The sequence below is a fragment of the Gordonia sp. CPCC 205515 genome (assembly GCF_048537925.1).
Taxonomy (GTDB): domain Bacteria; phylum Actinomycetota; class Actinomycetes; order Mycobacteriales; family Mycobacteriaceae; genus Gordonia.
Genome location: NZ_JBCLVJ010000011.1, coordinates 171,574 through 228,019, shown reverse-complemented (window position 1 = coordinate 228,019; position 56,446 = coordinate 171,574). Strand labels below are relative to the sequence as shown.

At 67.0% G+C, this 56,446-nt stretch carries 54 protein-coding genes (2 of these 54 running past the window's edge); 28 read left to right on the top strand and 26 right to left on the bottom strand.

Annotated features, from left to right (window positions below; genetic code table 11):
* Positions 1–121, top strand: partial view of a MarR family winged helix-turn-helix transcriptional regulator gene (locus AAFP30_RS18580; RefSeq protein WP_419231617.1) — the end only. 329 nt of this gene lie to the left of the window's left edge; only the last 121 of its 450 coding nucleotides appear in the window; the start codon falls outside the window, past its left edge; its stop codon occupies positions 119–121.
* A 4-nt stretch (positions 122–125) separates the two neighbouring features.
* Here AAFP30_RS18580 and AAFP30_RS18575 read toward each other — a convergent pair whose 3' ends face one another.
* Positions 126–1,370 (bottom strand): GNAT family N-acetyltransferase, encoded by a 1,245-nt coding sequence (locus AAFP30_RS18575; protein WP_419231464.1) that lies wholly within the window; start codon positions 1,368–1,370, stop codon positions 126–128.
* A gap of 41 nt (positions 1,371–1,411) precedes the next feature.
* Between AAFP30_RS18575 and AAFP30_RS18570 the strand changes: the two genes are divergently transcribed.
* Together AAFP30_RS18570 and AAFP30_RS18565 are read left to right on the top strand one after the other, a co-directional pair.
* On the top strand, positions 1,412–2,266 hold the full coding sequence (locus AAFP30_RS18570) for a TrmH family RNA methyltransferase (RefSeq protein ID WP_419231463.1): 855 nt from the start codon (positions 1,412–1,414) through the stop codon (positions 2,264–2,266).
* A complete protein-coding gene (locus tag AAFP30_RS18565; RefSeq protein ID WP_419231462.1) occupies positions 2,263–2,586 on the top strand; it encodes a DUF2537 domain-containing protein in 324 nt (107 codons plus the stop codon). Before AAFP30_RS18570 ends, AAFP30_RS18565 begins: the two co-directional genes overlap by 4 nt.
* Positions 2,587–2,590: 4 nt before the next feature.
* On the opposite strand, the gene AAFP30_RS18560 is transcribed toward AAFP30_RS18565, so the two are convergent.
* The 4 genes from AAFP30_RS18560 to AAFP30_RS18545 all read right to left on the bottom strand — a co-directional run bounded on the left by AAFP30_RS18560 (position 2,591) and on the right by AAFP30_RS18545 (position 6,393).
* Positions 2,591–3,349, bottom strand: a complete 759-nt coding sequence (locus AAFP30_RS18560; protein WP_419231461.1) for a DUF6928 family protein — start codon at positions 3,347–3,349, stop codon at positions 2,591–2,593.
* Positions 3,350–3,351: 2 nt separating this feature from the next.
* A complete protein-coding gene (gene sepH / locus AAFP30_RS18555; RefSeq protein WP_419231460.1) occupies positions 3,352–4,443 on the bottom strand; it encodes a septation protein SepH in 1,092 nt (363 codons plus the stop codon).
* Positions 4,444–4,622: 179 nt separating this feature from the next.
* Positions 4,623–5,768 (bottom strand): phosphoserine transaminase, encoded by a 1,146-nt coding sequence (serC, locus tag AAFP30_RS18550; protein WP_419231459.1) that lies wholly within the window; start codon positions 5,766–5,768, stop codon positions 4,623–4,625.
* 10 nt (positions 5,769–5,778) lie between these two features.
* Positions 5,779–6,393 carry a hypothetical protein gene (locus AAFP30_RS18545; protein ID WP_419231458.1) on the bottom strand — a complete coding sequence of 205 codons (615 nt, stop codon included), beginning with the start codon at positions 6,391–6,393 and terminating at the stop codon, positions 5,779–5,781.
* A gap of 51 nt (positions 6,394–6,444) precedes the next feature.
* On the opposite strand from AAFP30_RS18545, the gene AAFP30_RS18540 reads away from it, so the two are divergent.
* The 3 genes from AAFP30_RS18540 to AAFP30_RS18530 are packed head-to-tail and all read left to right on the top strand — an operon-like array spanning position 6,445 to position 9,660.
* Entirely contained in the window at positions 6,445–7,107 is a 663-nt protein-coding gene (locus tag AAFP30_RS18540) for a TetR family transcriptional regulator (RefSeq protein WP_419231457.1), read from the top strand.
* On the top strand, positions 7,094–8,011 hold the full coding sequence (locus AAFP30_RS18535; protein WP_419231456.1) for an ATP-binding cassette domain-containing protein: 918 nt from the start codon (positions 7,094–7,096) through the stop codon (positions 8,009–8,011). The genes AAFP30_RS18540 and AAFP30_RS18535 overlap by 14 nt, the downstream gene beginning before the upstream one ends.
* A complete protein-coding gene (locus AAFP30_RS18530; protein ID WP_419231455.1) occupies positions 8,008–9,660 on the top strand; it encodes an ABC transporter permease in 1,653 nt (550 codons plus the stop codon). The genes AAFP30_RS18535 and AAFP30_RS18530 overlap by 4 nt, the downstream gene beginning before the upstream one ends.
* A 3-nt stretch (positions 9,661–9,663) precedes the next feature.
* On the opposite strand, the gene AAFP30_RS18525 is transcribed toward AAFP30_RS18530, so the two are convergent.
* Positions 9,664–10,794 (bottom strand): citrate synthase 2, encoded by a 1,131-nt coding sequence (locus AAFP30_RS18525; protein WP_419231454.1) that lies wholly within the window; start codon positions 10,792–10,794, stop codon positions 9,664–9,666.
* A gap of 167 nt (positions 10,795–10,961) precedes the next feature.
* Here AAFP30_RS18525 and pdxH point away from each other — a divergent pair, with 167 nt between their 5' ends.
* The gene (gene pdxH, locus AAFP30_RS18520; RefSeq protein WP_419231616.1) at positions 10,962–11,657 is read left to right on the top strand and encodes a pyridoxamine 5'-phosphate oxidase; all 696 of its coding nucleotides are present in this window, start codon (positions 10,962–10,964) and stop codon (positions 11,655–11,657) included.
* A 10-nt stretch (positions 11,658–11,667) separates the two neighbouring features.
* Here the strand turns inward: pdxH and AAFP30_RS18515 are convergent, their stop codons facing one another.
* Positions 11,668–12,339, bottom strand: coding sequence for an LppP/LprE family lipoprotein (locus AAFP30_RS18515; protein WP_419231453.1), 672 nt, complete (start codon positions 12,337–12,339; stop codon positions 11,668–11,670).
* Between the two features lie 324 nt (positions 12,340–12,663).
* On the opposite strand from AAFP30_RS18515, the gene AAFP30_RS18510 reads away from it, so the two are divergent.
* Complete coding sequence (locus tag AAFP30_RS18510) at positions 12,664–14,241, top strand: DUF222 domain-containing protein (protein WP_419231452.1); 1,578 nt, start codon at positions 12,664–12,666, stop codon at positions 14,239–14,241.
* A 33-nt stretch (positions 14,242–14,274) separates the two neighbouring features.
* On the opposite strand, the gene AAFP30_RS18505 is transcribed toward AAFP30_RS18510, so the two are convergent.
* Complete coding sequence (locus AAFP30_RS18505; RefSeq protein WP_419231451.1) at positions 14,275–15,066, bottom strand: hypothetical protein; 792 nt, start codon at positions 15,064–15,066, stop codon at positions 14,275–14,277.
* A 243-nt stretch (positions 15,067–15,309) separates the two neighbouring features.
* Here AAFP30_RS18505 and AAFP30_RS18500 point away from each other — a divergent pair, with 243 nt between their 5' ends.
* A complete protein-coding gene (locus AAFP30_RS18500; RefSeq protein ID WP_419231450.1) occupies positions 15,310–15,600 on the top strand; it encodes a hypothetical protein in 291 nt (96 codons plus the stop codon).
* Positions 15,601–15,776: 176 nt separating this feature from the next.
* On the opposite strand, the gene AAFP30_RS18495 is transcribed toward AAFP30_RS18500, so the two are convergent.
* The 5 genes from AAFP30_RS18495 to AAFP30_RS18475 all read right to left on the bottom strand — a co-directional run bounded on the left by AAFP30_RS18495 (position 15,777) and on the right by AAFP30_RS18475 (position 20,600).
* Complete coding sequence (locus AAFP30_RS18495; RefSeq protein WP_419231449.1) at positions 15,777–17,576, bottom strand: hypothetical protein; 1,800 nt, start codon at positions 17,574–17,576, stop codon at positions 15,777–15,779.
* A 194-nt stretch (positions 17,577–17,770) separates the two neighbouring features.
* Positions 17,771–18,595 (bottom strand): hypothetical protein, encoded by an 825-nt coding sequence (locus AAFP30_RS18490; protein WP_419231448.1) that lies wholly within the window; start codon positions 18,593–18,595, stop codon positions 17,771–17,773.
* A 2-nt stretch (positions 18,596–18,597) separates the two neighbouring features.
* Positions 18,598–19,803: a hypothetical protein gene (locus tag AAFP30_RS18485; protein WP_419231447.1), complete on the bottom strand. Its 1,206-nt coding sequence runs from the start codon at positions 19,801–19,803 to the stop codon at positions 18,598–18,600.
* 6 nt (positions 19,804–19,809) lie between these two features.
* On the bottom strand, positions 19,810–20,121 hold the full coding sequence (locus tag AAFP30_RS18480; RefSeq protein ID WP_419231446.1) for a WXG100 family type VII secretion target: 312 nt from the start codon (positions 20,119–20,121) through the stop codon (positions 19,810–19,812).
* Between the two features lie 29 nt (positions 20,122–20,150).
* Positions 20,151–20,600 (bottom strand): YbaB/EbfC family nucleoid-associated protein, encoded by a 450-nt coding sequence (locus tag AAFP30_RS18475; RefSeq protein ID WP_419231445.1) that lies wholly within the window; start codon positions 20,598–20,600, stop codon positions 20,151–20,153.
* A 133-nt stretch (positions 20,601–20,733) separates the two neighbouring features.
* Here AAFP30_RS18475 and AAFP30_RS18470 point away from each other — a divergent pair, with 133 nt between their 5' ends.
* Together AAFP30_RS18470 and AAFP30_RS18465 are read left to right on the top strand one after the other, a co-directional pair.
* On the top strand, positions 20,734–22,002 hold the full coding sequence (locus tag AAFP30_RS18470) for an MFS transporter (RefSeq protein WP_419231444.1): 1,269 nt from the start codon (positions 20,734–20,736) through the stop codon (positions 22,000–22,002).
* Between the two features lie 44 nt (positions 22,003–22,046).
* Positions 22,047–23,132: an isopenicillin N synthase family dioxygenase gene (locus tag AAFP30_RS18465; protein ID WP_419231443.1), complete on the top strand. Its 1,086-nt coding sequence runs from the start codon at positions 22,047–22,049 to the stop codon at positions 23,130–23,132.
* A 21-nt stretch (positions 23,133–23,153) separates the two neighbouring features.
* Here the strand turns inward: AAFP30_RS18465 and AAFP30_RS18460 are convergent, their stop codons facing one another.
* The 3 genes from AAFP30_RS18460 to AAFP30_RS18450 are packed head-to-tail and all read right to left on the bottom strand — an operon-like array spanning position 23,154 to position 25,783.
* The gene (locus tag AAFP30_RS18460; RefSeq protein ID WP_419231442.1) at positions 23,154–24,194 is read right to left on the bottom strand and encodes an oxygenase MpaB family protein; all 1,041 of its coding nucleotides are present in this window, start codon (positions 24,192–24,194) and stop codon (positions 23,154–23,156) included.
* Between the two features lie 57 nt (positions 24,195–24,251).
* A complete protein-coding gene (locus tag AAFP30_RS18455) occupies positions 24,252–25,124 on the bottom strand; it encodes a biotin-dependent carboxyltransferase family protein (protein ID WP_419231441.1) in 873 nt (290 codons plus the stop codon).
* Positions 25,121–25,783: a 5-oxoprolinase subunit B family protein gene (locus tag AAFP30_RS18450; RefSeq protein WP_419231440.1), complete on the bottom strand. Its 663-nt coding sequence runs from the start codon at positions 25,781–25,783 to the stop codon at positions 25,121–25,123. Before AAFP30_RS18450 ends, AAFP30_RS18455 begins: the two co-directional genes overlap by 4 nt.
* 52 nt (positions 25,784–25,835) lie before the next feature.
* Here AAFP30_RS18450 and AAFP30_RS18445 point away from each other — a divergent pair, with 52 nt between their 5' ends.
* From AAFP30_RS18445 to AAFP30_RS18430, 4 genes are all read left to right on the top strand, one after another.
* Complete coding sequence (locus tag AAFP30_RS18445) at positions 25,836–26,780, top strand: carbohydrate kinase family protein (RefSeq protein WP_419231439.1); 945 nt, start codon at positions 25,836–25,838, stop codon at positions 26,778–26,780.
* A 70-nt stretch (positions 26,781–26,850) separates the two neighbouring features.
* Entirely contained in the window at positions 26,851–28,173 is a 1,323-nt protein-coding gene (locus AAFP30_RS18440; protein WP_419231438.1) for a citrate synthase, read from the top strand.
* A 51-nt stretch (positions 28,174–28,224) separates the two neighbouring features.
* A complete protein-coding gene (locus AAFP30_RS18435; RefSeq protein WP_419231437.1) occupies positions 28,225–28,593 on the top strand; it encodes an FKBP-type peptidyl-prolyl cis-trans isomerase in 369 nt (122 codons plus the stop codon).
* Between the two features lie 36 nt (positions 28,594–28,629).
* Positions 28,630–29,892 carry a cryptochrome/photolyase family protein gene (locus AAFP30_RS18430; protein WP_419231615.1) on the top strand — a complete coding sequence of 421 codons (1,263 nt, stop codon included), beginning with the start codon at positions 28,630–28,632 and terminating at the stop codon, positions 29,890–29,892.
* A gap of 4 nt (positions 29,893–29,896) precedes the next feature.
* On the opposite strand, the gene AAFP30_RS18425 is transcribed toward AAFP30_RS18430, so the two are convergent.
* From AAFP30_RS18425 to AAFP30_RS18405, 5 genes are read right to left on the bottom strand one after another with little or no spacing between them, the layout of a single operon-like run.
* Positions 29,897–31,096: an ABC transporter permease gene (locus tag AAFP30_RS18425; protein ID WP_419231436.1), complete on the bottom strand. Its 1,200-nt coding sequence runs from the start codon at positions 31,094–31,096 to the stop codon at positions 29,897–29,899.
* Positions 31,093–31,998 (bottom strand): ABC transporter ATP-binding protein, encoded by a 906-nt coding sequence (locus AAFP30_RS18420; protein ID WP_419231435.1) that lies wholly within the window; start codon positions 31,996–31,998, stop codon positions 31,093–31,095. The genes AAFP30_RS18425 and AAFP30_RS18420 overlap by 4 nt, the downstream gene beginning before the upstream one ends.
* Complete coding sequence (locus AAFP30_RS18415) at positions 31,991–32,584, bottom strand: hypothetical protein (protein ID WP_419231434.1); 594 nt, start codon at positions 32,582–32,584, stop codon at positions 31,991–31,993. The genes AAFP30_RS18420 and AAFP30_RS18415 overlap by 8 nt, the downstream gene beginning before the upstream one ends.
* Positions 32,581–32,880, bottom strand: a complete 300-nt coding sequence (locus AAFP30_RS18410) for a helix-turn-helix transcriptional regulator (RefSeq protein ID WP_419231433.1) — start codon at positions 32,878–32,880, stop codon at positions 32,581–32,583. The genes AAFP30_RS18415 and AAFP30_RS18410 overlap by 4 nt, the downstream gene beginning before the upstream one ends.
* Positions 32,881–32,912: 32 nt before the next feature.
* Positions 32,913–34,052, bottom strand: coding sequence for an NAD(P)-binding domain-containing protein (locus AAFP30_RS18405; protein WP_419231432.1), 1,140 nt, complete (start codon positions 34,050–34,052; stop codon positions 32,913–32,915).
* 18 nt (positions 34,053–34,070) lie between these two features.
* On the opposite strand from AAFP30_RS18405, the gene AAFP30_RS18400 reads away from it, so the two are divergent.
* On the top strand, positions 34,071–34,802 hold the full coding sequence (locus AAFP30_RS18400) for an enoyl-CoA hydratase (protein ID WP_419231431.1): 732 nt from the start codon (positions 34,071–34,073) through the stop codon (positions 34,800–34,802).
* 182 nt (positions 34,803–34,984) lie between these two features.
* Entirely contained in the window at positions 34,985–36,706 is a 1,722-nt protein-coding gene (locus AAFP30_RS18395) for a purine-cytosine permease family protein (protein WP_419231430.1), read from the top strand.
* 92 nt (positions 36,707–36,798) lie between these two features.
* On the opposite strand, the gene AAFP30_RS18390 is transcribed toward AAFP30_RS18395, so the two are convergent.
* The gene (locus tag AAFP30_RS18390; protein WP_419231429.1) at positions 36,799–37,419 is read right to left on the bottom strand and encodes a TetR/AcrR family transcriptional regulator; all 621 of its coding nucleotides are present in this window, start codon (positions 37,417–37,419) and stop codon (positions 36,799–36,801) included.
* Positions 37,420–37,591: 172 nt separating this feature from the next.
* Between AAFP30_RS18390 and AAFP30_RS18385 the strand changes: the two genes are divergently transcribed.
* Genes AAFP30_RS18385 through AAFP30_RS18375 form a run of 3 tightly spaced genes read left to right on the top strand, consistent with a single transcriptional unit; the run spans position 37,592 to position 41,509 of the window.
* On the top strand, positions 37,592–38,773 hold the full coding sequence (locus AAFP30_RS18385) for an MBL fold metallo-hydrolase (RefSeq protein ID WP_419231428.1): 1,182 nt from the start codon (positions 37,592–37,594) through the stop codon (positions 38,771–38,773).
* Positions 38,770–41,247 (top strand): HAD-IC family P-type ATPase, encoded by a 2,478-nt coding sequence (locus tag AAFP30_RS18380; RefSeq protein ID WP_419231427.1) that lies wholly within the window; start codon positions 38,770–38,772, stop codon positions 41,245–41,247. Before AAFP30_RS18385 ends, AAFP30_RS18380 begins: the two co-directional genes overlap by 4 nt.
* A 10-nt stretch (positions 41,248–41,257) precedes the next feature.
* A complete protein-coding gene (locus AAFP30_RS18375) occupies positions 41,258–41,509 on the top strand; it encodes an antitoxin (RefSeq protein ID WP_419231426.1) in 252 nt (83 codons plus the stop codon).
* A gap of 15 nt (positions 41,510–41,524) precedes the next feature.
* On the opposite strand, the gene AAFP30_RS18370 is transcribed toward AAFP30_RS18375, so the two are convergent.
* Entirely contained in the window at positions 41,525–42,130 is a 606-nt protein-coding gene (locus AAFP30_RS18370; protein ID WP_419231425.1) for a DNA-3-methyladenine glycosylase, read from the bottom strand.
* Between AAFP30_RS18370 and AAFP30_RS18365 the strand changes: the two genes are divergently transcribed.
* From AAFP30_RS18365 to AAFP30_RS18350, 4 genes are all read left to right on the top strand, one after another.
* Positions 42,108–42,545 (top strand): SRPBCC family protein, encoded by a 438-nt coding sequence (locus AAFP30_RS18365; protein ID WP_419231424.1) that lies wholly within the window; start codon positions 42,108–42,110, stop codon positions 42,543–42,545. The genes AAFP30_RS18370 and AAFP30_RS18365 overlap by 23 nt on opposite strands.
* Positions 42,546–42,589: 44 nt before the next feature.
* Entirely contained in the window at positions 42,590–44,257 is a 1,668-nt protein-coding gene (locus AAFP30_RS18360; protein ID WP_419231423.1) for a substrate-binding domain-containing protein, read from the top strand.
* A 74-nt stretch (positions 44,258–44,331) separates the two neighbouring features.
* A complete protein-coding gene (locus AAFP30_RS18355; RefSeq protein WP_419231422.1) occupies positions 44,332–44,790 on the top strand; it encodes a calcium-binding protein in 459 nt (152 codons plus the stop codon).
* An 8-nt stretch (positions 44,791–44,798) separates the two neighbouring features.
* On the top strand, positions 44,799–46,433 hold the full coding sequence (locus tag AAFP30_RS18350) for an FAD-dependent oxidoreductase (protein WP_419231421.1): 1,635 nt from the start codon (positions 44,799–44,801) through the stop codon (positions 46,431–46,433).
* 16 nt (positions 46,434–46,449) lie between these two features.
* Here AAFP30_RS18350 and AAFP30_RS18345 read toward each other — a convergent pair whose 3' ends face one another.
* Complete coding sequence (locus tag AAFP30_RS18345; RefSeq protein ID WP_419231420.1) at positions 46,450–47,337, bottom strand: LysR substrate-binding domain-containing protein; 888 nt, start codon at positions 47,335–47,337, stop codon at positions 46,450–46,452.
* Between the two features lie 77 nt (positions 47,338–47,414).
* On the opposite strand from AAFP30_RS18345, the gene AAFP30_RS18340 reads away from it, so the two are divergent.
* From AAFP30_RS18340 to AAFP30_RS18325, 4 genes are read left to right on the top strand one after another with little or no spacing between them, the layout of a single operon-like run.
* Complete coding sequence (locus AAFP30_RS18340) at positions 47,415–48,638, top strand: acetyl-CoA C-acetyltransferase (protein ID WP_419231419.1); 1,224 nt, start codon at positions 47,415–47,417, stop codon at positions 48,636–48,638.
* A complete protein-coding gene (pcaD, locus tag AAFP30_RS18335) occupies positions 48,635–49,405 on the top strand; it encodes a 3-oxoadipate enol-lactonase (RefSeq protein WP_419231418.1) in 771 nt (256 codons plus the stop codon). Before AAFP30_RS18340 ends, pcaD begins: the two co-directional genes overlap by 4 nt.
* Positions 49,402–50,199 carry a CoA transferase subunit A gene (locus tag AAFP30_RS18330; protein WP_419231417.1) on the top strand — a complete coding sequence of 266 codons (798 nt, stop codon included), beginning with the start codon at positions 49,402–49,404 and terminating at the stop codon, positions 50,197–50,199. Before pcaD ends, AAFP30_RS18330 begins: the two co-directional genes overlap by 4 nt.
* A 28-nt stretch (positions 50,200–50,227) precedes the next feature.
* The gene (locus AAFP30_RS18325; protein WP_419231416.1) at positions 50,228–50,878 is read left to right on the top strand and encodes a 3-oxoacid CoA-transferase subunit B; all 651 of its coding nucleotides are present in this window, start codon (positions 50,228–50,230) and stop codon (positions 50,876–50,878) included.
* 150 nt (positions 50,879–51,028) lie between these two features.
* On the opposite strand, the gene AAFP30_RS18320 is transcribed toward AAFP30_RS18325, so the two are convergent.
* On the bottom strand, positions 51,029–53,668 hold the full coding sequence (locus tag AAFP30_RS18320) for a LuxR C-terminal-related transcriptional regulator (RefSeq protein ID WP_419231415.1): 2,640 nt from the start codon (positions 53,666–53,668) through the stop codon (positions 51,029–51,031).
* A gap of 110 nt (positions 53,669–53,778) precedes the next feature.
* Positions 53,779–56,446: the 3' portion of a benzoate 1,2-dioxygenase electron transfer component BenC gene (gene benC, locus AAFP30_RS18315; protein WP_419231414.1), read on the bottom strand. It continues 122 nt past the right edge of the window; the window shows 2,668 of its 2,790 coding nt (coding positions 123–2,790); its start codon lies beyond the right edge, outside the window; it ends in the stop codon at positions 53,779–53,781.

Sequence of the window (56,446 nt, the reverse complement as noted above, 5' to 3'; positions counted from 1 at the left end):
CGCCCGCGAGGAGTGGCTGTCGGCCCGACTCGCCGAGCTCAGCCCCCAGGAGCGCGAGACGCTCGCTGCCGCGTTGCCGATCATGCAGAAGATCACCAACGGGGCGAACGACATCCACTGACGTTCTAGAAGAACGTCCCCGCGAACGGTGCCGCCTCGGTGGTGAACGCCGCGTCGAGGGCGGTGAGGGTCTCGGGTGTGTCGGTCCAGAGCCGCTGTGCAGCGGCGAAGGTGCGGGCGGGCACACCACCCAGGTAGATCGAACCGAGCACGGAAATGTCCATACGCACCGTCGGTGCGGCGGTGCTCGGTGCCACGATCGCGCCACCGTTGCGGATCGATACGTCGAAGACGCCTCCGCGGCCCCGGAAATCGTCGGTCACTTCGATGACGGCGTCGAGGTCGGACGCGTAGTGCCGGGCGCCGAGCGCGCGCGGAACGTCGAGGATGCGCAGCCACATCTTGTCGCTGATGCCGGTCACCGACACGGCGCGGTGGTCGGTCAGCTTGTAGCGCAGCGGATCGTCGAATGGGATGGCCGCGGTCACCGTCGGCAGCAGATCCAATCCGACGAGCACTCGCCACAGGTCGGTGTGCGCCTCGTTGGTGACGGCGAAGACCTCCTCGACCATGGCGCGGGCGGGGCTGACGGACTGATCGATCCGGTAGGCCGCATAGCCATCGGGGTGAATCAGATAGTGCCGGCCGCTCTGGTGTGCCGGGCGCTGTGTGGCGCGGTCGGCCAGAATCGGTTCCCACCAGGTCGCCGACCGACTGAGCGCGCCCGGCCGCGTCGCCACCCAGCGGGCATGCAGGTCTGGTATCCGCTGCGCGACGTCGTCGGCGGTGGCGTAGTTGACCGGTGAGGTGTCACGGTCGGCGCGGGCCCGCATCTTGGCGGCGGCGAGATCGATCGAGATGTCGCGGGCGAAGCACGCCGGTCCGAAGCCGAAACGCTCATAGATGGTCGCCTCGCTCGCGGTGAGAATGGCGAATAGTTGCCCCTCGTTTTCCCAACGGTCGAAGATCTCGGTGATCATCGTCCGGAGGATGCCGCGTCGACGATGCGTCGCCGCCACCGACACCCACGACAGTCCCGCCGCGTCGTGCGCGGTGCCGCCGGGGACGGTCATCTGCATCCGGTAGAACATCGAGACCCCGACCAACGGCCGCGGCACCAGACCCGCCTCGTCGCGTACGAGCACGACGTCGGCGTTGGCGACCTTGTTGCGCATGTCGACGCGTTCGGCCTCCGACAAGGGGTCGGTGAAGAGGAAGGCGCGGGCGTCGGTCGTGAAGATGTCGTCCCAGTCGGCGTCGGTGGCGGCGGCCACGGCCAGCGCCGATGGCGTGGTCTGCGGGGTACTCACCCGTCAACCGTTGCATAGTCGGTGGTTGGCAGACTGTTCGGGTGGCCAACCTGCGTGTCGAGGTCATCGACATCGACGATCCCGACGACCCCCGGGTCGACGACTTCCGTGACCTCAGCTCGGTCGACCGGCGGCCCGACCTCCGGACGTTGCCGGGTGGGCTGGTCGGCAAGAGTCTGGTGATTGCCGAGGGAGTGTTCGTCGTGCAGCGGATGATCGCCTCGCGGTTCGCCCCACGCGGGTTCCTCGGCGTCGACAAGCGACTCACCGAACTGTCCGATGATCTCACCGATCCCGGTCTTGACGGGGTGCCGTTCTACCGCACCACGGCCGACGTGATGGCGCGGGTGGTCGGCTTTCACCTCAACCGTGGGGTGCTCGGCGCTGCCGGTCGTCCGCCCGTCCTGGACGTCGCCGACATCGCTGCCACGGCACGAACGGTGGTCGTCCTCGAAGGCGTCAACGACCACGAGAACATCGGCAGCATCTTCCGCAATGCCGCGGGGCTGGGCGTCGACGCCGTGCTCTTCGGTGCCGGATGCGCCGACCCGCTGTACCGGCGGTGCGTGCGGGTGTCCATGGGGCACGCACTGCTGGTGCCGTTCGCCGGCGTCGACGACTGGCCGGGTGGTCTCGGTGTGCTGCGCGACAACGGGTTCCGACTGGTGGCTCTCACACCAGGACCGGGATCGGTGCCGCTGGCCCACGCGGTCGACACCGACAAGGTGGCGTTTCTCGTGGGCGCAGAGGGACCGGGTCTGAGCGAGACCGTGATGGCGGCGAGCGATGTGCGGGCACGGATTCCGATGAGCCGCGGCACCGATTCGCTCAACGTCGCGACGGCGGCGGCGATCGCCTTCTACGAACGCGCCCGATCGGGCACGATAGGGGAGTGACCCCCGCCGATCGCGTCGAAACGCGATTGCTGCTGCCCGACGACGCCACCCGGGAGCCCACCCCGTGGGTGCTCGGCCTGTTCGTCACCGCCGTATGCGCGCTGTTCTGGACCTTTGTGCTGGTCGGTGTGTATCAGCTGATCGGCGCGGCGATCAGCTGGCTTGGAGTGCTGGCCGTCGCCGTGGTCTGCGTCGGGCTCGGCTGGACGCTGTGGGATCTGCGGGACCGGCCGGTATGGCGGTGGATCGTATGGGGGTCGGTGATCGGCCTGCTCGCCGGGCTCGGATCGGCGATTGCCCTGTGCGCGTTGGGGCGGTAGCTTCTCAGAACCCGAAATACCGGGCGACCGGGTTGCGTCGCTTGCTCGGCGCCACATCCGGTGTCGGGGCGTCGGTTTCGCTCGTGCCTTCCTGATATCGGGCCCAATCCTCGTCGCCGGCAACATAATCGGCGGGGCGGATGGCGAACGCGGTGACCGGGAGCTGCGCCGGATCGCGGTCGGTGTCGGCCAGCGGATGGGTGAACCGGAAGCCGAGCCACTCGCGGTTGGCCTGCTCGGCGATGTGCTGCGGATGGAACGGCAGCGCCATCGGGTCGGGCGGGACCCCGGGCGCGTACCGCAGCGGATGCTCACCAGCCCAGAAGGGACGCTCGAACGGGTAGGGCAGTCCCTCGTCCTCGACGATGTGGACCGGATCGGCCGCGAATGACCGTTTCAGGACGCCGTTCTCCCACCGCGCGAATGCACCGACCGAGTCGTCGGGGTCGGTGAAAAGCAGTGTGGCCGCCGCAGTCTCGCGGAGGCTGCGGATGGTGCGGGTCAGCGTCGACGGCGTGGTGGTGGCGAAGAGAGAGCACGACACGACGGCCATCGCGCCGTAGGCGCCCACGTAGACGTGCGGGTCCTGCGCCGCGGCGGCGGTCGCGAGATCGGTGTCGCGGATGGGGACGAGGGTGCGGTCGCCGTAGATGGTGTTCGCCATCTGCTGGGCCGTGGTGACATCGGTGGTCAGGTCGGACCGGAGGAAGCCGATCGGGTCGTCGGTGTCGATGAACCACACCGTGACTGCACGCGCCGACACCGTCAGCTGTGCCCGTTGCTGCGGACGCCCAGCAGGACGTCCTCCCACGCCGGCAGCGCCGGCTTGCCCTTGCGGCGACGCGGCTTGGTCGGCTCGTCGTCGTGATCATCGTCATCGACATGCTCGGCCGTCGATGTGGGGCTCTCGACCGGCTCGACCGCGCTGGGGAGTTCGGTGACCGTGCCGCTCGTCGGCTCCGGTTCGGTGATCTCTGGTTCGACGATGTCCGGTTCGGGCCCGGCGGCCGGTTCCGGTGCGACGACGGGACGTTGCTCATCGGGTACCGGTTCGGGTGCGGCCCACGATGATTCGTCGGTACCGAAATCGAGGGCGACCGTGCCGTACTCGTCGTGTGTCGGCGGCGTGTCAGCGGTGCGGGTGCGCTGGGCGTCGATCAGCCGGTTGGCGTCGATGGTCACCTCGTCGTGCGCTTCGTGCCCGCCCACCGGTGCAGCCTCCGGCGGGGCGGCGAGGTCGGGTGTGGCGACCGGCGTGAGGCGCCGTCGCGGGGTGATGGTCTCGGGATGGGTCAGTTCGTCGGCGAGATCGTCGAGCGGATCGGCGGTACCGCCGTGCGAACCCGGCATGTAGCGCCAATGCGCATGGTTGTCGGTGCGGCCCACATGCCAGCTGACCTGCACCACCCAGTGCCCGTCATCACCCTTCCAGGCATCCCACTCGATCTCGTTCTGCGCCTGCCCGAGGGCGACCATCGCGTCGGCGACGACCTCACCGAGCGTGGCGACCGCCGGGCCGTCCTCGCGGATCGGGTGCGACATGCCGGCGAGTTCGGCGGCCCGAGAGCGTTCGAGCAGGACGGGGTGCGCGAACCGCTCGATCTTGTCGTGCGTGACGCCGGCTTCGGCGGCGACCTCCGCGATGGTGGCACCCGCACGGATGCGGGCCTGGATTTCCCGTGGTCGGAGTGAGCTTTCCATCTCGATCTCGATCTGCCCCAATCGTGAGATGTCACCGCGGGCCGCAGCGCGCAGGCGCTCGTCGGCAGCGATCCGGTACTTCTCACCCGACTCGGGATCTCGGCAGACGACATGGCTGCCATCGGCCTCGACGCCGACGACGCGTAGTTCACGCATCTGCTCCTCCTCCAGTGACCACGAGTGCGGGCATTGGGGTCAGGCTAGACCACGGGTACGACGACACCCCGCGAGACACGCGGACAAAACCGCAGATCAGCACGGGTGTGGCGGACGTGGCCGCCGGGTCACCTGTGGTCTGAGTGACTCCTGTGTATCCAGGGTACGCGGGTGACCGGTCAGAGCTGACCGACGACGTGGTCGATGCACTGGGTCAGCTTGGTGATGTCGTCGGGCTCGATCGCCGGGAACATGCCGATCCGCAGCTGGTTGCGACCCAGCTTGCGGTACGGCTCGGTGTCCACGACGCCGTTGGCGCGCAGGGTCTTGGCGACGGCTGCGGCGTCGACGTCGTCGTTGAAGTCGATGGTGCCGACGACCTGGCTGCGCAGGGCGGGATCGGTGACGAACGGCGTAGCGAACTCGCTGGCCTCGGCCCACTGGTAGAGCCGTGAGCTGGAGTCCGCGGTCCGGGAGACGCACCAGTCCAGGCCGCCGTTGCCGAGCATCCACTGGATCTGATTGTCGAGCAGCAGGAGCGAGGCCACCGCGGGGGTGTTGTAGGTCTGGTCCTTGCTGCTGTTGTCGACGGCGGTCGGCAGCGACAGGAACTCGGGGCACCAACGATCGGTCTCGTCGATCTGCTTGATGCGCTCGAGGGCCTTCGGGCTCATCAGTGCGATCCAGATGCCGCCGTCGGAAGCGAAGCACTTCTGCGGCGCGAAGTAGTAGACGTCCGCGTCGGCGACGTTGACCGACAGGCCGCCCGCGCCGGAGGTGGCGTCGATGGCGACGAGCGCGTCGTCGGAGCCTGCCGGGCGGGTCACCGGCACGGCGACGCCGGTGGAGGTCTCGTTGTGGGCCCAGCCGATGAGGTCGATGCCGCCGAAGTCGTCGGCGGTCAGGGCGGCAGGGTCCGGGGCGGTGCCGGGATCGGTGGAGATCACCGCGGGCGAATCCAGGAACGGTGCCTTCTTGGCGACGGTGGCGAACTTGGAGCTGAACTCGCCGTAGGTCAGGTGCAGCGAGCGCTGCTTGATCAGGCCGAACGCGGCGGCGTCCCAGAAGGCGGTGGTGCCGCCGTTGGAGAGGACGACCTCGTAACCGTCGGGCAGGGCGAAGAGGTCGGCGAGACCGGCGCGGATCGAGCCGACGACGTTCTTGACCGGCTTCTGCCGATGACTGGTGCCGAAGACCGAGGCTCCGGTGTCGACGAGGGACTGCAGTTGCTCGGGGCGCACCTTGGACGGTCCGCAGCCGAAGCGGCCGTCGGACGGCAGGAGGTCGGCGGGGATGGTGATCGGTGCGGTGGCGGTGTCACTCATGTCGGCAATTCTAGGGTTGTGGTGCCCGCCACCCTGGTTGCGGTCCCTCGTCGGGGCTGGTGGCCGCCCATGATCCGGCCGTCCAACCGGGTGCGCGGCAGCCGTCGGGCGGGGCGATGAGCGTGGTGTCGTGTCCGCTGCGGGTCAGCAGCCACGCAATCACCGAGTTGGAGTTCCACATGTCATGGGCACCGATTTCGTCGCGGCCCCAGGTGTGCGCGGGTACCGACCGGGTGAGGTCGAGGAGCCTGCGGATGCGGTCGGGATCGCTCGGGATCGGGCTGCTGACCAGCGCGAAGTCCAGATCGGGGATCGTGCCGCCGGGCCAGCAACGGATCTCATACCGGAAGTAACGGCATCGACCCAGCCACGCTGCGCCAACCGGGCCGGTGACGGTCACGCCGCGCTCGGGGGCACGCGTATCCCACGCGGGTGCCTGCTCGACGACGTACCGGCGATCACCGTCGTCGATCGACAGGGCTGCATGGACAAGGCGCTGGGACGGCCGGTGCTCGCGACGAGCCCGGACTGCCTCGTAGAACCGACCGCAGCGGGGGACCACCGCGCCGCCGGCCCCGAGCGGAATCCAGTGCAGGGTCACCGTCGCCGGTCGGTGGGAGGTCATTGACGAGTTGTACCCTTGCCCTCTACTGAATGCGTGTTTAACCTATTAAACATGCGTTTAGCCGATGCGGATGATCGGACGACGCGCGCCCGACTGCGGGACGCAGCGATCGACGTCTTCGCGCGCGACGGATTCGACGCGCCGGTACGGACGATCGCCGACGCCGCCGGGGTGAGCCCCGGATTGGTGATCCATCACTTCGGATCCAAGGCCAATCTGCGGGCCGAATGCGACGCCCACGTCCTGCGCGTGACGCGGGAGACCAACGAGCGGGCGCTCGAGAATGGTTACGGCGCAGGCACCTTCGGGGGATTCGCGGCTCTGCTCGACACTGTAGGGGCCAACGGCCCACGCGTCGTCTACCTCATTCGCAGCCTCCAGTCCGGCGGTGAGATGGTGCGAGAGTTGTTCGAGCACCTCGCCGTTGACGGCGAGGCCACCCTGCGGGCCGGTGTCGCGGCCGGCAGCATCCGACCGTCGATCGACGAAACCGCCCGCGCCCGACACCTTCTCGCCCAATCGGTGGGTGCCTTGCTGGTCGACGTCGTCCTGCATCCGCCCGACGACTGGTCCGATGCCGCGGCGATCGTCCAGGGTTACGTCGATCGGGCCCTGCTGCCGGGCGCCGAACTCGCGGTACACGGCGTGATGGCCGACGACTCGTTACTGCAGATCGTGCTCGACTATCGGAAGGATCATCATGACGACTGCTGACGCACCGGTGATCGACGTCGCCGGACTGCACAAGCGCTTCGGATCGTTCCGGGCGCTCGACGGGCTGAATCTGGCGGTGCGGCAAGGGGAAGTGGCCGGATTCCTCGGACCCAACGGCGCCGGAAAGTCCACGACCATCCGAATCCTCCTGGGCCTCTATCGGTTCGACGCCGGATCGGTCCGTGTCTTCGGTCTTGATCCACTGCCCGACGCGGTGGCCATCCACCGTCGGCTGGCCTACGTACCGGGCGATGTGACGCTGTGGCCGACGCTCACCGGCGGCGAATGCATCGACCTGCTGCTGTCGCTGCGCGGGGTACGCACCGAATCCGCCGCGCGCAAAGCCGAATTGATCGAACGATTCGAACTCGATCCGACCAAGAAGGCGTCCACTTACTCCAAGGGCAACCGGCAGAAAGTGGCGCTCGTCGCCGCCTTGAGCGCCGACACCGAACTACTCATCCTCGACGAACCCACCTCCGGGCTGGATCCGCTGATGACCCACGAGTTCGTCAGCTGTGTGCGCGAGCGCGCCGCGGCCGGCTCCGCGGTGCTGATGTCGAGTCATCTGCTCGCCGAGGTCGAGGAACTGTGCGAGACGATCACCATCATCCGCGCCGGAAAGACTGTGCTCTCAGGGACATTGGCCGAGCTACGTCACCTGCGGCGGTCGCGGGTCACCGCGACACTCGAGTCGGGAGCGGCGGATCTGGGCGGGGTCGACGGGGTGCACGACTTCTCCGTGGAGGGTGATACGGCGACGTTCACCGTCGACGACACCGGCCTCGCCGACGTCACCCGGGCGCTGGCCCACCACGGGGTCCGAACCCTCGCGGTCGAACCGCCGAGCCTCGAGGAACTGTTCCTGCATGCCTACGACGACGCGGGGGAGGTGTCGGCATGAGTACGGCGGTCCCCACGATCCGACCGCTCGATGCCGCCGGTCGCCCCGGAGCCATCGAGCGATCGGTCGCCGGGTTTCCGGTATTGCTGCGGTTGGCGTTTCGGCGGGAGCGGGTGATCGCCCCGGTCACCGTGGTGCTGTTCGTGCTCACCGATCTGGCCACTGCCGCGTCGGTGTCGTCGATGTACGGGGATGCGGCCGCACGGACCGGATTGCAGGCCGGTGTCGGGGCCAACGCGGCCTTCAATTTCCTGCTCGGCGAACTCGTCCACACCGAGCCGCTGGCCGCGGTGGTTGCCTGGCGCGCAGGGCTGTTCATGATCGCGGCACTTGGTGTGTGCGCGGCGATCATGACGGTCCGCCAGACCCGCAAGGAGGAGGAACTGGGCCGCACCGAACTCATGCGGGCCGGTGCGGTGGGACCGTTGGCGCCGCTGGTCGCCGGGGCGATCGTCGCGGTGGTGTTCACGATCGTTGTCGCACTGGGGATGTCGCTGATCTTGCTGCCGTACGGCGCCGCGGCCGGGGACGTGGCGGCGGTGTTCGCGCAGTATGCCGCGACGGGTGTGGCGGGTGTTGGGATCGCGTTGGTGGCCGCGCAGATCGCCACGACCTCGCACATCGCCAATCTGGCTGCGACGTCGGTGATGCTGGTCGGCTACCTGCTGCGCGGCGCGGCTGACGCGATCGGCGGATGGGGTTGGTTGCGCTGGTGCAGTCCGGTCGGCTGGGCCGAGCTGATCGATCCCTTCGGCGCGAACAACGGGTGGCCCGCGATGCTGTCGCCGGCAGTGTTCGTCGTCGGTGCGGTGGCCGCCGGATGGGTTGCGGTGCATCGGGATTACGGGGCCGGACTGATCGCGCCCCGGCAGGGTCCACCCGCGTCGGCCCGGCTGGGCGGCATCGAGGCACTCGCTGCGCGGTTGCTGAGTCCGGTGCTGCGGTCGTGGGTGGGTGGATTGTTCTTCTATGCGGCGGTTGTCGGGTTCATGCGGCCGTCGGTCGGCGACCTCGCCGAGGGCAACGCTATGTTCGCCCAGGTCGTGCGTGGCACACTCGGCGGCGCCACCCTCAGCACCCTGTTCTCGATGACCATGATCTCTTTCCTCGCCGTGGCGTGCAGCGGATTTGCGGTGAACGTGAGCGAACGCCTGCGCGCCGAAGAAGAGGCGGCGCGCGCCGAAACCTTGCTGGCGACACCGACATCCCGCAGCCGTTACTTCGGTGCGTACCTGACAATTGCGGTGCTGGGCACGGTGATCGCGCTGCTGGGAGTCGGGATCGGCATGGTGCTGGGCTGCGGTGTGGCCGGCGGTGGATGGGCCACACCGGCGGGTGAAACGGCGAAATCGGTTGCGGTGCAGGTACCGGCGACTCTGGTCATGGTCACGCTGGCGGTGGCCCTCTACGCGGTGCGTCCCGTGCTGGTCCACATGGGGTGGATCGCTGTCGTTCTGGCCTTCTTCCTGGGCCCGTTGTCCGGGTTGTTCAATTTGCCGCAGTGGGTGGAGGACCTGTCGCCGTTCACCCACACGCCGATGGTCCCGGTGGAGCCGATGCGCTGGCTCACCGTCGTTGTGATGCTATGTGTGGCAGCAGTATTCGCGATCGTCGGGTGGTGGGCTTTCCGTCGTCGCGACGTCGGGTGACGATCAGACGCCGGGCGCGAACTTGACCTCGTCCCAGCCCTCGACGTCCTCGGGGCGGCGCGGGCTCGGGCCGGTGTAGAGAGCCGCCGGGCGCACCAGTTTCCCGAGCCGCTTCTGCTCCAGGATGTGGGCGCACCAGCCGGCGCTGCGGCCGCAGGTGAACATGGCCGGCATCATGTGCGTCGGCACCTCGGCGTAGTCGAGGATCACCGCCGCCCAGAACTCGACGTTGGTTTCGATGGCGCGGTCGGGTCGGCGTTCGCGGAGTTCGGTGAGCGCGGCCTGCTCGAGGGCGGCAGCCACCTCGAAGCGGGGAATCCCCAGATCCTGGGCGGTGCGGCGCAGCACCCGGGCGCGGGGGTCCTCGGCACGGTAGACGCGGTGCCCGAAGCCCATCAGCTTCTCCTTGCGGTCGAGGATGCCGCGTACCAGACCGCGGGCGTCGCCGGTGTTCTCGACCTCCTCGATCATCGGCAGCACCCGCGCCGGTGCGCCGCCGTGCAGCGGCCCGGACATCGCGCCGATCGCCCCGGACAGTGCTGCGGCGACGTCGGCGCCGGTCGACGCGATGACCCGGGCGGTGAAAGTGGACGCGTTCAGGCCGTGCTCGGCGGCGCTGACCCAGTAGGCGTCGATCGCCTCGATGTGTTTGGGGTCGGGATCGCCCTTCCAGCGGGTCATGAAGCGGGCGGTTACGGTCTCGCAGCGGTCGATGACGTCCTGCGGGACTGCGGGCTGGTGGATGCCGCGGGCCGACTGCGCGACGTACGAGAGTGCCATCACCGAGGCGCGGGCGAGGTTGGCGCGGGCGGTGGCGTCGTCGATGTCGAGGAGCGGCTGATATCCCCAGATTGGGGCCAGCATGGCGAGGCCGGCCTGCACGTCCACCCGCACGTCGCCGGTGTGGATCGGCAGCGGGAAGGGTTCGGCGGGTGGGAGTCCGTCGCCGAAGCGCCCGTCGACGAGCAGTGCCCATACGTCGGAGAAGGTGACCTTGTTCTCGACGAGGTCCTCGATGTCGACGCCGCGATAGCGCAGGTTGCCGCCATCCTTGTCGGGCTCGGCGATGTCGGTGGTAAAGGCGACGACACCTTCCAGACCGGGGACGAAATCGTCGGGAACCTTGTTCGCCATCGTGACCACCTATCTCGACACCGCACCGTGGAGTGCCGGGCTGGACACTCTCTTGGACTGTAGGACAGTGCCCGCGCCACGGCATACCGGGGAGTAACAACCTGTTTGGAGAGGCAGGTCAGGGTAGCCTCTCGATCGTGTCCGAAGAACCGATTGACCTGCCCAACATGCGTGTCGGCTACGGCGGTGGCATCCCGCCGAACGTCGGGGAGGGCGATCGCGCCGCCGGCGCCGACGGGGTGCGGGAGAATTTGGACCCGAGTTGGTTGCGTGGCGATCCGGCGTGGCTCGACCTGTTCACCGTGTGGCTGCGGGAGGCCATCGCGGCGCGGATTCCGGAGCCCAACGCGATGGTGCTCGGCACCGTCGACGCCGACGGACATGCCGCCACGCGCACGGTCCTGTGTAAGGGAGCCGATGCGTCGGGCATCGTCTTCTACACCGGCTACGACTCCGCCAAGGGACACGATCTGGCCGCCAATCCCTATGCGTCGGTAACCTTTCCGTGGATCGCACTCGAGCGTCAGGTGCATTTCCGGGGTCCGGTGGAGCACGTGACGATGGAGGAGACGCAGGAGTACTGGAACATGCGGCCGCGCGGGTCGCAGCTCTCGGCGTTGGCGTCGGCGCAGTCGCAGCCGATCGGGAGTCGCATCGACCTGGAGACCAAGGCCGCCGAGGTCGCCGAGTCGCTCGGCGGGTTCGACGACGGCGACGAGGTGCCGGTGCCGTCGTCGTGGGGTGGTTACCGACTCGTGCCCGAGAGCGTCGAGTTCTGGCAGGGGCGGGCCAACCGGCTGCACAACCGGGTGCGGCTGACGTTTGTCGATGACGTGTGGCAGGCGGAGCGGTTGCAGCCGTAGTCCGGTTCGGTCAGCACTGGCCCCGGGTCATGGCTGCGGGCAGGGACCCGTTCATCACGACCTTCGACCCGTCCCAGACGAAGGCGACGTCGACATTGCCGGTCGGGCGTGCGCTGATGTCGCCCTCGTTGAGGTAGTGGTAATTGACGTCGACGGAGGTCGGCGACGCGCCGGTGACCGTCTGATAGCCGGCATTGCACTTGATGCCGGTACCGACGAACTTGCCGTGATGAAACAGCAGCAGTTGCATCGGCGACGAGGCGGTGGCCCCGTCGGTGTCGAGTGCGGCGTAGCTGAGTTCGTTGCAGGTGTTGTAGTTGGTGCTGCCGCCGTACACCCAATGGGACTCGGTCGTCGACGCCGGCAGCGGGGGTGCGATCTGTTGTGCTGCGGCCGTAATGGCTGCGGTACCGTCGGTGGAGCAGCTCGACGTGCCGCTGTCTGAATTGTCAGCGTTCGAATTGTCGCCGGCCGCAACGCCTCCGGCGGCCGATCCGTCATTGGGTTCTCCGGTGGTTGTTGGGTCGTTTTCGGCGGTCGCTGTGGCGGAGGAGTTTGCCGGCGCGGTGACGGTCTTGGTCACGGGTTGCGGTTTCTCGGGTGTCGAGGACGAGCACGCCGCCAGGGAGACCGCGGTCCCAGCTGCGATGGTGCAGGCCAGGATTCGAGTGAAAGTGCGCATCGTGGGCTCCTCGTGTCGGGACGGTGTCATAAGTGTGTTCCGCGTAGCAGGCGGATTCGTTAGCAATGTTTCGGACAGTCCGTTGTTTGATCGACGCTGAGCGCCCCTTCCCGTTGGTTGAGTAAGCCCGGCGACGGAGGAGCCGAGCGCATCGAAACCCTCGTGAGCCGAACTTGTCGGTGGCGTGCTCTAGGGTGGTGTCACCGGATCGAACAAGAGTGAACGACGCGAGCTGAGGCCTTGTGGGCCTTGGTCTTTCAGACAACATGATGTGGGCAGATCGATCCTCCCTGTCCTGTTCGTGTGTTTGGAAGGTCGTTGGTCGTGGATCCGTTGTCGGCGTGGTGGAGGGTGGCTTCGCCGTGGCCGGACCTGCCCGGCTTCTACACCGGAGGCGTACGCGCCGATCGTGTCGGTGATCCCGCCGACGCCGGGATCAATGATTTGGTCGGTGGCCTCATCTCCAGCGTGCGTGGCCAGTCGTATCTGGCGTGGCATGACTATCAGATCGCCGCGGAACTGCATGCGCGTTTGGTCGGCGACTCTGAGCGCCCCGATGATCTGCTGTTGAAGGACGGGTTCGCTGATTGCGCCGCCCGGGTTTCGTTGTCGTTGTGCGTGGGTCAGGGTGAGGCCGAGAAACTGCTGCACCGGGCCCTGGCGTTGCGCGACCGCCTCCCGCAGGTGGCTGAGCGGTTGAAGATCGGGCGGATCACCGACGAGGCGGTGCGGAAGATCGTCGCGCGTACCGATCTGGTCGATGGCCAGCCGTGTGCCGCCGATGTCGATCGCGACATTGTGGCTGAGTTGGATCTGCATGATGGGGCGTGGTCGATGCACCGCCTGCAGGCGATGTGCGATCGCATCGTGTTCCGGCACGACCCGGACGCGGTGCGTGAGGCCCGGCGTCGGGCGAAGGATGCCCGCCGGTTCTGGACGCGACCCACCGCCGACGGGATGGCCCAAGTATCGGCGACGATGACCGCCGAGAACGCGCTCATCGCCAAAGCCGCCGTGAAGGCACTCGCCACCGCGACGTGTGAGCAGGATCCGCGGACCCTGGATCAACGCCGCTCGGATGCCACCTTCACCCTGTTGACCGGCAACGTCTTCGAGTGCCTGTGCGGGCGGGAGGACTGCGACGCCATCATCCCCGAACCGGGTACCGCCCCGGCCAGCACGGTGGTCATTCATGTGGTGGCCGATGAAGGCACCGTCACTGGGGCGAAGCAGAATGCGGGGTTCATCGCCGGGCAAGGCGTGATCTCCGACGAGCAAGTGCGGGATCTGGTGGCCCGGCCGGATGCGGTGATCCGCCCGATCGTTCCGAAAGGGACGCCGATGAACCCCGACGGCACCTACACGCTGCCCGCAACCCAACCGGCCAACCCCTACCGCCCGTCGACCGCCCTGGACACCTTCGTCCGAGTCCGCGACGGATATTCGGTGATTCCCGGTGACCCCACCTCGGCGTTCGACGCCGACCTCGACCATGTCGAAGAGTTCGACCACGAGCATCCGGGCGCGGGTGGGCAGACCACCGACCTGAACCTGAATGCGAAAGGCCGCTTCGGGCACCTGCTCAAGACGTTCGGTGACTGGGTGGATGAGCAGTTCCGCGACCCGATGACGGGGCGGCTCCGGCAGGAGTTCATCACCCCGGAAGGCCTGATCATCCCGGGCGATCCGGAGAACCTGGAGCAGTTGCTGCCCGGGCTACGGCGGATTCGGTTCAAGGTGCCCGGGGCCCTTCGAGACGCTCGCTCGGCTGGCGCCTCGCGGGCTCCTCAGGGATCGGAGACACCACCGACTCGTTCGCAGAGTCGGGTGGCGGCCAAACACGCCCGCAGACAACAAGAGCGGGAACGCAATCGACGCAGAAGGGAAGAGGAGGGAGAGTAGGTAGGCGTGCGGCGCATGAAAATAACGTTGCCGTCAACCACCGCCTGCGCGGAAACCGTTGAGGAAGCCGGTCACTGCTGAGGACGGTACGTTGTAGAGGTTCTCGGATCGAGTGCCAACGGCTGCCGCGAGAGCGAGTCCGAGTGCAAACTCGTCCGGGGTCGGAGTGCGCTCGGTTCCCCACTTCTTGGGCGTCAGTACGTCGATGCGGCCGTCGTCGTGCCGATGAAACGACAACTGCAGGGGGCGGCGGCGGGTGCTGCGATAGAAGGTCATCCGCCGGGTTCGTGTCCGGGTGTAGTCGTCGGCGACCAGGCGCAGCACATCGCCGAAACCGTCGGTGAGCACGAGCTGGTGCGGGATTCGGGATACCCTGTCGCGCACGACGAATGCGAGGTCCAGCGCCGTGTCGCCGACGGTCGTCTGGCCTGCAGAAGTGCCCGCGTCGACAGTGCCGTAGTAGGTGACGTCGACGGGGTCGGTCGGCAGGATGAAAAGCGGTTGCAGAGGCGGGGCGAACCCGAGTGCAGCGGCGATATCGGGTCGGTACTTCCACATGCACCGGCCGAGGTCGCTGTACCGACCGGTGTCGACGACCGTCGTCGGATCGATGAATACCGTTGTCTGGCAGCTGGGGTCGCGTGACGGGCGCCCGATCCGCCGTAACGGAAATGGCTGGTGGTGCAGCCACGAGTATCCGTCGCCGACGATGTGCCGGCTGTCGACAGGCGGGATACCGAGGAGTCGGGCCTGCGTCGGGTCCAGCGGTTCCAGGTAGACGCCATCCATCGCATCCCACGAGAGAAAGTCGGAACGGTCTGCCATCGTCACCCGCAGACCACCCGGGGTGGCGACCAAATGAGAACCAACCCAACGGATTCGGTTGACCGGAAGCCCAATGAGCTTGAGTGCGAAGCGAAAAATCGGGCTCGCGATCACCAAGACGACAGCGACGACGGTCAGCGTCGTGGCGGCTCGCGCTGGCGTCGAATCTTCCGCGACCAACAGCACATAGATGACGAATCCGCAGAGCAGAAGGAGCCATGCGGTAAGTCGAGTCACCTGCCGATGGGTGTCGAATCGGCTGCGGATCACCGCTTCTGCCAGCCACTCGTCGTCCGAGGGGGCGTCGTCGTCCCTCTGGTGGTGCGGGGCATCGGCTGCCGTATCCAGAGCGAGGTGCTGTCCGTAACGCCGGAGCGCCGTCAGGAGGTCCACGTACTGGAATGCTTCGACAAACCACGCCACGTCGATGCGAACATCGGCGGTGGTGGCGTGTTGGCCGTGGGACCAGGCGCCGACGGCCCGCCAGAGGAGTCGTTTCGGGATCGTGAGTCCGTGGCCGGCGATTTCGGTTGATGCTGAGCCTGATTCGTCGCTGTCCGCGCGGAGATCAGGTGGAAAGATACGGGCGCCTGGGGCGCAGGTAGGCGACAGCAGTCCACTCGCTCGCGAGCCGGGAGTATGCGCCCTCGGCTCGAGTGTTGGTGGAGACCGACACCGGGTCGCGGAGTGAGGTCATCGCTGGGTGATGGTCACAAATGCCTGCTCCAACGGTTGTACCGATAGAACATGGTGCGCACGGAGTTTCGGGCCTGGTAACTCTTGGTGCCCAGGGCGGCTGCTATAGCGACCGCCAACGCCACCTCGGCTGGTGTCGGAGCATTCGTGGCTGCCGTCGTCGTCCGGACGTCAACCCTTCCGTCGTTGTGCCGGCGCACCATCAGCGGCAGCGGATTCTCGCCGACACCCCGATAGGCTTGCATCACGGAGACCCGAGCGACGAAGTATTGCGCCTTGATCCGGAGAAGATTCCCGTACCCGTCGGTGATCGAGATCTGGTGATCGTCGCCGGACAGTGGGCTTCGATTGATCTCCTCGACCCGGACTGGCGTCCCGTTGCACCACGCGTGCAGTCCGCGAGGGTCGGCGGTGCCGATCGGTGTTCGCGCTGGCGGTGCTGCCGGATCGCGATCGATGAGAACGGTGGGGATTCCGCTGCCGTGCACGACAATCCGGCCCGCGGCAAACGTGTGATCCACGAGAATCCGACCGTAAGAGCCTACTTCCACGGCGACGGTTCGGCCATTGTCGTTCTCACCGAGGATCGAACCGCGTTCGCTCTCCTGTGTCCATCGTTTGCCGGCGTGCGATTGGGTCAGCGAGAGGGGCGCCGGAAGTCCCAACGCCGCAGCGACATCCGGGCGGTAGCGCCAGACGCTGCGAGAGATCTCGCTGTGCTGTTCGAGGTCGACAAACGCTCCGAGATCTACCCCTACCGGCACCTGTGCGCCGACCACACCCGGCGTCCGTCCCACCATGCCGACCGATAGAGCGACGTGCCGCACTCGAGATGTGCCGGTGCCCACGATCGTTGGTCGCGCGATCGGCGGAACCCGCAGCAGCCGCGCTTGATACGAGTCCATCTGAACCAGCTGGACGCCCTGCATACCCGTCCACGGCAGGAACTCCGTGCGGCCCGCGCGCGTGACGATGAGACCCTCGGTGGTGACCGCGAGGTGACAGCCGAGCCATCGAAGGGAGCGGGTGGGCAACCCGATCCACTCGAACAGGGACGGCAGCCACCCGACGAGCACCAGCACAGCGGCAATGATCGTCACCGTCACCGCCGCGCGCTCCGGTGGTTCGGTGCCGATGCTGCCCACTGCCCAGAACCCGCCGACGACCGCGAGCACGGCGATCATCCACGCGCGAAGCCAGCGCCCGGTGCGGCCGAGTTGGGCCTCGGCCAGCCAGTCGTCGTTGGCGGTGACCTCCGTCTCTGGGGAGCCAATCGGGTGAGCGGCCGTCGTCGTCTCCGGCATCCCCACGCAGTAACGGCGCAGTGTGCGGACCAGCCACCGGTACTGCGGCGCTTCCAGGAAAGCTGCGACATCGACCGCGATCGGTACCGGTGTCGCGTCTGCGGGGTCCGACCACGCTCCAACCGTGCGATAGGGGAGTCGGCGGGTGGTTCGGTATCCGTTGCCGACGATCAGTGTCTCGGCTGCACGGGGGTCACCCGGAGAGAGATCTGGATGAAGGATCGACGGCGGCACACCGCGAATACCGTTCCACGGCAGAAACTCTGTACTACGCGGCAGGTCCAGGACGATGCCGTCGGGTGTCACGGCGATATGACGTCCCAACAAGCGAAGCCGGTCGAGCGGAAGTCCAGTGGCGCGAGTGAGTAAACGTGCGACTTCGTGTCCGGCATTCCGCCAGACGAGGAAGAGAAGCCAGAAGCCGCCGACCGGCGCGAGAGCAGCGGCCGTCACCTTGCCGTTCATGACACCCAGCAGGATCGTCAGAATGGAGACGATGCCCACCGCCATGACGAGAATTGTCATCGGACGCCGTCTCTTGGCTGTGAGAAACGACGCTGCCAGCCAGTCCCGTGTGAGCACGCTGAGACCGGCCCTGGTGTGCGCCGCGGTCTGCGGCCCGAGTTGGACCGACTGGAGATCGTGCAGCGCCGAGCGGCGGCCTGCGGACTTTTCTCCGTGTGCTTGGGCGTGGGGAGGCGTGGTCACAGCGAGAGCGTCGTCGGGTAACCGGCGTTGTCGTTGTCGATGCCGGGTGAGGCCGCTGAGCGCTCCGGTGCGGAGGTCGATGCGTCTCGAGGAGCGTCGATCGGCTGCAGGAGTCCGAACAGTGCGCCGAGCGGGTCACGCAACAGGATCGACCGGCCGAGGGGGAGATCGGTGATGTCCGATTCGCGGCGACCGCCCAGTGATTCCGCCTGTAGCACAGCCGATTCCAGGTCGTCGGCACGGAAATAGACCCGCCAGTACGGGTCGACGTCGGCGGCGACGGCGCCGGCGAACGGTCCGGCGTCGGGTCGGGTGAAGACCCGGTAAGGGCTCTCCTCCGTGCCCAAACCGCTTGGAATGCAGTCGAAGAGTTCGCAGTAGAACGCCGCGACTGCCGCTGTATGTGGTGTCACCAATTCGAACCAGATAGGTGTGTTGTCGCCGCCGGCGGCGAAGCCGGGGAGCGTCCCTGGCTCCCACAGGCTGAACGATGCCCCGGACGGATCGCGAATGGAGACGACTTGTGCCAGGCCGTCACCGTATTCGCCTGGTCCCCAAACTACTTCGCCATCACTGGGTGGATGTAGTGCCAGGTCGGCCAAGCTGTCGATGGCAAAGTACGGATGCCAGAACGAAGGGAAACCGACCAGATCACTGTCGATTTCGGCGATACCGCACACCGGTAGCCCGCCGGCCAACGCGATCGAATCGTCGTCGGCGGTGAACGTCCATCCGAACAGCGCGCCGTAGAACGCGCGTGCCCGAGTTCCGGACAGCGATGTGTGGTCAACCCAGCGGGGATACCCGCGTGTTGTGCTCATGCTCACGTGCTCCGTGTCGTGACGGAGTCGTTCTTAGCCGCAGCCGAAGCAGCATCCGCGTAGTCGGCGACTGGGGCGGCGACGCCGGGGTCGGCGGTGGTCGACGATGTCGATGCCGGAAACAGGTTGGGCTGCGGTGGGCTCCACGGATCGGTACTGATGTGCGGGCCGTCGGGCGGTGAGGTGTAGGGCCCCGTGTCGATATCGGGCTTGCCACCCGGATAGGGGTCGGATTGGACATCGGGCCCGGGTATCTGCGGGACAGGGTCGGAGCGATAGGTGCTGTCCCAGTCGTCCCAGCGTGCGACACCGTCATCGACGCCGGTGCTTTCGGGTACCGCAGTGCCATCGACAGTGCGTGTCAATGCATTTCCCACACCCGCACCGACCTCCGATGCGGGATTCCACGTCACGATCCGAGACACCCCGTCGCCGCCGAAACCGCCGCCGAATCCCTTGGTGAGGGGGGCGCCGACCGGCGAGAGGATGAGACTGGCGACCCCGCTGGTGACTCCGGCCGCGATGATGTCGTCGACATCGAAGTCCTCGCCGGTGATCCGATTGCGAATCAGCTGATCTTGGAACTCCCGACCCACACCAATGGCGGTATCGACACCGACCGTCAGCCCGATACCACGTGCGTTGCGAGCCGCGGTTTTTCCAGCCTGCTTGGCGGCACTCTTCAGGAGTTCTTTGATCGCGCGTTTGCGGACGGCATTGATAATGGCGCGTTTGGCCGCCTGCAACGCAATTCGCATCGCGACACGAGCGATGGCGACGCGTGCGGCGATCGCCGCGGGTCCCGCGGCATTGCCGAAAAACATTGAGAACGCGACTGCCGCGACGTAGATGGTCACTTCGATCAGCTCGGCGATGTAGATGATCTTCAGCGCGAGTACCTCGTTGGAGGTGCTCGATGCGGCTTCGGCGAGTGACTCGGCGTCTTTGACCAGTTCTTCGAGTGACTTGTCACCCTCGAAGAAGCTGCTCAAGTGGTCATGGAAGGCGTCGCGGGTCTGCCCCGATTCGAGGGAACCCAGCAACCCCTGTGTGACGGTCTGAAGTTCGTTGCCGATCGAGACGACGGCAGTCCCGAAGGTCTGCCAATCGTCGGAGACCCGGTCGAGTGCCGTTTCGTCGCCCTCGGGCCAGTTCATGCCAACCCAGGACAGTGCCTCGGTCAGTCCGCCCGGAAGCTCGATGCCCACCGCCGATCACCGCCCGCCGAAGATATTTGTGGTGGTGGTCTCGGTCGTCGCGAAACCGTCCGCCGTCGACTCCACGAGATCACCGCTGGTAGTGAGTCGATCAGCGTGCACATCGGCGTTGGCCAACGCGGTCGCGGCGTTCGGGCCGTAGCCTTCTTCGAATCCCTGCCCTGTGTCGTCGGTTCCCCAGCATTTCCCCTCGGACTCGAGGCTGCTCGTCAGTGTGGTCGTGGCCTGCTCCAGGCGTCCGGCAAGGTTGTAGAACTTCTTCGCGTAGCCCCGAAACGTCTCGAGGTCAACCTTCAACTCGTTCGACACAGCTCAATCCCCCGTAGATGGTCGTTTGGTCACCAGGCTCGGTCCTGAAATGACGACCTTTGCGCTGCGGGCTCCTCGACGTTCTCGAAGTACTCGTCACCCGTGGTCGTCGGCGACGGTGAGGAATTCGGCGGCTGCGCCATGGACGCCAGGATGTCATCCACCTTGGGTAAACCCTCGAACAAATCCGACGCCAGGGGCATCTTCTCCCGACCCTCGTTGATCGGTTGCCACACCGCGGCCATCCGACGGTCGACGTCGGCGGCCGCCTCCCGCGCGGTCGCGGCGATCGCCGAGCCGAGGTCTCGACCGGTCACCTGGGTGAGCGCATCCTCGTCGATGAGAACGTCGGTGACGATGCCCCGCGCGTTCACCGAGACGGTGATCCGGCCATCGAGCCCGGTCGCGGTTGCGGTCAGCGTCGCGGCCAGCTGCTGCGCGTCGGAAATCTGGCCGACCAGCGCGTTCAGATCCCCCATCAATGCATCGACATCGTCTGAATTACGCGGAAACTCCACCCCGACCCCCTCGGCGTCTGATTTGTCCGGAATAGGCTACCAGTGGATTACCCGCGATCAGTGTCCGACTCCTTACCTCCACTAAACTCTTCTGGTGCCTCGCCTCCTCGCCGATACCGCGCCGCTGCGGAACGCTCACTTCCGGCGGCTGTGGATCGCGAACATCGTCACCGTCATCGGCGCGCAGCTCACCGTCGTCGCGGTGCCGGCACAGATCTACGAGATCACCGGCAGCTCGGCCTACGTCGGCCTCACCGGCATCTTCGGGCTGGTACCGCTGATCGTGTTCGGTCTGTGGGGTGGCGCACTGGCCGACGTGCTCGACCGTCGAATCCTGTTGATCATCACCACCGTCGGGATGATCGTGTGCAGCGGCCTGTTCTGGGCGCAATCCGCCTACGGAGTCCAGAATGTCTGGATTATCCTGGTGCTCTTCGCGATTCAGCAGGCGTTCTTCGCGGTCAACCAACCGACCCGCAGCGCGATCCTGCCGCGATTACTGCCCGACCGCGAACTGCCTGCAGCACTCTCGTTGAGCTACACCGTGATGCAGGCCGGCGCCATCGCCGGACCGCTCGTCGGCGGCGCCCTGATCCCGGTGCTCGGCTACTCGCTGCTCTACTTCGTCGACACCATCTTCCTGTTCCCGACGCTGTTCGCCGTGGTGCTGCTGCCGGCGCTCAAGCCGGAGGGCGAGGATGCACCGACGACGGCGGGCCTGCGATCGGTGATCGATGGCCTGAAGTATCTGTCCAAACACAAGATCCTGCTGGCGTCGTTCCTCGTCGACCTGATCGCGATGATCTTCGGTATGCCGCGCGCGCTGTTCCCGCAGATGGCACACGAGAACTTCGGCGGACCCTCGTCCGGCGGCATCGCGTTCGCCCTGTTGTTCGTCGCGTTGTCGGCCGGCGCGGTGGTCGGCGGTGTCTTCTCCGGATGGGTCAGTCACGTTCAGCGCCAAGGCCTCGCGGTGATCGTCTGCGTCCTCATCTGGGGAGTTGCCATCGCCGGCATGGGCATCGCGGTCGGCCTCGCCGGCGGCACGACATTCCCGATGCTGCCGGTGGCGTTGGCTCTGCTGATGATCGCCGGAGCCGCCGACATGGCGTCGGCGTCGTTCCGACAGTCGATTCTGTTGGCCGCTTCCACCGACGACGTGCGGGGCCGGTTGCAGGGCGTGTTCACCGTGGTGGTCGCCGGCGGTCCGCGCATTGCCGACGTGGTTCACGGTGCGGCGGCCGCGTCGATCGGCGTCGCCGTGACGACCACGGCCGGAGGAGTGCTCTCGGTCATCTTCACCATCGTTGCGGCCCTGGCCATTCCGTCGTTCGTCGCCTATCGGGTGGGGCAGAAGGCCTGATACGCGTATCGCCTGATCAGCGAGTACGCCGTTTCGGTGCGACCATGGGTCGCATGACCGCCACAGTCGACAACCAGGCGGGCACCTTCGCCGTGCCCATCATCGACATCACGCCCTACACCGCGCACGGTGATCCGGCGGATCGGGCAGTGGTGGCCACCGCGATCGACGACGCGGCCAGCACGGTCGGCTTCATGCAGATCGTCGGCCATGAGATCCCGCCCGCGGTCATCGACGAGTTCACCGCAGTGATGGACGATTTCTTCGCCCTGCCACTCGAGGCGAAGAAGGCATATCGGACACCGCCGGAGATCAATCGGGGTTATGCGCCACCGAAATCCGAGTCGCTCTCGCTGAGTCTCGGGGTGGAATCGGCGAATCGGATGAACGACTTCTTCGAGGCGTTCAACGTCGGCGTGGAATCGACCGCTCATCCTGAACTCGAGCTGCCCGCAGACCAATACGCCGCCAACACCTGGCCGAGCGTGGATCACTTCCAGGCGGCCGTGTCCGCCTACTTCGCCGAGGCCTCCCGTGTCGCGCACACCCTGACGCGGATCTTCGCCGACGCCCTCGACCTGCCGGCGGACTTCTTCGACGGCTACACCGACCATTCGCTCGATGTGCTGCGGATGAACAACTATGCGCTGCCGCCCGGCGAGATCGAGATCGACGGCGAACTGACCGGCATGGGTGAACACACCGACTACGGCATCGTCACCGTCCTGTGGGCCGACCAGGTCAATGGCCTGCAGGTGCTCGACCACCACGGCGTCTGGCACGACGTCGCACCCGCCGACGGTGCGCTGCTGATCAACCTCGGTGACCTGATGGCGCGGTGGACCAACGAACGCTGGATGTCCACGCTGCATCGGGTGAAGCCGCCCATCGTCGACGGCACGATCGAACGACGACGCTCGGCCGCGTTCTTCCACGACGGCAACATTGACGCGACGATCACCACCTTGCCGTCGTGTGTCGGTGCCGGCAGTCGCTATTCCCCGATCACCGTCGGTGAACACATCGGCGCCAAGCTGGCGGGTTCGCGTGCGGGACAGATCAATCCGTATGCGCGGCGGGAGGCGCAACGTGTGCGGCAGGCGATGGTGCGGGGGTTCGGGCAGCAGTAGGGAGGGTCAGCGGGGATCCCCTCAGTCCCCGCTGACCCGACCCGGATAGGTGGCGCGTCGTGCGGCGTGCACCGGGCAGTAATGCATGGGGTTGTCGCGCTCGGACTGCGGCGGGAGGTTCCGCGCCGGCGTCTCGACGAACGGCGCGTCGACCGGTACCCGACCGGCCACCCGATCCCACGCATCCCGCGGACGAGGATGACGCAGAAAACGCTTGGGCAGCAAGCGATGCATCACCAGGTTCACCCCGCGGCCCAACAGGCGGAAGCGGCGCTCATCCTGCTCGCTCCACGGCAGGCCGAGGATCTCGCGGACCGGTTCGTCGTAGAAACCGGTGGTGAGCCACAGGAAGAACCGCTCGTTCGGCTTGGCCATGTACCGGAACCAGAACTTCTCCGGAATGAACGACAGGAACGGCGGCGGTGGCAGTTTGCCGATGTCGAGCACCGCGCGCACCGCGGGATGATCACGAAGGACATTGCGGCACATGTGGTCCCAATACTCGAGGAAATCCTCGTAGGTGTCGGGCACCGGGCGCATCGAGACGCCGTAGGAGGCATACCAGGCCTTGGACTCCTCGAAGAGCTGACGCTTCTGGTCCTCGGTCAGCCACGGTCCGAACCGCTCGCAGAGCCGCACGTTGCCGTACCAGAAGGTGGCGTGCGCCCAGTAGAAGACATCCGGGTCCAACGCGTGGTAGCGGGAGCCGTCGTCCATGCGGCCCTTGATGTCGCGGTGATAATCGCGCACCTCGTGGCCGGTGGCGGTGCCGGTGGAGATGGTGTCGAAGACGACGCCGCTGATCGGGTATAGCGAACGCATCAACCGCTGCCAGCGCTCGCCGAAGAAGTCGGAGTGTTCCCACACCGCCGCGCCGAGCTTGGGATGCATGTTCTGCATCGACCCGGCCCACAGGCCCTGGAACATGCCGGTCCAGGTGCCCCAGATCTGCCAGGTGAGCGAGTCCGGACCAAGCGGTGCGTAGTCCTCTGGACGGGCGGTCGGGGTGGGGTCGGCAATCTCAGAGTCCGTGGCCGGGGAGTCGCTCAGCACCTCAGTCATGAGACGGAAGTTTAGTTTCGTCTCAACCGAGTGTCAAAGCGTCGCGCGTCGAAGCCGTCAGCGCGGACGCAGACGCACCCGGGACCCCGCCACGAGCTGTCCGGCGCGATCCAACGACTCCGGCGTCAGGACCGCCACCACCGGATATCCGCCGGTCACCGGATGATCGGCGAGGAACAGCACCGGTCGGCCGCTGGGCGGGATCTGGATGGCCCCGTGCGGCATGCCCTCCGACGCGAGCTCGTCGACGTCGTCGCGATGCACCACCAGCGCCTCCGATGCGTCGTCGGGCCGGTCCAGGCGGACACCGACCCGGTTGCTGTCCGGGCTGACCTCCCACAGTCCGCGCAGCAGGTCGTCGGCGTCGAGTACGTGTGCCCGCCGCGGACCCTCGGTCACCTCGAGGACGACGACGGATTCGGGCGTCGAGTTGATCGGCGCCGAGGTGGCCGCGGGCCAACGGCCGGACTCGCGGCCGATCGGGAGCTCGCGACCGGCGTCCAGGGGCGCCGGTCCGACCCCGGACAGCGTGTCGGTGGATCGGGAACCCAGGATCGGGTCGACGTCGATCCCGCCGCGCACCGCGACATAGTTGCGGAGTCCCCACGTCGGCACGTCCACAGTGAGTTCGGCGTCGTCGGGTAGGCGCACCACCGCGCTCAGTCCGACGGCCGCACCGTTGATGCGGACCGTGGCGTGTGCCCCGGTCACTGCGATCAGGAGTTCGCCGCGGGCTCGAATCTTCAAGCGACCCAGAGTTGCTTCGATGACCGCGGCCGACTCCGGGTTGCCGACGAGGCGGTTGGCGAGGGTCAGAGACCCGCGGTCGGCGCCGCCGGAACGAGGGACGCCGAGGTGGGCGTAGCCCGGCCGGCCGAGATCCTGCAGCGTCGCCAGCGGGCCGGTCTCCACCACCACGAGCGACTTCATCGGTTCGCCTCGTCGACGAACCGGACGAATCGTCCGGGCGCCAGAAGTGCTGGGGGAGTGGACTGTTCATCCCACAGTGGAACGTCGGTGTGCCCGATGAGATGCCATCCGCCGGGGCTCTCCCGTGGGTACACCGCGCTGTAGCCTGCGGCGATGGCGACCGCGCCCGGCGGCACCCGGGTGCGGGATTCCTCCCGCCGGCCGATGTCGGCGAAGGGGTGCTTCGAATCATCTTCGGGCACAAGGTAACCGAATCCCGGCGCGAACCCCATGAACTGCACCCGCCAGCGCGTGGTGCGGTGGATTTCGGCGACCTCGGCGGGATCGATGTCGAGCAGCGCGCCTACGGTCTCCAGGTCGGGGCCGTCGTAGACCACCGCGATGGTGATCTCCTCGGGGTCGGCGGGCTCGGAGTCGGCGGCGGTCGACCGGGCGGTCCGCAGCGCCCGGTGGACGCCGAGGACGTCGATGCCGCGGCCACGTTCGGACTGGACCAGCACGGTGCGTTCGCTGGGGATGATGTCGGTGACATCGTCGAGGGAGCCTGCGTCCATCGCCCGACGAATTGCCGTCGCCGCCGCAAGCGCCGCGGCGGCAGGATGCTCGTCGTCGGCGAAGTCGAGCAGCACCGCGTCGGGTCCGGCGGGCAACTCTCTCATGTGCCCAAACTACCGGTTCGGACCTGGCAGGATGGGCGCGAACGGAGGTGCGATGCGCGAGATCGTGGTGTGTGGTGAGGCTCTGGTCGACGTGGTGTCCGCCACGCCGATCCCGCCCCGGGCCGGGCCGTTGCCTGCGCTGCAGCCGGCGCTGGGCGGTGGGCCGTTCAACGTGGCGATCACGCTGGGTCGTCTGGGCAGCGCCGTCTCGTTCTGCTCGGCGGTGTCGACCGACACCTACGGCGAGGCCATCATGACGGCTCTGCACGCGAGCGGGGTGCGGACATCGCTCGTGCAACGCCGGGCCGAACCCACGTCTCTCGCGTTGGCCACCCTCGGGACCGACGGCGCAGCCCACTACTCCTTCTATGTCGAGGGCACCGCCGATCGCACCGTCACCGACCCCGGTCCGCTCCCATCGACGGTGGGTGCGGCGTGCTTCGGCACGCTGTCGCTCGCGTTGGAACCCGGTGCAGCAGTGTATGAATCGCTGATGCGGCGATGCCGCGACGAAGGTCGGCTGGTGGTTCTCGACCCCAATATCCGGGCCGCCGTCATCGACGATCACGACGCGTATCGCCGTCGTTTCGCGTCCTGGCTCGACGTTGTGGATGTGATCAAACTCTCCGACGAGGACGCCACTTGGCTGGCATCCGGGCCGGCCGGGACGAGTGCCGACGACTGGCTCGCCGCGGGTGTCGTCGCGGTGGTCATCACGGCCGGATCCGAGGGAATAACCGTGCGTTCACCTGCAGGAACGGTCACCTCGCCCGCCCCGCCGACCACCGTCGCCGACACCATCGGCGCGGGGGACAGCGTGCTGGGTGGGTTGATGCGGCAACTCGACCGGCTGGGTGCGCTGTCGCGTCCGGCGGTGGCCGCGTTGACCATCGAGCAATGGCAGTCGATCGCTGATTTCGCAGGTCAGGTGGCTGCGATCACCGTCTCGCGACCCGGCGCGGACCCTCCGTGGGCGAGTGAGGTCGCAAGCGACTAGGTTGTTACCCAGACACAATCCGGATCCGGATCGTGTGCAAGACAACTCTCACCTGAGTAAAGGGGTTCGTGTGTCCGCTGAAACAGTCCCAGCTGACCAGACATCCGATACTGCGTCCGCGACGTTCACCTACCCCGGTGGCCAGCTGGAGCTCCCGATCCTGAAGGCGACCGAGGGCACCGATTCGGTAGCACTGGGGAAATTCCTCGCCGAGACCGATCTGACGACGTTCGACGGCGGCTTCGTCAACACGGCGTCGTGCAAGTCGTCCATCACCTACATCGACGGTGATGCCGGCATCCTGCGCTACCGCGGTATCCCGATCGACCAGCTGGCGGAGAAGTCGACGTTCATCGAGGTCAGCTATCTGCTGATCTACGGCGAACTGCCGACCCCGTCCGAGCTCGAGGTGTTCACCGACAAGATCCGTCGGCACACGCTGCTCCACGAGGACCTCAAGCGGTTCTTCGACGGCTTCCCGCGCAACGCGCACCCCATGCCGGTGCTCTCCAGCGCGGTGAACGCACTCTCGGCGTACTACCAGGACTCGCTCGATCCCAAGGATCCCGAGCAGGTGGAACTCGCGACCATCCGCTTGCTGGCCAAGCTGCCGACGATCGCGGCCTACGCCTTCAAGAAGTCGGCGGGTCAGCCGTTCCTCTATCCGGACAACTCGCTGAGCCTGGTGGAGAACTTCCTGCGGATGACCTTCGGCTTCCCCGCGGAGCCCTACGAGGTCAACCCCGAGGTCGCCAAGGCCCTCGACATGCTGTTCATCCTGCACGCCGACCACGAGCAGAACTGCTCGACGTCGACGGTGCGCCTGGTCGGTTCGTCGCAGGCCAACCTGTTCACCTCGATCTCCGGCGGCATCAACGCGCTCTGGGGTCCGCTGCACGGCGGCGCCAACCAGGCTGTCCTCGAGATGCTCGAGGAGATCAAGCAGTCCGGTGGCGACACCAAGACCTTCATGAACAAGGTCAAGAACAAGGAAGACGGCGTGAAGCTCATGGGCTTCGGGCACCGCGTCTACAAGAACTACGATCCGCGGGCTGCGATCGTCAAGAAGACCGCCGACACGATCCTGGAATCGCTTGGCGTGCAGGATGATCTGCTCGACATCGCGAAGGGACTCGAGGAAGTCGCGCTGCACGACGACTACTTCGTCGAGCGCAAGCTCTACCCGAACGTCGACTTCTACACCGGCGTCATCTACCGCGCTATGGGCTTCCCGACCCGCATGTTCACCGTGCTGTTCGCGCTCGGCCGGCTGCCCGGCTGGATCGCGCACTGGCGGGAAATGCACGAGGACCCGGCGACCAAGATCGGCCGTCCGCGTCAGCTCTACACCGGCTATACCGAACGTGACTACGTTTCTCTCGGAGAGCGCTGACCGAGACACACCGCTTCGTTTCCCACCCGACGACTCAAAGGAGAGTCCGCAATGGCCAACGCTGACAAGCCCGAAGTCGAATTCCAGGACGGGCCGGCACCGACCGAGCTGCAGGTCACGGACCTCGTCGTCGGAGAGGGCGCCGAAGCGCAACGCGGCGGCGTCGTCGACGTGCACTACGTGGGCGTCGAGTACGACACCGGCGAAGAGTTCGACTCGTCGTGGGACCGCGGGCAGTCGGCGAACTTCCCGCTCGACCGGCTGATCCCGGGCTGGCAGGAAGGTATCCCCGGCATGAAGGTCGGCGGACGTCGTCAGCTCACCGTGCCGCCGGAGCTCGCCTACGGACCTGCCGGCGCCGGCCATCGTCTGTCCGGCAAGACGCTGGTGTTCGTCATCGACCTGCTGGGCGTGGGGTAAACGTCCGAGGCAGCTGTTCTCTGGCTCAGGCGCGATCTGCGCCTGAGTGATCTCCCGCCGCTCGTCGAAGCCTCCGCGGCCGGCGACGTGCTGGTGTGTTTCGTCGTCGACCCGCGGCTGGAAAAGTCCTCGGGCGAACGACGATTGAGCTTCCTGTTCGACTCGCTGCGCGAACTCGACGACAAACTGTCGGGTCGGCTGCTGGTCGTACGCGGCCGCCCGGAGACCGAGATCCCGCGGCTCGCCGACGCCGTCGACGCGAGCTCGGTCCATGTGAGCGAAGACTTTTCACCGTTCGGACGACGCCGCGACGCCGCCGTCGCCGAGGCACTCGGCGACGTACCACTGGAGGCGGTCGGCTCCCCGTACCTGGTGTCGCCAGGGCGGGTGACGAAGTCCGACGGCGATCCGTACAAGGTCTTCACCCCGTTCTTCCGGCAGTGGGGTGACCATGGTTGGCGTAAGCCCGCGGCGTCGTCGATCGACAAGCGGAAACTGGTCGACCCCAGCGGTGTCCGCAAGTCCGGGCGTATCCGGGTGCCTGCCGCGCCGACCGGGTTGGCGTTTCCGGCGGGCGAGGACGCGGCGCTCGCACGATGGGCGGAGTTCGTCGACGACGGACTCGCGCGCTATGAGACCGACCGAGACCGACCGGATCGTGACGGGACGTCGATGATGTCGGCGTACCTGAAGTACGGCAACATCCACCCGCGGACACTGGCCGCCGACCTGGGGCGGTCGAAGGGCGCGCAAGCCTACCTGCGGGAGTTGGCCTTTCGCGACTTCTACGCCGATGTGCTGTACAACTGGCCGAAGAGCTTGTGGCACAACTGGAATACCCAGTTCGACGACATCTCCCTGGACACCGGCAAACGCGCCGACGAGCGGTTCGAGGCGTGGAAGGAAGGCCGTACCGGGTTCCCCATCGTCGATGCCGGCATGCGGCAACTGGCCGAGACCGGTTACATGCACAACCGGGTGCGGATGGTGGTGGCGTCGTTCCTGGTGAAGGATCTGCACCTGCCGTGGTGGTGGGGTGCGCAGTGGTTCCTCGACCAACTCGTCGACGGTGACATGGCGTCCAACCAACACGGCTGGCAATGGGCGGCAGGCACGGGAACCGATGCGGCACCATACTTTCGGGTCTTCAATCCGGAATCCCAGGCCAAGAAGTTCGACCCGGACGGCGCCTACGTCGCGCGCTGGATCCCCGAGATCGACTCCGACGACTATCCCGACCCCATCGTCGACCACAAGGCGGAACGGGAAGAGGCGCTGCGGCGGTTTGGCGAGATCTGACGTCTCACCGCGACATCGACAGTGCCTCCGACCATTTCACCCGCGCCCCGGTCCGCAGGATCGAGCGCTGATAGATGCGGGCGGCCATCCACGTGGCGATCGCGCACGCCGCGATCATCAGCGCGAACGTCACGATCACCTGCAGGATGCTGGTGTCGCCGGTCGCGATGCGAATCGGCATGAGCGCGGCGCTGAACGGCGGAATCCAGCTGAGCACACTGATCAGGGTCGAGTCGAGCGCCTGGATGCCGAAGATGCCGCTGTACATCACGGCCATCGCCAGGATGGTCAGCGGCGCCGAACTCGCGTTGAGCTCCTCCTGTCGTGACACCAAAGCGCCGGTGGCGGCGTACAGCGTGGCGAAGAACAGGAAGCCCAGGATGAACCAGGCGAGTACCGCTGCGAACATGCCGATCGCGGCTCCGGGCAGCGTGAGCAACCCGGTGACCTGCCCCGCGATGAATGCAGTTGCGCCCAACAGCAGAACCTGAGCGAGCGCGATGGCACCGATACCGATGATCTTGCCCCACAACAGATGCAGCGGTTTGATGGTTGCGAGCAGCAGCTCCACCACGCGGGACGTCTTCTCTTCCACGACGCCGACGGCGACCATGGTGCCGCCCATCATGATCGCGGTGATCAGCAGGATGGTGCCGACCAGGGCAATCACGATGCGTTGTGCCTCATCGGGTTTGTCCGGTTCGGTCTGTTCGACGGTGATGGTCGCTCGGGGAATCCCGGCCGCGTCCACACCGCGGGCGGCCAGCGACGCGGTCAGCGTTGTTTGGTCGACGGATGCGCGCAGGACGCCGTCGAGGCCGGGATCGAGCCCATCCTTGGTGATCACCGTGTAAGTTGCGGCCGAATCATGTGGTACGACAGCGGCATCGACGCTGCCGTCGGTCACCGCGGTGCGGGCGGCCTCGGCATTCGGCAGGGTGGTTACGCTGATGGCCGTGCCGGTGGCAGAGCCGGCCTGCTCAATGGTGGCCGACAGTGCGGCGTCATCGCCGACGACGCCGACCTTCTCGGGATCGTCGCCACCCTGCAGTGCGGCCAACACGATGGCACCGACGACGATGACCACCATCAGCAACGCCGTGCTGATCACGAAGGACTTCGTCTTGGCGCGGGTGGCGATCTCGCGCCCGGCAACCAGGCGGATCGATTGCAGGGCAGATGTTTCCAGGCTGGATGTACTCATGCGGTGACCACCTCACGGAACAGTTCGGTCAGCGACGGTGTGGACGTCGCAAACCGGTGGACAGGGCCGGCGCGCAGTGCTGCGGCAAGGATCGTCTGGTCGTCGGCGGCGGATGGGTCGAGGGTGAGGACGGTGCGGTCCGGTGCGGGGCCATAGTCGGCGTGGACCACACCGGAGAGACCGTCGGCCCACCGCATCTGCGTGGACGGGCCGACGACCTCGAGAGTGGTACCGCCGCGGGAACGTAACTCCGCGACGCCACCCTGTGCGCGCATCTCGCCGCGCACGACGATGCCCACCCGATCACAGAGTCGCTGCACCAGATCGAGCTGGTGCGACGAGAAGATCACCGGAATGCCCTCGGCTGCTTTCTCTTTGAGTACGTCGCTCATGACGTCGACAGCGACCGGATCGAGACCGGAGAACGGCTCGTCGAGCACGAGTACCCGCGGGTCGTGGATGAGGGCGGCGGCGAGTTGGACACGCTGCTGGTTGCCGAGACTGAGCGCAGCAACATCATCGTCGATGCGTCCGTCGACGCCGAGGCGAGTCGTCCAGCGGCGCATGCTCTCGTCCGCCGCGGTCGCCGACATGCCGTGCAGGCGTGCGAGAAACACCAGTTGCTCACCGACTTTCATCTTCGGGTACAGGCCACGTTCCTCGGGCATGTAGCCGATCTGTCGGCGGGTGTCGAGGTCGATATCGCGTTCGCCGAGACTGACACGTCCGGCATCGGCGGCCAGTACTCCGAGGATGATGCGCATCGTCGTCGACTTGCCTGCGCCGTTGCTCCCGACGAAGCCGAAGATCTCGCCCGGCTCGACATGAAAGGTCATGTCGTGGAGGGCAACCACGTCGCCGTAGCGTTTGTGCAGTCCGTCGATGATCAACCGGTCACTCATGGGCGTCTCCGTTCGCGTTTGGGGTGGCCACGTCCTCCGGATCCGGGTCCGACATCCACCATGCGGTCAACATGGTCGGCAACAGTGTCCCGGCCAGCACCAGGATCACGAGCAGAATCGCTGTGCCGTAGACGGATTGGCCACTGACCTGATCTCGCGTGCTGAGGATGATGAGCACGATATAGGGGATGAACATCAGCGTGTAGAGGGTCGTGAACCCGATGGACCGCGCCGAGTTCCGTTGCGCCAGCTGGATCTCGTCGAGCGCGGGTACGGGTGTGTCGGCCACCGACCCGGTCACGATACGCAGACAGTACTGGCACGCGATGCAGCCGAGCACCGCGATCAGAAACGGAATCCAGAACCAGTAGGTGGAAAAGGCGATGACCGCGGCAACCAGGCCGATGAGCAGATTCGCGATCTGCCACCGTACGAGGCGGCGGTAGCCGCGTCGATTGCGCCACCCGGTCATCTGATGGGCGTGCTTCTGGTTGAAACGCAGGTGTCGTTCGGCGCGCCACTCGTCGTAGCGGCGCCACGCCTTCGGTTGTGCCTCCGTCGGAATGGCCGAGTTGGGGTCCCTCATCGTGCACCTCCGTGGTCGGGTTGGTCGGCGTCACCGTTGCGGCGGTAGAGCTCGGCGGACATGGCACCGAACTCGTTGCGACTGAACACCGCCTCGACCGGCAGATCGAACACCGCGCAGATACGAAATGCCAGGTCCAGGCTGGGGTAGTTGTCGCCCCGCTCGAGCGCACCCACCGACTGGACATTGATGTCCACCTGCTCGGCGAGCTGTGCCCGGGTCATCTTGCGTTCGGCGCGTAGCACGCCGATTCGGTTGTAGATGGGAAGTCTGCCTCCCCGTCGGACAGGACTCACCTAATCAAGTGTTGGGAAAACACAACGTTTTGTCAAGGTTGGCCAAGGAGGTCGACCACATTGCGGGCGGCCTCGCGGCCGGCTCGGTTGGCGCCGATGGTGGAGGCGGACGGGCCGTATCCGAGGAGTTGGATGCGGGGATCGGCGGCGACGGTGGTGGCGAGCCGCCCGGTCATGGTGATACCGCCGCCGGGCGCACGCAGGCGTAGTGGTGCGAGGTGGTCGAGGGAGCTGCGGAAGCCGGTATTCCAGAAGATGACGTCGACGTCGAGGGTGTCGCCTCCAACGTCTCCATCGCCGCCAGAACCGCCGCCGCAGTCCCAGCACACGCCGGTCTCGGTGATGCGGGTGAACATCGGGCGCCACGCGAGGATGCCGTCGTCGCGAGCTGCCTTGATCTCCGGGGTCAGCGCCAGCCCGGTCACCGACACCACCGACGTCGGCGGGAGCCCGGCGCGGACCCGTTCCTCCACCCGGGCGACCGCGCGGCGGCCCTTCTCCGGATCGAACGGGGTGGCATCGAAGACCGGTTCGGTGCGCGAACACCAGAACGTCTGCACGCCGGGCGCACTGCGCGCGATCTCGATGAGCAGCTGCACCGCGGAGATCCCGGCGCCGACCACCAGGACGCGTTGGCCGGCGAACTCCTCAGGGCTGGTGTAGTCGTGGGTGTGCAGTTGGCGGCCGCGGAACTCGCCGATGCCGGGCACGTGCGGGATGAACGGGCGATCCCAGGTGCCGGTCGCGTTGATGATCGTCCGAGAGGTCACCACCTCGCCGGACGAGAGGGTCGAGGCGAAGCCGTCGTCGGAGTGATCCACCGAGCGCACCCGGAAGGGTCGGTGCACGCGCAGGCCGAACTTCTCCTCGTACTTGCCGAAGTACTCCGGGACCGCGGTGGCGGCGGGGAGGCGGTCGCAGTCCATGCCGAGCGCCTCGACGAGCCCGAAGCCGGGCAGGTCGTGGACGCGGTTGGCGGTGGCCAGGGTCAGCGTCGGCCACCGGAACTGCCACGCTCCGCCGGGGCCGGTGGGTTGGTCGAGGAGCTGATACCGCCCGTCGAGTCCGAAACGCTGCAGAAAGTAGGCGGCCGAGAGACCGGCCTGGCCGCCGCCGATGATCAGGACGTCGCTGTCGGAATCGGGGGCATCCACAGTCACCCAGTGTTCCATCTGGGTAGGCTTCGGCACATGATTCACTCGTCTGCAGAAGGTGCAGTGGTCACCATCGAGCTCGATCGCGCCGACAAACGCAATGCGCTCGACGAGGCGATGGTCGAGGGATTGTCGTCGTCCTTCGCCGAGGCGGTCGATGCGGGGGCGCGGGTCATCGTGCTCACCGGCCGGGGGTCGGTGTTCTGTGCGGGCGCGGACCTGTCGGGGCCCGTCTACGACCCGAAGTTCCTCGACACACTCGTCTCCACCCTGCAGCAGATCGAGACGACGCCGGTTCCGGTGATCGCCGCGCTCAACGGATCTGCGCTCGGTGCCGGACTGCAGTTGGCGATGGCCGCCGACCTGCGGGTCATGTCCCCGCATGCATTGGCCGGTATTCCGGCGGCGAAGATCGGCGTGGCCGTCGACGAATGGACGATCCGACGGCTGGTGTCGCTGGTCGGCGCGGGACAGGCCCGGGGCATGCTCATCGGCTGCGATCCGCTGACCGCGGACCGTGCGCATGCGCTCGGTTTCGCCAATCGCATCGGCGACCTCACCGACGCCCAGCACTGGGCGGCAACCATCGCCGAGCTCGCGCCACTGACCCTGCAGCACTACAAACTCGTCCTCAACGGCGACGGCGCCCGCGACGAACCGGCCGCCGACCGCCTGGCCGCGATGATGCGGGCCTGGGAGAGCGACGATCTCGCCGAGGGGCGCGAAGCGCGAGCGCAGAAACGTACACCCAAATTCGTCGGTCGCTGAAGAGAATTCGCCACCCGCAAGTCAATTCGGACATATAGGACACGGGATCTGGTCGGAATGGCCGGGTTTTCCTGCCCGAAACATTTCGATCAATCGACCGAAACTTAATCTCCTTACGTTCTCTCGAGGGCCACATTCCGGCCACGTCCGTGCGAGTTCTGCAAAGCTGCAAGGGGAGAGCAATGTCAAGAGAGTCGATCCGCCGCGAGATCGATGACGTCGGGGACATCGAAAACGCTGAACACAGCATCATCGCGACCGGCGCCCAGGCTGCCGCGGCCCGCGAATCCCTCGAGGATTACACCCTGCGGTTTGCCCCGCGCAGCTACCGCAAGTGGGGGCCGGGCGTTGTCGCCATCTCCGCCCTCGGCGGCATCGCCTACCTCGCCGACTTCGCGATCGGCGCGAACGTCGGTATCGCCAACGGCACCGGTAATGCGTTGTTGGGCATCGGATTCTTCGCCATCGTCATCGTGCTGACCGGCTATCCGCTGGCCTACTACGCCGCGCGCTACAACATCGACCTCGACTTGATCACGCGCGGAAGCGGATTCGGCTACTACGGGTCGGTGCTGACCAACGTCATCTTCGCGTCGTTCACATTCATATTCTTCGCCCTCGAAGGCTCGATCATGGCCCAGGGCCTCAACCTCGGCCTGCACATACCACTGTGGTTGGGCTACCTGTTGTCGTCGGTGCTGATCATCCCGCTGGTCATCTACGGCATGAATACCCTTGCGAAACTTCAGGTCTGGACGACGCCGCTGTGGCTGATCATGATGGTGCTGCCGTTCGCATACCTGGTCATCAAGCATCCGGATGCGATCGGTGACTTCTTCGCCTTCAGCGGCATGGACACCGCCACCGGTGAACCGCTGAACAAGGGCGTGAGCTTCGCCGGCACGATGTTGGCTGCGGGCGTGTGTCTTTCGCTGATCGCGCAGATCGCCGAGCAGATCGACTACCTCCGCTTCATGCCGCCGCGCACCCCGGAGAACAACCGCAAGTGGTGGATCGCCACACTGACCGCCGGCCCCGGCTGGGTGTTCTTCGGTGCCATCAAGCAGGTCGTCGGCCTGTTCCTCGCGGTGTACCTGATCGGGATCTCCGTCGACAATGCCGGCATCGCGAATCAGCCGGTGCACCAGTTCGTGGAGATCTACGAGGACTTCCTGCCGCACTGGCTGGCCTTGACGCTCGCCGTGATCCTGGTGGTGATCAGCCAGATCAAGATCAACGTGACCAACGCCTATTCCGGTTCGCTGGCCTGGACGAACGCCTTCACGCGAGTCACGAAGACCTACCCGGGTCGCCTGGTGTTCCTGTTCTTCAACGTCGCCATCGCCATTGTGCTGATGGAAGCCAACATGTTCAGCTTCCTCAACAACCTGCTGAACTTCTACGCCAACTGCGGTATCGCGTGGGTGGCGGTGGTTGCCTCCGACATCGCGATCAACAAGTACCTGCTGGGAATCTCGCCCAAACAGCCGGAGTTCCGTCGCGGCATGATCTACAACGTCAACCCGGTGGGATTCGGTTCGCTGATCGTCTCCGCCGGTGCGTCGATCCTGGTGTTCTTCCATGTCTTCGGAGACACCATCCAGCCGTACTCGCCGCTGGTGGCTCTCGTTCTGGCGCTGGTCCTTCCGCCCATCCTGGCGATCGCCACCAAGGGCAAGTACTACCTACGACGCACCGACGACGGTATCGACATCCCGATGCACGACGAGCACGGAAACCCCACCGACGCGCGACTCACCTGCTGTGTCACCGGGATCGACTTCGAGCGACCCGACATGATCGCCTCGGCGGTACCCGGCCCGAACGGGGAGAAGCAGTACATCTCGTCGCTCGCGCTCTCGTGCGACAAGTCCGGTGAACACGTGTTGCCGGCGCAGAAGTAGCCCGTAAGCGGTTGTTCCGCTAACGGTTTCGATGGATGGGACCGGACGACTCGAATAGGGGGCGTCCGGTCCCGTCGTTGTCGTTGACTGGCTCAGCCGTCGACGACGTAGGTCATCAGGGCCGCGGTGGACGCGTCGATGATGGCTTTGACCGCGGTGTCGTCGGCGGTGCTCAGGTAGGTGAGGGTGATGGCGTTGGTGGCGGCGATGATGACCGGGCCCAGTTCGGCCTCGGGGATGCGGTAGCGCACCTCGGCGCGCTTGGCGGCGGCGGTGAGTCCCATCGCGGCCAGCTCGTAGAGACGCTCGTACATGTGCTTGCCGACGCGCTGAAGCTCGGCGTGATTGTGGGCGTAGATGCCGAGGGAGATGGTCGCCTGCATCCGGCCGGGGTCGGCTTTGAGCAGCGAATAGAAGGTCTCCAGATGGGCTCGGGTGTTGGCGTGCAGCGCCTCGACACCTGGACGGTCATCGATGATCGCCGGCAGGATGGTGTCGAGCATCGCGTTGATGTCCGATGGGACAGCGGTTTCCATGACGGCGCACAGCAGCGCGGTGCGACTCTCGAACGCATAGTGGAAGCTCGCCAGCGGCATGCCCGCATGCGAGCAGATGCGGCGCGTGGTCGCGCCCTCCACGCCGTGGTCGGCGATGACGCGGTAAGCGGATTCGATCAACGCCACCCGGCGTTGTTCGACGGACATTCGTGCCAACGAGGCTTACCCCCAGGAACACATGCGCCCTGCGCACGTGAATGAACGGTGATCCGACGAAGCGTATCAGTGCATATCGGGCCTGTGAACTGCGCAGTCACCATGCGTCGAGGTATGGATCGTGGTGCCGAACCGTGCGGTCAACCGATTCGGCACCGCCTACTCTGGACAAGTGACCTCGACCAAAGGCAAGACCAGTGCGGCGTTCGCGCAGCGCGCTTCGTCCACCTTGACGACGGCCGGCCTGACCGCTGCTGATGCCGTCACCGCCCGACTCGCCGACCGCGGACTGCGCTCGGCGCGCGCGCTCGGGGCACGGGCGCACGAGATCGCGCCGCGCACCGCCGGATCGAACTTCCTGCGCGACGGAGCCTTCCAGAATCTCGAACCCGACAGCGGTGGGCCCGCCCCCGATTTCCAGGTGTTCGTCGACATGGTTCGGCGCCCGGGGCGGCCGCGCACGTCGATCCCGGTGCTCACCCCCCGATTCGCCGAGGAGGCGGCCGAACTCACGGTCACCTGGCTCGGGCACGCGTCGGCCTTGGTTGAACTCGACGGCGCGCGCATCCTGACCGACCCGGTGTTCAGCCGTCGCTGCTCGCCGTCGGACATCGTCGGCCCCGCGCGGATGCATGCCTCGCCGGTCACGGTCGCCGATCTGCCCCCGATCGACGTCGTGCTGATCAGCCACGATCACTACGACCACCTCGACATGACCACCGTCGTCGAACTCGCGGTGCGGCAACCGGCACTCCGCTTCGTCGCGCCGATCGGGGTCGGTGCGCACCTCGAGGTCTGGGGGATCGCGGCCGACCGCATCACCGAGGCCGACTGGTGGGAAACCCGCACCCTGACCGTCGGCACCACGGACCTCACTTTCACCTGCTGCCCGGCCCGGCACTTCTCCGGCCGCGCATTGACGCGGAATCTGGCGCAATGGGCGAGTTGGGGAGTCGCAGGCCCGACGCATCGCATGTTCTTCTCCGGCGACACCGGCTTCACCGAACAGTTCGAGGAGGTCGGCGCACGGCTCGGAGCGGTCGACCTCACGCTGGTCGCGGTGGGCGCTTACGACCCGGTCTGGCCCGACATCCACGTGAACCCGGAGGAAGCCGTGGCGATTCATCGCATGGTGACCGGCGATGCGGTCGGCGACGCGGTGATGATCCCGATCCACTGGGGCACCTTCAATCTGGCCCGACATACGTGGGGCGACCCGATCGCCCGGGTGCTGCCCACCGCCGCCGCGAACGCCGCCACCGTGCTCGTGCCACCCCCGGGCGGTGCGATCGACCTCGTCGGCCGTACCGGCACCGGTGTCGAGAACCCGGCGTGGTGGGAGGCCTCGGCGTGACCCAGGTGTCCGACGAGGCCACCGGTAATCCCGGCCTCAGCGTCACCGAGGTCGCCGCACGGGTCGCCGACGGACGGGTCAACACCCTCCCGGACCGCAGCGGACGCAGTGTCGGCGACATCATCCGCGCCAACGTGTTCACCCGGATCAACGCGATCCTCGGCGTGCTGTTCGTCATCGTCGCGTCGACCGGCTCACTGATCAACGGGCTGTTCGGCCTGCTCATCATCGCCAACAGCGGCATCGGCATCATCCAGGAGATCCGCGCCAAACAGACCCTGGACAAGCTGGCCATCGTCGGCCAGGCCCAGCCGATCGTGCGGCGCGCCGGATCGTCGCAGGCCCTTCCGCCCGATCAGGTGGTCCTCGACGACATCATCGAGATCGGTCCCGGCGACCAGATCGTCGTCGACGGCGAGATGGTCGAGGCGCTCGCCCTCGACATCGACGAGTCGCTGCTCACCGGTGAGGCCGACGCCACCCCCAAGGCGCCCGGCGCCCCGGTGCCCTCGGGCAGCTCCCTCGCCGCCGGCTCCGGCGCCTACCGGGCCACCAAGGTGGGCGCCGACGCCTACGCCGCCCAGTTGGCGGCCGAGGCGTCGAAGTTCACGCTCGTCTCCTCCGAACTGCGATCGGGTATCGACCAGATCCTCAGGGTGATCACCTGGCTGCTCATCCCGGCCGGCATCCTCACCATCGTCAACCAGCTGTTCATCAGTGGGAACGGACTCAAGCAGTCGCTGCTCGGCATGGTGGCCGCGCTCGTGCCGATGGTGCCCGAGGGCCTGGTGCTGATGACCTCGATCGCCTTCGCCGTCGGCGTGATCCGCCTCGGGCAACGCAAGTGTCTGGTCAATGAACTGCCCGCGATCGAAGGGCTGGCCCGGGTCAACGTGGTGTGCGCCGACAAGACCGGCACGCTGACCGAGAACGGGATGCGGGTCGCCGAGGTGCGACCGATCGACACCGCCCCCGGCGACCTCGACACCGCCCCCGACGACCTCGACGCTGCTCTCGGCGCGCTCGCGGCGCTGGATCCGCGGCCGAATGCGAGCATGCAGGCGCTGGGGGAGGCATATCCGAATCCGCCTGCGTGGTCGCTCGCGGCGGTGCAGCCGTTCACCTCGGCGAAGAAGTGGAGCGGCATGTCGTTCCGCGACGCCACTGGCGCCGACCACGGCAACTGGCTCCTCGGCGCCCCTGATGTCCTACTCGACCCGGACAGCGAACCCGCCCGGCTGGCAGGCGAATTGGGCTCCACCGGGATGCGGATCCTGCTTGTCGCCCGCACCGATGTACCGGTCGACACCGAACCTTCGGCGGGGGCGGTGACCCCGGGCACCGTCACCCCGGCCGCGTTGATCGTGCTCGAGCAGCGGGTCCGGCCGGATGCGCGGGAGACGCTCGAGTACTTCGCCGAGCAGCACGTCGACGTCAAGGTGATCTCCGGGGACAATGCCCGGTCGGTCGGCGCGGTCGCCGCGTCGCTCGGCCTGGGCTCGCCCGACACCTCGGTGGATGCGCGGTCGCTGCCCACCGATCCGGCCGAACTGGTCGAAGTGGTGGAGAACGGCGTCACCTTCGGGCGCGTGCGACCCGACCAGAAACGCGCCATGGTGGCGGCCCTGCAATCGACCGGGGACACGGTCGCGATGACCGGCGACGGCGTCAACGACGTCCTCGCCCTCAAGGACGCCGACATCGGCGTGGCGATGGGGTCGGGGAGTTCAGCGGCCCGTTCGGTGGCGCAGATCGTGTTGCTGGACAACAAGTTCGCCACCCTGCCCTATGTGGTGGGCGAAGGCAGGCGGGTCATCGGCAACATCGAACGCGTCTCCAACCTGTTCCTGACCAAGACGGTGTACGCCGTACTGCTCGCGCTGCTGGTCGGCATCGCCGGTGTCGCGGCGAAGATCTTCGGGTTCACGTCGCTGAGCTATCCGTTTCAGCCGATCCACGTGACCATCTCGGCGTGGTTCACCATCGGTATCCCCGCGTTCGTCCTGTCCTTGGCGCCCAACAACGAACGGGCGAAGTCGGGATTCGTGCGGCGGGTGCTCACCCAGGCGGTGCCCAACGGCATCATCGTCGGGCTGACGGCGTTCGCCACCTACGTCATCGTCAACCCCGGTGGGTCCGGGGTGACGGTCGGCGCGGCCGATTCCGTCGACCTGACGCCGGCGCAGACACAGGCCGCGACCGCGACCCTGGTGACACTCATCGCCGTCGCCCTCTACGTGCTCGCCGTCGTCGCCCGCCCGTACACCTGGTGGAAGATTTTCCTGCTCGCCGTGTCGGTGGGCGCCTACGTGATCATCTTCGCCTGGCCGTGGACCCAGCACATGTTCAAGCTCGACTCGTCGAACGCGCAGATGATGAGTGTCGCGTTCATCTCGGCCGCCGTCGGGATCGTCGGTGTCGAGATCGTGTCTCGGGTGCTCGCGGCCCGCGCGCCCGCGCCGCAAGACGACTAGTCTGGCGTCCATGGATCTCAAAGCACTCGTGGACAAGGCCAAAGCCGCGCTCAAAGGCGATCCGAGTCTGATCGACAAGGGTGGCGATGCGATCAACAAGGCGACCGGCGGCAAGTACGCCGGGCACATCGACAAGGCATCGGATTCGGTGAAGAAGGCCGTCGGCGCCGACGATCAGCCGAATGCCGCCGAGGCGAAACCGAAGACCGACGAGCCGCCGGCGCCGCCCGCACCGCCGACCCCGCCGCCGGCGAATCCCTAAGTCACGCAGCCGGGTTCACTGCTCGGCGCGTGTGTGTCGGCGGTAGGCCGAGACCGTTGGATCGCCGGTGAGCCAGAACCGCCAGGCCACATCGGCGGCGCGGCGTACCCCCACCCGGGGTCCACTGGAGATCTCGAGGGTTCCTGACGGAGCGGGTTCCGTTGTGAGACACACAGGTTCATCGTCGTAAAGGTCGGCGTCGAGATCGTCCATGCTGATGCCCAGTGCGCGGGTGAAGTTGCCGGGTCCGCGCGCCAGGGCGTCGTCGTTGCGTGCGGTGGGCCGTCGACGCCGGGCGAGATCGAGGCCGTCGACGATCCGCGCACCCCGGACCAAAACTGCCGCGCCTTGCTCGGTCGGTCCGGTGACGACGTTGGCGCAGAAATGCCCGTGAATGCGATAGACGTACAACCGGCCCGAGGGTCCGTACATGATGTTCGAGCGCTTGGTGCGGGTGTAGGCATGCGAAGCCGGGTCGTCGCGCCCGCCGTACGCCTCGACCTCGGTGATCTGCGCGGATGCCCCGTGACCCACGAGGATCCTGCCGAGCAGCGACCGCGCGGCGTGCCCGACATCGGGGGCGCTAGGCTGCATGACCATGGCGAAGACGAGTGACTCCATCGAGGTGGACCTGTCCGTCGAAGATACCTGGGCGGCCGCATCCAATCTCTCGCGCTACGAGGAATGGCTCGTGCTGCACGACGGTTGGCGCTCGACGCTGCCGTCCGCCGCTGAGCTGGGCAAGGGGACCGCGCTCACCTCGGTGGTGAAGGTCAAGGGCACCCGCATCCGGTTCGACTGGGTCATCGAGACGTTCCAACCACTCGAGCGCGTCCGGCTCAAGGGCAGCGGCAAGGGCGGGGTCAAGGCCAAGCTCGATCTGGGCATAGTTCCCATCGCGGACGGTTCTTCAGTAACCTTCACAGTTGATCTCGGCGGACTGCCGTTGATCGGGCCGGCCGGCAAGGCGGCAGCGATGGCGGTGTCGGGGGACCTGCGGGCGTCGCTGGCGAATTTCCGTGAGGTCTTCGGTTAGACAGGGTTCCGGCTGTACAGGCCGGTAGCAGGGGGAGTGGGGGCATGGGGCGTCATGATGTGGTGCGCGCGGACGAGTTCGGTTTCGAGCATCGTCGCGCGACGAGCGGCCGACGGGCCGGATGGCTGTGGGGGCTCGGCGCACTGATCGTCGTCGTCGCCCTGGTCACCGGAGTTGTGTTGTGGCGCACCGGAGCTGTCGGCGGTTGCGGTGACCGGACGTCGGTGGCCATCGCCTCGGACCCGGCGATGACCGGGGCCCTGCGCACCGTCGCGCAGCAGGCATCGGCGGACACCTGCTACGACTTCACCGTCACCGGAGTGGCCGGCGCGCAGGTCCCCGGCGAGCTGACGCGTGGCGATCAGGCGCCGGACCTGTGGGTCGCCGACTCGCAGATCCAGGCGCGGCGGGTGACCACCCAGGTGCGTCGGGAACTGTCCCTGGTGTCGCCGTCGATCGCCACCTCGCCGACGGTCATCGTCGGCGAATCGGTGCCGGCCACCGAGACCTGGGTCGACGTCATGAAACTCACCGACCTGCGCACCGGCAGTCCCATCGACACCAGTACCGGCGACGCACCGATCGTCGGTGCGCTCGCCGAGGTGAACGACGGCAACCTCACTCAGAAAGAGTTGACCGCGGCGATGACTGTCCTTGCGGTGCAACAGAACAACGCGCGACTGGTGAACGACAACGAGGGCACCCGCCTCAACTTCGCCAACACCGCGGGCGTACCGGTGATCACCACCGAACAGCAGTATCTGCTGTTCACCCGCACCCACCCCGGTTCTCGACTCGAGGCGACGGTGCCGGCCGGCGGAACCGTGCAACTCGACTACCCGATGGTCAACACCGCGGGTGCCGCCCGTCGCGACATCGCTGCCGCCGCAGGTCAAGTGCTCGTCGATCAACTGTCCTCGCCGGCGGGGCAACAGGCTCTCACCGAGGCCGGTTACCGCACCCCCGATGGTGCGCCGCTGCCCGCAGGCGCCGGCGTCGGCAAGGTCCGTGTGCTGCAACTCGACGATCCGACGCAGGTGGACAAGGCGATTCGGCAATGGCAGGTGCTCGGCGTGCCGATCCGCACGCTCGTCGTGGAGGATACGTCGGGGTCGATGGCGGCGGCCGCCGGCGGTACCACGCGGGCAGGTCTGCTCACCGACGCGTCGCTGACCGGGCTGAAGCTGTTCCCGAACAACACCATGATCGGTGGCTGGGCATTCGGTATCAACAAGGGCCCCAACGGCGCCGACTGGAAGTGGATGTCGCCGATCCGGCGTCTCGACGCGGCGGCGGCCACCGGCGGTACGCACCGTGAGGAACTCGCAGCCGCCGTGCGCCGAGGATTGGCGCCGTCACAGCTCGGCGGCGGCACCGGCCTCTACGACACGACACTCGCCGCGTTCAAAGAGGTGCAGAAGAACTACGACCCCAACTACTCCAATTCGGTCATCATCATGACCGACGGTCAGAACGAGGACCCGAACAGTCTGACCCTGCAGCAGTTGCTCGCCACCCTGAAGCGACTCGAGGATCCGGCGCGGCCGGTGCTGGTGCTGACCATCGGTATCTCCGACGACGCCGACACGGAGGCGCTCAAGGCGATCGCCGCGGCCACCGGTGGCACCACCTACGTCGCGAAGACCCCCGCCGACATCCAGACGGTGTTCGTGGACGCGATCCAGGCCCGGGTCGTCGCCGCCGGCCGGTAGCCGTTGGCTGAGGATTACCTTCGAGTCGGCTGTTGAGGGCGACGCGGACGCCGCGCCCAGGCAGAATCGGACACATGACGCGAAACCAGATCATGCCGCGAACCGCCGGACTGGCCATCGCCCTGGCCACCGTAGGCCTAGTCGCGGGTGCCTGCAGCTCGGACGACTCGTCGGGGACGGCGACGTCGACGCCGGCCGAGGCCGCCGACACCAGCGCTGCGAGCGCCGCCGCCGGTACCTATAAGAACGGCACGTATTCGGCGACCGGGCACTACGTGTCCCCGGGCGGGCCGCAGCAGGTGGGGGTGACCGTCACCCTGTCCAACGGGGTCATCGACTCGCTGCAGCTCGACACGAGCCAGACCAAGGGCACCTCGAAGGAATACCAGGGCAAGTTCGCCAGCGGTATCAACGCACTCGTGGTCGGCAAGAGCATTGACGAGCTCGATGTGCACAAGGTGGCCGGGTCGTCCTTGACCTCGACCGGCTTCAACGACGCCATCGAACAGATCAAGACCGAGGCACAGCCCTGAGTTCAGCAGTGCACCCGGCTCGCAATTGGTCGTTCGACGCGCTCGGGACCCGGCTGATCCCGCGCTGGCTCACCTCGCATCGCGCCGTCCTGGTGGCGTTGCTCGTGCTCGCCGTGGTGGCTTTCGTGGTGTCCCTTGTCGACAGCGAATTCGCTTATCGTCCAGGGCAACTGGCGCTGTCCCTGCTGGTCTTGGTGGTGGTGTGCGGAGCGGTGACCTATGCGTGCGCGGCGATGGTGCGGGTGCCGCCGGGCGCGGGCTCGTGGCTCATCACCGCGCTGATCCTGTTCTTCATCCTGCCCGGGGTGACCGACGCCGGGTCCGCGTGGACGGTGGCAGTCGGGGCCGCGGCCGCCGCGGCGAGCAAGTACGTGCTCGTCTGGCGTCGTCGGCTGGTGGTGAATCCGGCGGTCGCGGGCGCGGTCGTGGTCTACGGGCTGGCCTACGCCGAGGTCGGGTCGATCGGCTTCCCGCAATGGTGGGTGGCCGCCGAACCGCTGCTGATCCCGATGATCGTGATCGGCGTGCTGTTGGTGACGGTGCTGCGTGAATGGTGGTTGGTCGCGGTGTTCCTGGTCGCGGCGGTGATCACCATCGGAGTGGTGGATGCGACGCAGGGCGGGCAGTCGTTGTCGCTATGGCTGACGTCGAGTCCGATGCTGTTCGTTGCGGCGATCATGCTGCCCGAGCCGATGACGTCACCGACGACGCGGTGGCATCGCGGGATCTATGCCGCGATCGTCGGGGTGCTGATGTACTGGCAGGTCTCGATTCCCGTCTCCGATGCGTTCAGCCTCGAGTTCGTCCCGGAGATCGCGTTGCTCGTCGGATCGCTCTACGCCTTCGCCGTGCGGTTGGTGACCCGGAATCCCGCAGCGCGGCGTGCGGTGCTCGCGGTAACCCCCGTCGCCTGGACGTCAGATTCGGTTGATCGGGCACCGAATTCCGTCGATTGGGCGCCGACCATCGCCGCAAATACCCACGGGCTCGCGGTCACCGGACCTGCGCCGCTGACATTCCGGCCGGGACAGTGGGCCGTGCTGAGCGCGCCAGAGTGGTCGGCGCCGGTGTGGCGGCGGACCCGGCGGGTCTTCTCCTATGCGAGTCCGCCGGACGTGAAGGAAGCGCGCTTCGCATTCACGGTGTCGGGCGATCCGTCGTCGTACAAGGCGAGCGTCATATCCGGGCGCACGCGACGGCTGTATCTGGACTCCTCAGGCGGAGATTTCGTGCTGCCACGCAACCTCGATCGGCCGATCGTGCTGCTGGCGTCCGGCATCGGAATCACCCCGTTTCGAGCCATGATCCTGGCCGCGCTCGGCGATGGCCGAGACCTCCGTCGATGGCGCATCGTCCACGTCATCCGGTCCGCCGACCGGGCCGTCTTCACCGATGTCCTCGACGCCGCGCGGGATGCCGGAGCCCAGGTCGAGGTCGTCGAATCCTCAACACTCGCCGACCAATTCGATGACGGGGGACGCCTTGTCACCGACCTCGAGGGGTCCGACCACGGGGCGCCCCGCTACTACGTGTCGGGTGGACCGGCGTTCGTCCGAACCGCGGGCGCGACGATCCGCCGCGCGGACCCGCGACTCCGGTGGGAGTTCTGGCGACTCCACACCGACACGTTCCTGGGGTACTGAGCGCCCACTCGACCGGTTACTCGTCGGCGACTCGGCGCAGGACGGTGAGGACCTGCTCGATCATCGGCGACGGATCGGCGGCGACGCGAGCGACCGCGAGCTCGACGTCGGGGGCATCGGGCGCGATGGGCAGGTAACGGACGCCGGCGAGGCCCAGGGCGGCGGTTGCCTCGGGCACTATGGCCACGCCGAGTCCCGCGGCGACGAGTGTGACCAGGGTCGACGTCTCCTCGACCTCGTGGTGAATCTGCGGGACGAAACCGGCCCGGGCACAGATGGAAGTGAGCACGGTGTTCATCACCGAACGGCCACGACCGGCGTGCGCGATGAACTCGGCGTCGCGCAAGTCGGTGACCGTGACTTGATCCGACGTCGCACGCGGATCGCCTTCGGGTAGCGCCACGATCAGCCGATCCCGACGAATGGTCTCGACGACGAGCTCGCTGCCGCTGACCGGCGGGCGCAGCAACGCGAGATCGATCTCCCCGGCGGTCAGCGCGGAGATCTGGGCGGGAGCGAGCATCTCGCCGCGCACGCTGACGTCGAGGCCCGGTAGCTCCTCGCGCAGCGCGCGGACGAGTCGGGGGAGCAGGGAATAGGTGGCCGAACCGACGCAGCCGATCGAGAGGGTGCCCTCCTGACCACCGGCGACGCGTTGCGCCTGACCGGCGGCGGCGTCGACGGCGTCCAGGATCTCCACGGTCCGGCGCAGGTAGGCCGCACCGGCCGCGGTCAGCTCGACGCGGCGGGTGGACCGGACGAGCAGCGGGACGCCGAGTTCCTCCTCGAGCTGACGGATCTGCTGCGACAACGGTGGCTGCGCGATGTGCAGGCGCTCAGCGGCCCGTCCGAAGTGCAGTTCCTCGGCCACCGCCCGGAAATAGCGGAGATGTCGCAGCTCCATAGATTAAGACTCTACAAGTCTTATTGGCCGTGAAATGAATACTTCTCAATATCGGACTGAGTTCCTATCGTGGATGCATGACCAACGGAGCCGACGTCGTCATCTGTTCACCACTACGCACCCCGGTGGGGCGCATGGGAGGCGCCCTCGCGTCGCTGACCGTCAACGACCTCGCCACCGGACTGCTGCGCGAACTCGCGTCGCGGACCGGACTCGGCGAGGGCGACATCGACGACGTGATCCTCGGGCAGGGGTACGCCAACGGCGAGTCCCCGGCGCTGGGTCGCATCGCCGCCCTCGACGCCGGCCTCGGTATCGGGGTGCCCGGCATGCAGCTCGACCGTCGTTGCGGTTCCGGTCTGCAGGCCGTCCTCACCGGCGCATCCCACGTCGCGTCCGGCGGCGCGTCGCTGGTCGTCGCGGGTGGTGCCGAGTCGATGTCGAACGTCGAGCACTACGCCCTCGGCCTGCGCACCGGTGTGCGGCAGGGTGGCGTGCAACTGATGGACCGTCTCGACCGCGGGCGGCTGACCGCCGGCGGCGATTCGCACCCGGTGCCGGGCGGCATGATCGAGACCGCCGAGAACCTGCGTGCCCGCTACGGCATCTCCCGCGCCGAACAGGACGAGCTGTCGGTCCGGTCCCATGAACGCGCCATCGCCGCGCAGGAAGCCGGACGTTTCGCCGACGAACTGGTTTCGGTGACCGTACCCGGCAAGCGTGGCAAGCCCGACGTCGTCGTCGACCGGGATGAGCATCCGCGCGCCGACGCGACCGTCGACGGCCTCGGCAAGCTGCGGCCGATCCGCCTCAAGCTCGACCCGGAATCCACCGTCACCGCAGGCAACGCCTCCGGCCAGAACGACGGCGCCGCCATGTGTGTCGTCACCACGCGCGCCGAGGCCGACAAGCGTGGCCTCAATCCGCTTCTGGCCCTGCGCTCCTGGGCCGTCACCGGCTGTGAACCGGAGACGATGGGCATCGGGCCGGTCGGCGCCACCGCTGCCGCCCTCGACCGCGCCGGCCTCGGCCTCGACGAGATCGGACTGATCGAACTCAACGAGGCGTTCGCCGCGCAGGTGCTCGCCGTGCTGGCCGAGTGGAAGGTCGACGCAGGCGACGAACGGTTGAACCCCAACGGTTCCGGTATCTCGCTCGGCCATCCGATCGGTGCCACCGGCGCCCGTATCCTCGCCACCGCCGCCTACGAGGCGCATCGTCGCGACACCCGCTATGTGCTCGAAACCATGTGCATCGGTGGCGGACAGGGCCTCGCGGCGATCTTCGAGGTGGTCAAGTGAGCGCCGTCGAGGTCCATGCCGTCGTCACCGGCCGCGAGGACGCCCCAGCCGTCGTCTTCTCCAACTCGCTCGGCTCCACGCACCGCATGTGGGACGCGCAGCTCGCCGCGTTCTCCGAACGCTTCCGCGTGGTGCGCTACGACACCCGCGGCCACGGCGAATCGCCGGTTCCGCAGGGGCCGTACACCATTGACGATCTCGCCGACGACGTGATCGCCCTGCTCGACCGGCTCGGCATCGAGAAGGCACACATCGTCGGCCTCTCGCTGGGTGGAGCCACCGCGCAGCGACTGGCCATTCGCAACCCGGATCGCGTCCGCAACGTGGGAGTGCTCTGTACCGCAGCGCAATTCCCGCCCGCATCGGCGTGGACGGACCGGGCCGCCACCGTGCGCGCCGAGGGCACCGGTGCCGTCGCCGAGGCAGTGGTGCAGCGCTGGTTCACCGCCGAATACCTCGAGCAGAACCCGGAATCACGCAAATACCACGAAGACATGGTGGCTTCCACGCCCGCCGAGGGCTACGCCTCCTGCTGCGAGGTGCTCGCCGAGATGGACCTGCGAGCAGACCTCGGCTCGATCGGTGCGCCGGTCCTTGCCATTGCGGGCACCGACGACCCGGCCACCCCGCCGGAGCGGCTGGCCGCGATCGCCGAGGCCGTGCCGAACGGGCGGCTGCTGGTCGTCGAGCATTCCGCGCATCTGGCCAATCACGAACAGCCACAGATCATCACCCCCGCCCTCATCGAACACCTGGAGCAGTCATGACCCTCGACAAACTCGTCGGATCGGCCGCGGAGGCAGTCGCCGACATCCCGGACGGCGCGAGCCTCGCGGTCGGCGGCTTCGGCCTCGCCGGTATCCCGTGGTTCCTCATCGAAGCACTCCTCGAGCAGGGCGCCGGTGGACTGACCATCGTGTCCAACAACTGCGGCGTCGACGGCGCAGGCCTCGGACTGCTGTTGGAGGCCCGCAAGATCGACAAGGTCATCGCCTCCTACATCGGGGAGAACAAGGAGTTCGGCCGACAGTTCCTGGCCGGCGAGGTCACCGTCGAACTGACCCCGCAGGGCACTCTCGCCGAGCGGATGCGCGCCGGCGGCAGCGGAATCGGTGCCTTCTTCACCCCGACCGGCGTCGGCACCCTCGTCTCCGACGGTGGACTGCCGTGGCGCTACAACACCGACGGCAGCATCGCACTCTCGTCGCCGCAGAAGGAGGTGCGCGAGTTCCACGGACAGGAGATGGTGCTCGAAGAGTCCATCGTCACCGACTTCGCGCTCATCCGGGCAGCCGTCGTCGACAAGGCAGGCAACTGCCGATTCCACGCCGCTGCACAGAACTTCAACCCGCCTGCCGCGATGTCGGGTCGGATCACCATCGTGGAGGCGGAGAAGGTCGTCGAGGTCGGCGAACTCGATCCCGAGGACATCCACCTGCCCGGCATCTTCGTCAAGCGCATTGTCGAGCTGACCCCGGAACAGGCCGCGCGCAAGGAAATCGAGCAGCGCACTACCCGTCAGCGTGAAACCATTTCGGGCCCCGGCGAAGCCGCCGAGTGACGCACCAGAGACCAACGAGGAGACGATCATGACCTGGACCCGCAAGGAAATGGCTGCTCGGGCCGCCCGTGAGCTCAAGCCCGGCGACTACGTGAACCTGGGTATCGGCCTGCCGACGCTGATTCCCGATTACATGCCCGACAACTCGAACATCATGCTGCACGCGGAGAACGGCATCCTCGGCGTCGGCCCGTTCCCCTACGACGATGAGGTCGATCCCGACCTCATCAACGCCGGCAAGCAGACCGTGTCGGTGCTGCCCGGCGCCTCCTTCTTCGACTCCGCCACCAGCTTCGCGATGATCCGCGGCGGCCATGTGGATGTCGCCGTCCTCGGCGGTATGCAGGTGGCCGGCAACGGTGACCTCGCCAACTGGATGGTCCCCGGCGCGCTGGTCAAAGGCATCGGTGGCGCAATGGATCTCGTCAACGGTGCCGGACAGGTGATCGTGCTGATGGAGCACGTCACCAAGAAGGGCGACCCCAAACTCGTGGCCGAATGCTCGCTGCCGCTGACCGGTCGTAAGGTCGTGAGCCGCGTCATCACCGACCTCGGTGTCTTCGACGTCAACGGTCCCGGCTTCGATGTCATCGAGCTCGCCCCCGGTGTGGAGTTCGCCGATGCGGAAGCCAAAACCGGTGCGCCGCTGGTGGATAAGATCGCTGCGCACGCTGGGTGAGTTTTCGACACGCTCGGCTCCTTCGTCGCCGGGCTGCTCAACCGGCGATACAGCGAGCCGGCCCACCAACCGCCCGTTGAGCGCGACGAGCGGCTGCTCAACCAGCGGTGTGGGACGCGCTCCAGCGTCGCCGGGCTGCTCAACCAGCGGTCAGCGGCGCAGGGCCGCCAGCTCAGAGCGGGAGCGCACACCGAGCTTCGCGTAGATACGAGTCAGGTGGTACTGCACCGTCTTTGGTGAGATGAACAGTTCGGCGGCGACCTCGCGGTTGGACAGGCCACGCGCGACCAGGGCGGTGACCGACTCCTCCTGGGGAGTCAGGTCACCGCTGTCGCGGTCGGCGCGGGTGGCGTTGAGGCCACCGGCCTTGAGCTCCCGCTCGCAGCGCTCGACGTAGGTCGTCGCCCCCAGGGACAGATAGATCTCGCGGGCCGTGTCGATGATGGCGTCGGCGGCCCGACGCTTACCGGCTCGTCGCAGCGTCTGGCCGTAGGCGAAATTGACGCGGGCGACGTCGTAGCGCAGGGGGAGTCCGTCGAGCAGATCGAGTGCTTCCTCGAATATCCTTCGCGCCGGGTTGATCTCGTTGATGGCACCCAGGTAGCGGCCGCGGGCGTACTTCATCCGTGCCTGCGCCGACCGGTGCCCGCGGGTCTTAGCCAGCTTCTCGAACCGGTTGAGCAGGGCGTCGGCGGCCTCGAGTTGTCCATCGATGACCTGCGCATTGGCGAGTATGTCCACCCACGGCCACCAACCCGGTTCGGTGAGGGCGGGAACGTCGGCGGACATCCGCTCCAGAGGATCCAGGATGCGCCGCACCTTCTCGTAATCGGCTGCGGCTTCGGCGATCTGGGCTTTGGCAAGCAGGTCGGGTATGCGCATGATCTCGTAGTCGCCGGCGTCGGTTGGCGAGAGGGAGACCGCTCGCTCCGCCTCGTCCCAGTTGCCGCGCAGCGAATGGATCTGCGCAGCAGTCCAATTCAGTAGTGGAGTGGCGAGGGAAATACCGCTGGATCGGGCCAGTGCCCGCCCTTGCTCGACGCCGGCCAGTGCGAGATCCCAATCACCGGTGAGGAACTGCGTGCGCGACAGCCAGCCCAGCGCCCACAGCGAGATGCGCGTGGACCCGCCGAGCTGAGCCATCGACACAGCGGTCTCCAGGTGACTGCGGGCGGCGCCGATGTCGTCGAGACCCAGTTCCAGCCATCCGCGCCCCATGGTGGCGCGTTGTGCCTGCGCCCCGAAGCGGATTCGTTCGGTGAGCGCGGCATATTCGGCGGTCGCCTCCGCCGGGCGACCCGACCACGCCAACCCCAGACCGCGGATGACCGCAGCCTCCACGCCTGCGGGCGAATCGCCGCCGGCCATGCTGATCGCACGGTCGGCCCAGTCGACGAGTTCGTCACCCTGGCAACGCACGAGGTTGTGCAGTACGTAGCGCTGGGCGATCAGCGCCGCGGTGTTCGGGTCGCGGTCGAAATTGACGATCGACCAGGCGCGGTCGAGCCGCACCCGCGCTTCCGATGACCGACCCCGCAGGATGGCGAGATACGCGAGCGTCGCATTGCGCAAAGGGGTTTCGCGAAGGCTCTCGACGACGGGCACGAGCGCTCCGGCGCCGACACAATCACCGGCGGCCAGCAGCGCGTCGACGGCCAGGATCGCCCGGGTGTCCCGCAGCAGCGGGTCGGCGGTCAACCGGCCGGCCTGCCGGAACAGCCCGGCCGCCTCGGCCCAGGCGCCATCGGCGCCGCGTTGGCGTGCCAACTGGCCGAGTTCGTCGGCCAGTGCCGGATCGGCGGTCGGGGTGGCGGCGACGCGATGATGCAGTCGGCGTGCGGGATCGGCGACGATGTCGGCGGCACGTCGGTGCGCAGCGGCCACCGCGCCCATGCCCATGACCTCCAACACCGCTGCCTGGATGAGCGGATTGGCCAGGTGCGGTTGAAGTTCCGACGGGGTGAGCGCTGCCGGTGAGATGACCAATCCGCTTGCCCGACCGGCGTCGATGGCGGGCAGCGGATCGTCGATCTCGGCGAGCGCGACGGCCACGTCCAACGGTTCGTCGTCGTCGAGGATGGCCAGCGCCTCGATCAGTCGTCGCTCCTGGGCGCCCGCCTTGCTCAGCCGGTGGCGGACGTCGTCGACGATCGCGGCCGGCGCGGGGAGTTCGCCCTCGTTGCGGGACCACGCTCGGGCGGGTACCTCGTCGAACAACGCCGCGATGTGGCGGGGATTGCCGCCGGTGTGGTGTGCGAGCGCGTCGACCATGGTCGGGTGCAACACCAGTCCACGACCGGCCGCGAGGTCGCCGATGGCGTGCGCGTCGAGTCCGCCGAGGTTGATCTCCTCGGTCAGCAGACCGGGGAGCAATGGCCCGGATTGGGTCATCGCAGCCACGATCGTGACCGGTAGATCGCGATGTGTGCGGGTGAGCGACACCAGGGTTTGGAGGGACTCCGCGTCGGCGACGTCGGCGTCGTCGATGACGATGAGCGTCGGATGCCCGGCGTCGAGTCGGGCGAGTAGTGCTCGTGCCTCTCGTGCCGGATCCCACGAATCGTCGGATGACCCGGTGAGCTGCCGGAGGACGCCGCCGGGAGTGCTGCGTTCCCACGGCGCCGCCGCGGCCCACAGCGTGTGGTCGTCGGTGAGGTGAGCCAGCAGCGTCGACTTGCCGATGCCGGGCTCACCCCGGAGGACGAGCAGGGTGGGACCGGTGGCGGCGTCGCGACGGGCGCGGAGGTCGTCGATCTCGGCGGCCCGTCCGACGCATGCAGTCTCGACCATCACTGCCTTAGGATAAAGGGGCCCTTCGTGGCTCGGCTAGCGCCTCGCACCTCAGGGATCGAAGAGATGGCTCGGCTAGCGCCTCGCACCTCAGGGATCGAAGCGGTGGCTCAGCCCAAGTCGCCGCCCGCCACGGGGAGCACCGTGCCGGTGATGTACGAGGCCTCGTCGGAGGCGAGGAAGCAGATCGCGGCCGCTTGCTCGTCGAGGGTCCCGTAGCGGTGCATGAACGACGACGAGATCGTCTGGTCGATGTGCGCTTGGTACCAGTCCTGCTCGGTGGCGTTGGTGGGTTCCGGTGTCCCACGGGAGATCCGGCGCGGTGGCGCTTCGGTGCCACCGGGCGCGGTGGCGACGACACGGACGCCGCTGTCGGCGTACTCCATGGCCAGCGACGCAGTGATCGCGTTGATACCGCCCTTGGCCGCCGAATACGGGATCCGGTTGATGCCACGGGTCGCCGCCGACGACACGTTCACGATCACGCCGTGCCCGCTCTCCACCATGGACGGCAATGCCGCGCGGCAGGCGAACAGGGTGGTCATCAACGACCGATCGATCTCGGCGCGGATCTGTTCGGCGGAGAACTCGGTGAACGGCTTGAAGTTGATCGCCCCGCCCACGTTGTTGACCAGCACGTCGACCCGACCGAACTTCCGGATCGCCTCGGCCACCACCGATTCCGCCCCGTCGAAACTCTCCAGGTCGGCGACCGCCGCAGTCGCACCCGGGCCGGTCTGCCCGAGTTCGTCGGCCAATGCCGTGACCAGATCGGACCGGTCGGCCAGCACGACCTTGCCGCCTTCGGCGCTGATTCGCCGTGCGGTTTGCTCGCCGATACCCTGGGCGGCGCCGGTGACCACCACGACCTTGCCGGCGAACCGGCCGGGGGTGATGAAACGTGGACGGCGAGAGGCCATCTCGTCGGCCATCGCGCGCCGCATGGTCTGCTTGGAGCGGTCGGCGTGCGCCGAGATCAGGGACCGGGCGCTGTCGCGGTTACCGCTCTCGAACGCGGCGACGATGTCGACGTGGTCCTGCGCGCACAGCGGATGGCACCAGGTGGCGTTCCGCAGCACCTCCGACATCCGGCCCTTGACCCCGAGCGCGCTGTAGGCCTCGAGGAGATGGCTGTTGCCGGTCAACGTGAACAGATAGTCGTGGAAGTTCGCGTTGGTCTCGGTGTACTGGGCGGCGTCGGTGAAACGATCCTCCTCGACATACGGCAGCGTGGTCTCGGCGAGCAGGCGGTAGCCGGCCAGCTGTTGACTCGTGAGTCGGCCGAAAGTCAGCTCCAGCGCGCCGAGTTCGAGTGCGGCGCGCGCCTCGAACAGCGCGTCGGATTCGTGCACACCCGGGTGCTCTTCGCCGATCTGGTACCCCTGGGAGCCGACCGTGTCGGTGGATGCCTGCGCCGCAGGCGTTTCCACGGTGGCCGCCACCGGTGCGGCGGCCGGCTCGGGTGCGTGCAGCTGCTCGATCGTGCTGGCCCCGAACATTTCCTGGCCGCCGATGGCGCGGGCGTCGATCGGCGCGAGTTGTCCCCGGTCGGGATCGAGCGGCGTCGACTGGCCCGACGTCGACCACATCTGCTGGCCGCCGATCGCGGTGAGTGAGTTGTCGTCGGTGATCGCGGCTGCCGGGGTCGGCCACGGCGCGATCTCGCTGGACGGCAATGTGATCTGGCCTGCGATGCCACGCGCATCGGCGGCGATGATGAGGTCCTCGTCCTCGGCGAGCGGGGCGGCGGAGATGATCGGTGTCTCCGGCTCTTCGGATACGACCTCCGTCTCGGTCACCGTTTCCGGCTCCGCGGTTTTGGCGGACGCGGCGAGCGCGAACTTCTCGTAGTAGAAGCCGACCGGTTCGATACCTGCGTCGGCGACATGCTTACGGACCGACTCCACCATGGGCGGCGGGCCGCACAGGTAGACGGCGACGTCACCGTCGTAGAGGTGTTTCGGCTCGATCAGGCTCATCACGTAGCCCTTGTTGGCCGCCGCGCTGTTGGGATCGGAAACACAGTGGTCCCAGGTGAATCCACGGAGCTCGCGGGCGAAGTACTCGATCTCGTCGAGCGCGACGAGATCGGTGTCGGTGGAGACGCCGTAGACGAGGTGCACCTTGCGGTTGCTGTTGTCGTCGTGCATCTTGCGCAGCATCGACAGGATCGGCGCCAGGCCCGTGCCACCGGCAAGCAGCAGGACGGGGCGGATCGCCTCACGTAGGAAGAACGAGCCGTGCGGCCCGGTGAAGGTGATCGACTCGCCCTTGCTCGCACGCTCGGTCAGGTACGTTGACATCGCGCCGCCGGGGGTCAGCTTGACCAGGAACACCAGCTGTTCCTCGTGCGGCCCATTGGCAAACGAGTACGACCGGGTCAAGAACTCGCCTTGACCATCGTCGGTATCCGGCACCGCGATGTTCACATACTGACCCGGCAGGAAGGCGAGATCGCCACGGTTCGGGATCTTCACCCCGAGTCGCATCGTCGACTCGGACAGCCGGTCGAGGTCGACGATGGTACCGGTGAAGGTCGCCGCCTGCGTCTTGGCGATGTCCGAGGTGGCGGCGATCTGCAGCACCAGATCGGATTTCGGCTTCATGCAGCAGGGCAGCGCATAACCCGAGGCGGACTCGTCCTCGGACAGCGCGTCCTCGATGTAGGTGCCGCCGTCGTAATCGCCGGACTCGCAGAACGCCTTACACGTACCGCACGCACCGTCGCGGCAGTCGAGGGGGATGTTGATCCGCTGACGATACGACGCGTCGGCGACG

Bases quoted from the DNA above. Each gene is read 5' to 3' on its own strand.
- AAFP30_RS18325 (WP_419231416.1), top strand. From the start codon at position 50,228: ATGACCTGGACCCGCAAGGAAATGGCTGCTCGGGCCGCCCGTGAGCTC.
- AAFP30_RS18370 (WP_419231425.1), bottom strand. From the start codon at position 42,130: ATGGAGTCACTCGTCTTCGCCATGGTCATGCAGCCTAGCGCCCCCGAT.
- AAFP30_RS18340 (WP_419231419.1), top strand. From the start codon at position 47,415: ATGACCAACGGAGCCGACGTCGTCATCTGTTCACCACTACGCACCCCG.
- pdxH (WP_419231616.1), top strand. From the start codon at position 10,962: ATGCGTGTCGGCTACGGCGGTGGCATCCCGCCGAACGTCGGGGAGGGC.
- AAFP30_RS18490 (WP_419231448.1), bottom strand. From the start codon at position 18,595: ATGAGCACAACACGCGGGTATCCCCGCTGGGTTGACCACACATCGCTG.
- AAFP30_RS18365 (WP_419231424.1), top strand. From the start codon at position 42,108: ATGGCGAAGACGAGTGACTCCATCGAGGTGGACCTGTCCGTCGAAGAT.
- AAFP30_RS18375 (WP_419231426.1), top strand. From the start codon at position 41,258: ATGGATCTCAAAGCACTCGTGGACAAGGCCAAAGCCGCGCTCAAAGGC.
- AAFP30_RS18360 (WP_419231423.1), top strand. From the start codon at position 42,590: ATGGGGCGTCATGATGTGGTGCGCGCGGACGAGTTCGGTTTCGAGCAT.
- sepH (WP_419231460.1), bottom strand. From the start codon at position 4,443: ATGCGTGAACTACGCGTCGTCGGCGTCGAGGCCGATGGCAGCCATGTC.
- AAFP30_RS18395 (WP_419231430.1), top strand. From the start codon at position 34,985: ATGTCAAGAGAGTCGATCCGCCGCGAGATCGATGACGTCGGGGACATC.
- AAFP30_RS18445 (WP_419231439.1), top strand. From the start codon at position 25,836: ATGCGCGAGATCGTGGTGTGTGGTGAGGCTCTGGTCGACGTGGTGTCC.
- AAFP30_RS18415 (WP_419231434.1), bottom strand. From the start codon at position 32,584: ATGAGGGACCCCAACTCGGCCATTCCGACGGAGGCACAACCGAAGGCG.
- AAFP30_RS18500 (WP_419231450.1), top strand. From the start codon at position 15,310: ATGGGTGTCGAATCGGCTGCGGATCACCGCTTCTGCCAGCCACTCGTC.
- AAFP30_RS18545 (WP_419231458.1), bottom strand. From the start codon at position 6,393: ATGACCTCCCACCGACCGGCGACGGTGACCCTGCACTGGATTCCGCTC.
- AAFP30_RS18355 (WP_419231422.1), top strand. From the start codon at position 44,332: ATGACGCGAAACCAGATCATGCCGCGAACCGCCGGACTGGCCATCGCC.
- AAFP30_RS18455 (WP_419231441.1), bottom strand. From the start codon at position 25,124: ATGAAGTCGCTCGTGGTGGTGGAGACCGGCCCGCTGGCGACGCTGCAG.
- AAFP30_RS18465 (WP_419231443.1), top strand. From the start codon at position 22,047: ATGGGTCGCATGACCGCCACAGTCGACAACCAGGCGGGCACCTTCGCC.
- AAFP30_RS18420 (WP_419231435.1), bottom strand. From the start codon at position 31,998: ATGAGTGACCGGTTGATCATCGACGGACTGCACAAACGCTACGGCGAC.
- AAFP30_RS18495 (WP_419231449.1), bottom strand. From the start codon at position 17,576: ATGGCGGTGGGCATCGTCTCCATTCTGACGATCCTGCTGGGTGTCATG.
- AAFP30_RS18505 (WP_419231451.1), bottom strand. From the start codon at position 15,066: ATGGCAGACCGTTCCGACTTTCTCTCGTGGGATGCGATGGATGGCGTC.
- AAFP30_RS18530 (WP_419231455.1), top strand. From the start codon at position 8,008: ATGAGTACGGCGGTCCCCACGATCCGACCGCTCGATGCCGCCGGTCGC.
- AAFP30_RS18330 (WP_419231417.1), top strand. From the start codon at position 49,402: ATGACCCTCGACAAACTCGTCGGATCGGCCGCGGAGGCAGTCGCCGAC.
- AAFP30_RS18345 (WP_419231420.1), bottom strand. From the start codon at position 47,337: ATGGAGCTGCGACATCTCCGCTATTTCCGGGCGGTGGCCGAGGAACTG.
- AAFP30_RS18435 (WP_419231437.1), top strand. From the start codon at position 28,225: ATGGCCAACGCTGACAAGCCCGAAGTCGAATTCCAGGACGGGCCGGCA.
- AAFP30_RS18515 (WP_419231453.1), bottom strand. From the start codon at position 12,339: ATGCGCACTTTCACTCGAATCCTGGCCTGCACCATCGCAGCTGGGACC.
- serC (WP_419231459.1), bottom strand. From the start codon at position 5,768: ATGAGTGACACCGCCACCGCACCGATCACCATCCCCGCCGACCTCCTG.
- AAFP30_RS18460 (WP_419231442.1), bottom strand. From the start codon at position 24,194: ATGACTGAGGTGCTGAGCGACTCCCCGGCCACGGACTCTGAGATTGCC.
- AAFP30_RS18535 (WP_419231456.1), top strand. From the start codon at position 7,094: ATGACGACTGCTGACGCACCGGTGATCGACGTCGCCGGACTGCACAAG.
- AAFP30_RS18540 (WP_419231457.1), top strand. From the start codon at position 6,445: ATGCGTTTAGCCGATGCGGATGATCGGACGACGCGCGCCCGACTGCGG.
- AAFP30_RS18450 (WP_419231440.1), bottom strand. From the start codon at position 25,783: ATGAGAGAGTTGCCCGCCGGACCCGACGCGGTGCTGCTCGACTTCGCC.
- AAFP30_RS18400 (WP_419231431.1), top strand. From the start codon at position 34,071: ATGATTCACTCGTCTGCAGAAGGTGCAGTGGTCACCATCGAGCTCGAT.
- AAFP30_RS18320 (WP_419231415.1), bottom strand. From the start codon at position 53,668: ATGGTCGAGACTGCATGCGTCGGACGGGCCGCCGAGATCGACGACCTC.
- AAFP30_RS18475 (WP_419231445.1), bottom strand. From the start codon at position 20,600: ATGGGGGATCTGAACGCGCTGGTCGGCCAGATTTCCGACGCGCAGCAG.
- AAFP30_RS18425 (WP_419231436.1), bottom strand. From the start codon at position 31,096: ATGAGTACATCCAGCCTGGAAACATCTGCCCTGCAATCGATCCGCCTG.
- AAFP30_RS18525 (WP_419231454.1), bottom strand. From the start codon at position 10,794: ATGGCGAACAAGGTTCCCGACGATTTCGTCCCCGGTCTGGAAGGTGTC.
- AAFP30_RS18405 (WP_419231432.1), bottom strand. From the start codon at position 34,052: ATGGAACACTGGGTGACTGTGGATGCCCCCGATTCCGACAGCGACGTC.